The organism is Sphingomonas sp. AP28 (assembly GCF_056680455.1).
The window spans coordinates 4127501-4168459 of sequence record NZ_CM155283.1 but is presented as its reverse complement, the minus strand read 5'-3'; the positions used below and the strand labels follow the sequence as shown (position 1 = coordinate 4168459).

Annotated in this window: 36 protein-coding genes, 1 tRNA gene, 2 rRNA genes and 1 pseudogene (1 of these 40 running past the window's edge); 18 read left to right on the top strand and 22 right to left on the bottom strand. The window is 58.9% G+C overall.

Features of this window, described 5'->3' with window-relative positions:
• Positions 1–239: 239 nt before the first annotated feature.
• Positions 240–902, bottom strand: a complete 663-nt coding sequence (locus tag AC1MH0_RS19350; RefSeq protein WP_480965792.1) for a TetR/AcrR family transcriptional regulator — start codon at positions 900–902, stop codon at positions 240–242.
• A gap of 114 nt (positions 903–1016) precedes the next feature.
• Between AC1MH0_RS19350 and AC1MH0_RS19345 the strand changes: the two are divergent.
• From AC1MH0_RS19345 to AC1MH0_RS19315, 7 genes and pseudogenes are all read left to right on the top strand, one after another.
• Positions 1017–3424: pseudogene (locus tag AC1MH0_RS19345) on the top strand (TonB-dependent receptor).
• Between the two features lie 62 nt (positions 3425–3486).
• Positions 3487–4689, top strand: coding sequence for a spinster family MFS transporter (locus tag AC1MH0_RS19340; protein ID WP_480964110.1), 1203 nt, complete (start codon positions 3487–3489; stop codon positions 4687–4689).
• Positions 4686–5501, top strand: a complete 816-nt coding sequence (locus tag AC1MH0_RS19335) for an alpha/beta fold hydrolase (protein WP_480964109.1) — start codon at positions 4686–4688, stop codon at positions 5499–5501. The genes AC1MH0_RS19340 and AC1MH0_RS19335 overlap by 4 nt, the downstream gene beginning before the upstream one ends.
• A 22-nt stretch (positions 5502–5523) precedes the next feature.
• Positions 5524–6309: a 3-hydroxybutyrate dehydrogenase gene (locus AC1MH0_RS19330; protein WP_480965791.1), complete on the top strand. Its 786-nt coding sequence runs from the start codon at positions 5524–5526 to the stop codon at positions 6307–6309.
• Positions 6310–6384: 75 nt separating this feature from the next.
• Entirely contained in the window at positions 6385–7095 is a 711-nt protein-coding gene (locus AC1MH0_RS19325; RefSeq protein ID WP_480964108.1) for a CoA transferase subunit A, read from the top strand.
• Positions 7096–7743 carry a 3-oxoacid CoA-transferase subunit B gene (locus AC1MH0_RS19320; RefSeq protein WP_480964107.1) on the top strand — a complete coding sequence of 216 codons (648 nt, stop codon included), beginning with the start codon at positions 7096–7098 and terminating at the stop codon, positions 7741–7743. It abuts the gene before it with no gap.
• A 597-nt stretch (positions 7744–8340) separates the two neighbouring features.
• A complete protein-coding gene (locus AC1MH0_RS19315; protein ID WP_480964106.1) occupies positions 8341–8640 on the top strand; it encodes a hypothetical protein in 300 nt (99 codons plus the stop codon).
• A 189-nt stretch (positions 8641–8829) separates the two neighbouring features.
• Here AC1MH0_RS19315 and AC1MH0_RS19310 read toward each other — a convergent pair whose 3' ends face one another.
• The 3 genes from AC1MH0_RS19310 to AC1MH0_RS19300 form a co-directional block, all read right to left on the bottom strand.
• Positions 8830–10542 carry a restriction endonuclease gene (locus AC1MH0_RS19310; protein ID WP_480964105.1) on the bottom strand — a complete coding sequence of 571 codons (1713 nt, stop codon included), beginning with the start codon at positions 10540–10542 and terminating at the stop codon, positions 8830–8832.
• 650 nt (positions 10543–11192) lie between these two features.
• Positions 11193–12203, bottom strand: a complete 1011-nt coding sequence (locus tag AC1MH0_RS19305; protein ID WP_480964104.1) for a toll/interleukin-1 receptor domain-containing protein — start codon at positions 12201–12203, stop codon at positions 11193–11195.
• A 347-nt stretch (positions 12204–12550) separates the two neighbouring features.
• Positions 12551–12775, bottom strand: a complete 225-nt coding sequence (locus AC1MH0_RS19300; protein WP_480964103.1) for a DUF2188 domain-containing protein — start codon at positions 12773–12775, stop codon at positions 12551–12553.
• A 190-nt stretch (positions 12776–12965) separates the two neighbouring features.
• Here AC1MH0_RS19300 and AC1MH0_RS19295 point away from each other — a divergent pair, with 190 nt between their 5' ends.
• The 7 genes from AC1MH0_RS19295 to AC1MH0_RS19265 all read left to right on the top strand — a co-directional run bounded on the left by AC1MH0_RS19295 (position 12966) and on the right by AC1MH0_RS19265 (position 16985).
• A complete protein-coding gene (locus AC1MH0_RS19295; RefSeq protein ID WP_480964102.1) occupies positions 12966–13526 on the top strand; it encodes a sigma-70 RNA polymerase sigma factor region 4 domain-containing protein in 561 nt (186 codons plus the stop codon).
• 62 nt (positions 13527–13588) lie between these two features.
• Entirely contained in the window at positions 13589–13954 is a 366-nt protein-coding gene (locus AC1MH0_RS19290) for a hypothetical protein (RefSeq protein ID WP_480964101.1), read from the top strand.
• Positions 13951–14712 (top strand): ImmA/IrrE family metallo-endopeptidase, encoded by a 762-nt coding sequence (locus AC1MH0_RS19285; RefSeq protein ID WP_480964100.1) that lies wholly within the window; start codon positions 13951–13953, stop codon positions 14710–14712. Before AC1MH0_RS19290 ends, AC1MH0_RS19285 begins: the two co-directional genes overlap by 4 nt.
• Positions 14713–15148: 436 nt before the next feature.
• Positions 15149–15559, top strand: a complete 411-nt coding sequence (locus AC1MH0_RS19280; protein WP_480964099.1) for a hypothetical protein — start codon at positions 15149–15151, stop codon at positions 15557–15559.
• Positions 15560–15659: 100 nt separating this feature from the next.
• Positions 15660–15863, top strand: a complete 204-nt coding sequence (locus AC1MH0_RS19275; RefSeq protein ID WP_132833749.1) for a DUF5818 domain-containing protein — start codon at positions 15660–15662, stop codon at positions 15861–15863.
• Positions 15864–15969: 106 nt separating this feature from the next.
• Complete coding sequence (locus tag AC1MH0_RS19270) at positions 15970–16413, top strand: hypothetical protein (protein ID WP_480964098.1); 444 nt, start codon at positions 15970–15972, stop codon at positions 16411–16413.
• A gap of 431 nt (positions 16414–16844) precedes the next feature.
• Positions 16845–16985, top strand: a complete 141-nt coding sequence (locus AC1MH0_RS19265; RefSeq protein WP_480964097.1) for a hypothetical protein — start codon at positions 16845–16847, stop codon at positions 16983–16985.
• A gap of 299 nt (positions 16986–17284) precedes the next feature.
• Here the strand turns inward: AC1MH0_RS19265 and AC1MH0_RS19260 are convergent, their stop codons facing one another.
• Positions 17285–19567: a putative bifunctional diguanylate cyclase/phosphodiesterase gene (locus AC1MH0_RS19260; RefSeq protein ID WP_480964096.1), complete on the bottom strand. Its 2283-nt coding sequence runs from the start codon at positions 19565–19567 to the stop codon at positions 17285–17287.
• A 441-nt stretch (positions 19568–20008) separates the two neighbouring features.
• Here AC1MH0_RS19260 and AC1MH0_RS19255 point away from each other — a divergent pair, with 441 nt between their 5' ends.
• Positions 20009–22081 carry an EAL domain-containing protein gene (locus tag AC1MH0_RS19255; protein WP_480964095.1) on the top strand — a complete coding sequence of 691 codons (2073 nt, stop codon included), beginning with the start codon at positions 20009–20011 and terminating at the stop codon, positions 22079–22081.
• A 199-nt stretch (positions 22082–22280) separates the two neighbouring features.
• Here the strand turns inward: AC1MH0_RS19255 and AC1MH0_RS19250 are convergent, their stop codons facing one another.
• On the bottom strand, positions 22281–22871 hold the full coding sequence (locus tag AC1MH0_RS19250; RefSeq protein ID WP_480964094.1) for a DUF4142 domain-containing protein: 591 nt from the start codon (positions 22869–22871) through the stop codon (positions 22281–22283).
• 153 nt (positions 22872–23024) lie between these two features.
• Between AC1MH0_RS19250 and AC1MH0_RS19245 the strand changes: the two genes are divergently transcribed.
• Positions 23025–23435, top strand: coding sequence for a DUF3597 family protein (locus AC1MH0_RS19245; RefSeq protein ID WP_480964093.1), 411 nt, complete (start codon positions 23025–23027; stop codon positions 23433–23435).
• A 409-nt stretch (positions 23436–23844) separates the two neighbouring features.
• On the opposite strand, the gene AC1MH0_RS19240 is transcribed toward AC1MH0_RS19245, so the two are convergent.
• The 13 genes from AC1MH0_RS19240 to AC1MH0_RS19180 all read right to left on the bottom strand — a co-directional run bounded on the left by AC1MH0_RS19240 (position 23845) and on the right by AC1MH0_RS19180 (position 35917).
• On the bottom strand, positions 23845–24369 hold the full coding sequence (locus AC1MH0_RS19240) for a DUF937 domain-containing protein (protein ID WP_480964092.1): 525 nt from the start codon (positions 24367–24369) through the stop codon (positions 23845–23847).
• A gap of 110 nt (positions 24370–24479) precedes the next feature.
• Positions 24480–25751, bottom strand: coding sequence for a YihY/virulence factor BrkB family protein (locus AC1MH0_RS19235; RefSeq protein ID WP_480964091.1), 1272 nt, complete (start codon positions 25749–25751; stop codon positions 24480–24482).
• A 94-nt stretch (positions 25752–25845) separates the two neighbouring features.
• Positions 25846–27132 (bottom strand): cation:proton antiporter, encoded by a 1287-nt coding sequence (locus AC1MH0_RS19230; RefSeq protein WP_480964090.1) that lies wholly within the window; start codon positions 27130–27132, stop codon positions 25846–25848.
• 200 nt (positions 27133–27332) lie between these two features.
• A complete protein-coding gene (locus tag AC1MH0_RS19225; RefSeq protein WP_480964089.1) occupies positions 27333–27836 on the bottom strand; it encodes a ferritin-like domain-containing protein in 504 nt (167 codons plus the stop codon).
• Between the two features lie 81 nt (positions 27837–27917).
• A complete protein-coding gene (locus tag AC1MH0_RS19220) occupies positions 27918–28382 on the bottom strand; it encodes a hypothetical protein (protein WP_480964088.1) in 465 nt (154 codons plus the stop codon).
• Between the two features lie 1022 nt (positions 28383–29404).
• Positions 29405–29809: a hypothetical protein gene (locus AC1MH0_RS19215; protein WP_480964087.1), complete on the bottom strand. Its 405-nt coding sequence runs from the start codon at positions 29807–29809 to the stop codon at positions 29405–29407.
• 221 nt (positions 29810–30030) lie between these two features.
• On the bottom strand, positions 30031–31050 hold the full coding sequence (locus tag AC1MH0_RS19210; RefSeq protein WP_480964086.1) for a serine hydrolase domain-containing protein: 1020 nt from the start codon (positions 31048–31050) through the stop codon (positions 30031–30033).
• Positions 31051–31365: 315 nt separating this feature from the next.
• A complete protein-coding gene (locus AC1MH0_RS19205; protein WP_480964085.1) occupies positions 31366–32319 on the bottom strand; it encodes an alpha/beta hydrolase in 954 nt (317 codons plus the stop codon).
• A 21-nt stretch (positions 32320–32340) separates the two neighbouring features.
• Positions 32341–32997, bottom strand: a complete 657-nt coding sequence (locus AC1MH0_RS19200; RefSeq protein WP_480964084.1) for an SdpI family protein — start codon at positions 32995–32997, stop codon at positions 32341–32343.
• On the bottom strand, positions 32979–33275 hold the full coding sequence (locus tag AC1MH0_RS19195) for a metalloregulator ArsR/SmtB family transcription factor (protein ID WP_480964083.1): 297 nt from the start codon (positions 33273–33275) through the stop codon (positions 32979–32981). Before AC1MH0_RS19195 ends, AC1MH0_RS19200 begins: the two co-directional genes overlap by 19 nt.
• A 104-nt stretch (positions 33276–33379) precedes the next feature.
• Positions 33380–34551, bottom strand: a protein-coding gene (locus tag AC1MH0_RS19190; protein ID WP_133021543.1) for an IS3 family transposase whose coding sequence is annotated in 2 segments (ribosomal slippage) — positions 33380–34287 and positions 34287–34551 — 1173 coding nt in all. Because the reading frame shifts where the segments join, the coding sequence is not laid out codon by codon here.
• 393 nt (positions 34552–34944) lie between these two features.
• The gene (locus AC1MH0_RS19185; RefSeq protein ID WP_480964082.1) at positions 34945–35223 is read right to left on the bottom strand and encodes a CHC2 zinc finger domain-containing protein; all 279 of its coding nucleotides are present in this window, start codon (positions 35221–35223) and stop codon (positions 34945–34947) included.
• Between the two features lie 61 nt (positions 35224–35284).
• Entirely contained in the window at positions 35285–35917 is a 633-nt protein-coding gene (locus AC1MH0_RS19180) for a helix-turn-helix transcriptional regulator (protein ID WP_480964081.1), read from the bottom strand.
• Positions 35918–36006: 89 nt separating this feature from the next.
• Between AC1MH0_RS19180 and AC1MH0_RS19175 the strand changes: the two genes are divergently transcribed.
• Together AC1MH0_RS19175 and AC1MH0_RS19170 are read left to right on the top strand one after the other, a co-directional pair.
• Positions 36007–36234 carry a hypothetical protein gene (locus AC1MH0_RS19175; RefSeq protein ID WP_480964080.1) on the top strand — a complete coding sequence of 76 codons (228 nt, stop codon included), beginning with the start codon at positions 36007–36009 and terminating at the stop codon, positions 36232–36234.
• Positions 36235–36259: 25 nt separating this feature from the next.
• Positions 36260–37978 (top strand): recombinase family protein, encoded by a 1719-nt coding sequence (locus AC1MH0_RS19170; protein ID WP_480965790.1) that lies wholly within the window; start codon positions 36260–36262, stop codon positions 37976–37978.
• On the opposite strand, the gene AC1MH0_RS19165 is transcribed toward AC1MH0_RS19170, so the two are convergent.
• The 3 genes from AC1MH0_RS19165 to AC1MH0_RS19155 all read right to left on the bottom strand — a co-directional run.
• Positions 37935–38011: transfer RNA gene (locus AC1MH0_RS19165), tRNA-Met, on the bottom strand. The two genes, AC1MH0_RS19170 and AC1MH0_RS19165, sit on opposite strands and share 44 nt — an antisense overlap.
• Before the next feature lie 123 nt (positions 38012–38134).
• Positions 38135–38249 (bottom strand): 5S ribosomal RNA (rrf, locus tag AC1MH0_RS19160).
• Between the two features lie 224 nt (positions 38250–38473).
• Positions 38474–40959, bottom strand: a 23S ribosomal RNA gene (locus AC1MH0_RS19155); it runs 310 nt beyond the window's last position.

Here is a 40959-nt window from a genome sequence, read left to right as displayed (position 1 = left end):
ATGGAAGCGAACCAGCGGCTTGACGTGGGCAATGAGAGGGTTGCCGGGCTAGATAAAGACAACACGCTTGTCAGCATACTTTACAGTACTTCATAAATTATCTTTTAAACATTGCAACACAATATGAAACCGTAAGATCATGATGACATATAATTATCTTACTTACTAGGTACTAATAAAGTTCTTTTACTTTATTCTTATACATCGACCTGATTCATAATTGGTTATCCGAGATGCCACTATTGGCGATCCCGAGTGCTTGGACCTATTCCGGCCTGCAAAAATTCACCGATTACGTCTGCTACGCCGGAAGGGGATACATCATCTGACCAGAGGCAGTATCGTAGACCCAGGAAAACGTTCATGCCCATGATAGCCCAAGCATGCACCTCTGACACGTCAGCACGGACCTCGCCGCGTTTCGCGGCGTCCTGAAGGCGCTTGGTAATGCGCGACGCGGTGGTCGTGTAATGCTGCTGATATCGCTCGTGATCGACAAACTCTGCTTCGTCGATGATGCGGTAAATCTCTTTATGGCTTTGGGCGAATTCTAGAAAGCTTTGTAGGCCTCGTTGTTCGGCAGTTATCGCGTCTGGCGCGGAATGCAGCGCCGGTGCAACGTGATCGCGCACTCGCTCGGACATGTCCTTCACCAGCGCGCGGAACACCGCGTCCTTGGTATCGAAATAGGTATAGAAACTACCAAGCGCGACACCCGCGCGCTGCGTGATCCCCGTGATCGACGCTTCATGAAATCCCTTTTCGCCGAATTCACCGGCAGCAGCTTCCAAGATCGCGCGCATCGTCCGACGGCCGCGCTCGGTCCGCGGTTGCTTATCAGCTCGCGTCTCCGGCAGCGTATCGCCGATGTTGTCTTTTCCAGGCCCCTGTTTTGCCGGCATTCCAAATTCTCCAACGTTCGACTTGAAAGCCGGTTCATGTTTCAATATAGTGTTATATGACGACGCAGTAGCTGGATCAACCAGCATGGCAGGGACGTCACAGGAGGGGTAATGATGAAAACGCATAGCCGCGCGCGTCGCAATCTTCTGGCGGGTGCCGCCACCATATTTCTGGCCACGAGTCCCTCGCTGGCGCAAACCGCGCCAGCCAGCGATGCTGCGCCCCAGGCTTCCACTCCAGCGCCAAACGACGCCTCCCCGGCACCCGCCGTTTCGTCCGACGACACAGCCAATGCATCGCCCGCACCCTCGGGCGATATCGTGGTAACAGCCCGTCGTCGATCCGAGAGCCTGCTCAAGGTGCCCATCGCCGTCACCGCCTTCACTGCCGACAAGCTCGAAAAATCGGGCGCAATCGATCTGACCGACATCCAGAACGTCACGCCCAACACGACGCTAAAGGATGCACGTGGCACCAATTCGACACTGGCGGCCTTCATTCGCGGCGTTGGCCAGCAGGACCCAGTGCCCGGGTTCGAGGCCGGTGTCGGCATCTATCTGGACGACGTGTACCTCAACCGCCCCCAAGCAGCGGTACTTGACGTGTACGACGTCGAGCGGATCGAGGTGCTGCGTGGCCCGCAAGGGACCTTGTACGGCCGCAACACCATCGGCGGTGCCATCAAATACGTGACGAAGAAGCTACCCGACCAGTTCTCCGTCAATCTGAAGGGTAGCTATGGGTCCTATGACCAGGCCGACGGCATCGTCAGCGTTTCTGCCCCTGTGGGTGACCTCCTCCGGGTAGGCGTTACCGGTGCGCGTCTGAGCCGGGGCGGCTTTGGTAAGAACCTGACGACTGGCCTCGATAATTACAGCAAGGATGTCTGGGCGGGCCGCGGGACCGTCGAATTCCATTCGCCCGACGACCGGTTATTCGTACGAGTCACGGGCGACTATACTGATGATCGTTCCAATCCGCGCAACGGCCACCGCCTCATCGCGGGTTTGGTGTCCGGCACCCCTGTACTCGATAACGTGTTCGACACTCAGGCGGGTCTCACCAATCCGCGCGCGCGAGTGAAGGGGGCGGCCTATCGATGTCGGCCACGGCAGAGCTGACCGAGCATGTGACGCTACGCAGCATCAGCGCGTATCGCGGCGACACGTCCTTCACTCCGATCGACTTCGATGCACTGCCTGCCGTCGATGTCGACGTGCCGGCTGTGTACCGCAACAGCCAGACCAGCCAGGAATTTCAGCTGCTCTACAAGAGTGACAAGTTGAACGGGTTGGTCGGCTATTACTATCTCGGTGCAAAAGCGACCACCGCGTTCGATGTGCTGCTCTCGACGACGCTCCCGGGTCTCGATGCCTATACCTCGGGCGATGTTCGAACAGAGACACATTCGATCTACGGCGATTTCACCTATGATTTCACGCCGAAGATCAGCCTGTCGCTCGGCGGCCGCTATACCTGGGACGAGCGGCAATCGCACATCTTCAAGGCGAACTATCTAGGCGGCCCGACGGCTGAGTTCGGAGGCAATCCGACGATCCTCGGCGTGCCACTGACCGATTTCAGAGGTACCGCACAATTCAAGAAATTTACGCCGCGCGTTTCGCTCAGCTACAAGCCTAGCGACGACCACATGCTTTACGCGTCCTATTCGGTCGGTTTCAAGGGCGGCGGCTTCGACCCGCGCGGGTCGGGCGCTTCCGCTCCGATCAGCAACGCCGCAACTGGCCGTACTTATCAGGACATCTATAACTATCTCCAGTTCGAGCCTGAGACGGTGAAGAGCTATGAGATCGGTTGGAAGGGCGCAGTGCTCGACCGGCGACTGACGTTCGCGATCGACGGCTTCTATGCCGATTACAGCAACGTGCAGATTCCGGGTTCGGTCGGTGCGGTCGTCAACGGGGTGCAGACTTTCATCGGCGTCACTACCAATGCCGCCAAGGCGCACATCAAGGGTGCAGAATTCGAAGGGAATGCAGTCCTTGCTCGCGACTTTGCTGGTGCAGGCTCAAACCTGACGCTCTCCGGAACGGCCGGCTACATCGACCCGCAATATATCCGCTATGTCGGGCCGACCGGCGCAGATGTCTCGAACGTGCGTCAGTTCCAGAATACGCCGCACTGGACTACCAGCGGCACACTGGGCGCGGCCCTTCCTATCGGGGATGGTTCACTCGCGGCATCGGGCACCGCGTCGTACCGTAGCCTTACCCACCAGTTCGAGACGGCAAGCCCGTTCCTCGATCAGCCCGCTTATACGCTTTTCGACGCAAACCTTAACTACAGCTTCGGGCGCTACTCAGTTGGCGTTCACGGCAAGAACCTGACCAACAAGATCTACAAGACCGCGGGCTATCAGTATATTTTGACCAACCAAGCTGGTGTGCCGATCCTAAACGCCGCGGGTCGATACCAGGCGACGCTAGGCAAGGAAGGGATTGCGACCGCCTTCTACGGCAATCCGCGACAGGTCTTCGCAACCTTCAGCGCAAAATTCTGACGATGGCCGATCCTTTGGCGCCCGGGGTGCAGCGGAGCCCCGGTGCCTCGATTACGCTAGGCATGCTGCTGTTGGTCTACAGCTTCAATTTCATCGACCGGCAGATCCTCGGCATCCTGGCGCCGGCCATAAAAACAGACTTGGGCCTTTCAGACGTGCAACTGGGCACACTCGGAGGCCTAGCGTTTGCCTTGCTTTATTCAACCATGGCGATCCCGCTGGCATGGATCGCTGATCGGACGAACCGGGTCTGGGTCATAACGCTATCGCTTGCCGTTTGGAGCGGCTTCACCGCTTTGTGCGGTTGGGCCGGTAACTTCAGCCAGCTCTTCGCGGCGAGGATCGGTGTCGGTGTCGGTGAGGCGGGGGGCGTCGCGCCGTCTTATGCCGTCATCGCCGACAGTTTCCAGCCTGAGCGCCGGGCACGCGCCCTCAGTATCTATTCGCTGGGCATCCCACTCGGATCGGCGGCGGGGGTGCTGCTTGGCGGCCAGATCGCAACCTCAGTCGATTGGCGCACAGCTTTCATCGCCGTGGGTATCGCTGGGATTGTACTCGCCCCGTTGTTTCGCCTGGTCGTGCGCGAACCAGCGCGGCCCCCGGTCGAACAGCAAAGTCGGATGCCCGTAAGACGGGTCTTCGGGATCCTTGCGCGCAAGCCCAGCTTCTGGCTGCTGTCATTTGGCGCCTCTGCCAGTTCCATGCTCGGCTACGGACTGGCCTTCTGGCTACCGTCGTTGATGAAGCGCAGCTTCGGACTAAACCTCGTTGAAACCTCGCACTTCATGGGCGCCAGCTTACTACTGGGTGGCACCGCCGGAATCCTGCTCGGAGGCGTTGCCGCAGATCGGCTGGGTGGGCGCGACCGCGCTGCGTATGCGCGCATCCCCGCCATCGCCTTCGTCTGCGCAGTGCCGCTATTCGCGGCAGGCATCCTATCACATTCGGTAGTAGCCGCTTTCCTCTTCTGCCTCGTACCGCAGGCTCTGGCCTATGTCTGGCTCGGCCCGGTAATCACCGCCGTTCAGCATCTCGTTCCGCCGCACATGCGCGCGACCGCCTCGGCAAGCTTTCTCCTTATCAACAATCTGATCGGGCTCGGCGCAGGTAGCTCACTGCTCGGGCTGCTATCAGATCATTTCACGGTACGTTTCGGCGATGAGGCGCTTCGCTATTCGATGCTCGCGGCTCTACCCCTGTATCTGGTCGCCGCGGCGCTGATGGCCGCTGCGGCACGTCCGCTTCGCAGGGACTGGGTTGCATGACCCGGCTTATTGCTAGCGACGGCGCCGTCATTGCCTATTCTGACGAAGGGAACGGCAGACCACTGCTGCTCCTCCACGGGCTAAATGCGCATGGCGGCCTATTCACGCTACAGGCTGAGGCGCTACGTGATCGCTTTAGGGTTATTCGCCCGGATTTCCGCGGGCATGGCGACACGCCCACAACTCGCGAACCTGACATCGCACGTCTGGCAGCAGACATCGCCGAACTAACCGAGCACCTTGATCTGCACGGTGTGATCGGCGTTGGCTGGTCACTCGGCGCGATGGTTCTGTGGGAGTTGCTGCGCGGCGCCCATGCAGACCGCTTTGCCGGGCAGGTCGTCGTCGACATGTCCCCTAAGGTCTTCAACGACGAAACATGGCAGTTCGGCCTGATCAATCCCGCGATGCGTGAACCAGCGATCGGCGAAACCAGGCAAAAACGCGGAGAGCGTATTGCGCGGCTTATCGTGGCCACGGGCAGCGCCGACGAGGCGTTGGTCGCTTGGCTAGGGCCTTATCTTGCCGATGCAGATTTGGGTGCGGTCGCATCACTTGGGCGGTCGCTAACCCAGCAAGACTATCGCAGCCACCTTCGATCCATGAACGTTCCGACTCTCGTCGTTCACGGCCTGAACAGCCGCTTCTATCCTGACGGTGCTGCGCACTTCATCACGGGGAGTGTTGCGCAGGCGCGCGCGACTGGGTTCAAGCACTCCGGGCATGCGCCGCATGTCGAAGAACCTGCCTTGTTCAATCAAGCGGTCGCCGACTTTGCCAGCGAAATCGCGGCACAATCCGCGCACCGATAACACCAAATTTTCTGAGGGAATTATGTTCTTGAGGGGCAAGACCGCCGTTATAACGGGATCGTCATCAGGCATTGGATTGGCCTGTGCCAAGGCCTTGGCTGCAGCGGGCGCCTCGATCGTCATCAATGGTCTTGGTGATGCCGACGCGATCGAGACCGAACGCAGCGCGCTCGCGCAAATCAATGGCGGCACGGTCATTTATGACGCGGCCGACATGACCCGACCTGACGATATCGCGAGGATGATCGCCCGTGCAGTGGAAGAAACCGGATCTTGCGACATTGTGGTCAATAATGCCGGCATCCAACATGTAGCTCCGATCGCGGAATTTCCGATCGAGCGGTTTGATGCGATATTGGCCATCAATCTAGCCTCTGTATGGCACATGATGCGTGCCGCAGTGCCTCATATGCGCGCGAAGCGGTGGGGACGCATTATCTCTACCGCGTCAGCGCATTCCACGGTCGCAAGCCCTAACAAGTCCGCATACGTCATGGCCAAGCATGCCGTTGCCGGGCTAACAAAGACGATCGCGCTCGAAACAGCAACGGACGGCATAACCGTTAATTGCATATCGCCAGGCTATGTCTGGACGCCGCTGGTCGAACACCAAATTCCAGATACGATGACATCTCGGGGAATGACCCGCGATCAAGTCATGAACGACGTGCTTCTTTCAGCACAACCGACAAAACAGTTTGTGACGCCCCAGCAGATAGCCGCTCTTGCTGTATTCCTATGTGGGGACGATGCCCAGTCGATTACTGGCGCAAACCTAGCAATGGATGGCGGCTGGACAGCCGCATAGGCTTATACGGTTATCAAATCTAAATCCCGAACATGAGCTGTCGGACGAAAGTTCTTTCCCTGATAGGAGGCGTGTATGGCAAATAAGATCTATTCTGATGCGGCGTCGGCATTGGACGGCATTCTGTTCGACGGGATGACGATTGCGAGTGGTGGCTTTGGCCTATGCGGCGTGCCCGAGCGCCTGATTGATGCAATTCTCGTCGCGGGTACAACAGCACTTACCTTTGCATCAAACAACGCAGGAATCGATGGCGAGGGTATTGGTAAACTTTTGCGGACCCGTCAGGTCAGGAAGATGATCGCTAGCTACGTTGGCGAAAACAAGGAGTTCGAGCGACAGTACTTATCAGGTGAGCTCGATGTCGAGTTCACACCGCAAGGAACGCTTGCCGAGCGGATGCGCGCGGGCGGTGCGGGAATTCCAGGATTCTACACCAAGACCGGTGTCGGCACGCTCGTAGCCGAAGGAAAAGAAACTATGGTATTTGACGGTGACGAATATTTGCTCGAGCGTGGCATTCGCGCCGATCTTTCCATCATCAAGGCCTGGACGGCGGACACAGCTGGTAACCTAGTGTTCCGGAAGACCGCGCGTAATTTCAATGCGCCAGCAGCAACCTGCGGCAAGGTTTGCGTAGCCGAGGTCGAACAGATTGTGGAAGTAGGGTCGCTCGACCCCGATCGAATCCACCTACCCGGAATTTACGTCAATCGCCTGATACTGGGCGCCCCATACGACAAGCAGATCGAATTCCGGACCGTTCGCCAGAAGGAGGCCGCGTAAATGGCGTGGACACGCGATCAGATGGCGGCCCGGGCTGCGATGGAACTGAAAGACGGCTTCTACGTCAATCTTGGCATTGGTATACCAACCCTCGTAGCGAATCACGTTCCGGCCGGCGTAGAAGTTACCTTGCAGTCCGAAAATGGGATGCTTGGCATCGGACCATTCCCATATGAAGGCGAGGAGGATCCTGATCTCATCAATGCGGGCAAGCAAACTGTTTCGGAGTTACCTGACACTAGCTTCTTTTCGTCTGCAGATAGTTTCGCGATGATTCGTGGAGGTCATATCGACCTTGCAATACTGGGTGGGCTGGAGATTTCGGAGACAGGAGATCTCGCCAACTGGATGGTTCCTGGCAAGATGGTCAAAGGTATGGGCGGTGCGATGGACCTAGTGTCCGGTGTTAAGCGGATCATCGTACTCATGGATCTCGTCGCGAAAGATGGTGCTCCAAAATTCGTTCCAGCCTGCTCGCTTCCCATAACGGGGAAGTGCGTAGTAGACATGATAATTACGGACTGCGCCGTATTTAAACGAAATATCTCCGATGGCCTATTCGCGTTGGTAGAACTAGCACCGGGTATAACAGTTGATTTTATCAATCGGTCAGTTACTGCAAGGTATACTTGTAATAATGAAACATGATATTAGCCTCAACATAATAGTACCTTGAAACTTTCCATGCCCGCGCTTTACTGTTGAGGCGCAAGTGACAGAACACCGGTTTGGAATGTAGGCTTGAGTGGCGGCACTGCTTTGGCTGGGATCAGACTATGGGGGCCGCTGGCAGTGCCGTCTTTTCCAATTAAAAAGGTATAGCGAGTAGTTGGTACGGGGGCGAATTAACGATACTCCCGAATTAGGCAGCTTTCCCAAATATTATTCCCGCTCGAGTTTCAGGAAACGGTAGGTTGTACACAAAGAAAGGTGCCTGCCGTGCTTCCTCAAAACGGCAGGTTCGGGCATTCCTTGCTCTCTATTGAGCGGCTTCATCTATATTGGAAAGCGTCCGCTAGCACTGGGCCGGGGGGACCCAAAGGCGGCCGTTCAGGGCGACAATGGTCCTACCCAGAACCGGACCTTCGTTCAGCAAGCGCACTTGGCGGGGATGCAGCTATCGCGATCTGCCATTGTTCGGCTTGTTCGAGAGGCAGGGTGACGAAGCCTGAATGGGCTCGTACTGTTGAGCGACGCGCCATATAGCGAAGATACGAGGCATTGATGACCACAGGAGCAATCACGGTGATCAAGACCGCCCTCGCCATCTCGACGGCCGTTCTATCGATTTTGGCTGCCGGGCTCTGGTGGCGATCGGCTGTAGTTAAGGTCTCCCCCGAAGGAGCCAACCGGATGCGGGAAAAGCACTTCGCAAAGCACGGCCGCCCGGGTTACGCGACTTGGACGCTGTTCGACGGCTCGGACATGGAGTTCACGTTAAAGCGGCAGAGCGAATGGAGCCGCTGGGCTGCAATCGCGGCATCCGCTGCCGCGTTCTGCCAGTCGCTTTACGTGGCTGCTGATTGGATCCCGACCGAAAAGTAGATGCCTGGTCCAACCCACAAGACGACACTCAAGCCGCATTTTTCGACGCCTAGCTACGGCCGTTCGTTCATCGGCTGAAGCAGGACGCACGTTGCTTCACAGCTGGTTTGTGAAGGACCGCCGTTGAAGTGTTCAAGCATGGTGCTGGTGTGATCGGTCGTCCTTCGCCGCGCCCATCGGCCGGCTACCTCATTGTAACCGCGCGGCGCGTGCGCCGGCAACGTCGATACTGGCCTGATAGCCGTGCTTCTCGAGCAGGTGCAGCAGGTTAGCGCCGTTAAGCAGTGCCAGCGGCTTGTCACTGGCGAAGCGGTAGGCGTCGGGGCCATAATCGGAGGTGGTGACCAAGATGCCGCGCGACGCGCCCTCGTTCATCACCGTGCCGTAGAGGTCGCGGACCGCGGCGACGCCAACCGTGCGGGTGTAGCGCTTGGCCTGGATGACGATCTTGCCGCCGCTGATCGGGTCGGGGTCGAAGGCGATGGCGTCGACGCCGCCGTCGCTGGAGGACTGGGTGACCTTCACCTCGCCGCCGCGGCTCAGAAATTCTTTCTCGAACAGCTCGCGGACGAGGTGCTCGAAGTCATCCCACGATATGGAGGCGAGATTGGTCCCCTGGTTGAGGGTGGAGCCGACCTCGCGGGCTTCGATGAAGCGGCGGTCCTCGCGGTCCATCTCAATGACAGGTGGGACGGGCGCGAGCGCGGAGAGGCTGGCGGCAGAGACGCCCTTGAGCGCCTTGAAGCACGCCTTGGGATCGACGCGGGCGAGGTCGATGCGGCAGAAATCGTCGCGCTTGGCGAGGACCGACAGGATGCATGATCGCCGCTGGAGCCCGGTGGCCGGATCCACAAACTCGACCATGCCGTTGAAAAGAACCGCATCGACATTGCCGTCGACGTCGGCCTCGAACAGCTCGTGGATGGTTCTGAGGCATATCTGGTGACAGGCGCTGTCGAAGTTGGCCTTGCGGTCGCGCTCGGCGATCTTCGTCTCGACCAGCTCGCCGGTGGCCTTCACGAATTTAACCGACTTCTTCTGCGGCAGCCGGTCTGGGGCGGGAAGGTCGTAGGCTAGCAGCAGCAGGCGGTCGTCCGGCCGATATTGAACCTCGTAGGACTTCTCGAACAGGCCACCGTAGTCCGAGTTCTCCAACACCAGCGATGCGTGTTCGATGACAGCATCGGGATCGCGGTCGGCGACCGCGTCGCGCAGCGCGTCGACCTTGGAGTGGGAAGCGCCCTGCGCGGACAGGTGCTCGGCCTTGGCGCCGTGGTGCTCGGCCCAGAAAGCGGCCTCCCGCGCTTCCCAGTTCGTCATCGCGACGGCGTGCAGCGCCTCGCGCTCCGTTTCCGACCGCCGCCACTCCTCGCCGGCGCGGGCGTTGCGCGTCTCGGCCTGCTCCTCGAGATGGCGGCGCTTGCCGAGCAACCGATCAAGCAGGCCGATCTGCAACGCCTCGTAGGCGGGTTCTGGGCGGGGTACTGTGGTAGGCTGCGGTTCCGGGAAGCGGGACGGCATCGGGTATTCGCTGCGGTCCTTCAGCGTCTCCCAGTCAATGGCGTCATCGATGGTCAGCGTGTGAGCGAGGATGCGGCTTATGCGTTCCTGGTCGCGGATGGCATCGGCGGTCATGTCGTCGGCCGCGCCCTTGCCGGTCTGGAAAAGCCTTTTCGTCTCGAACGCGACCAGCTTCTCGTCCCAGTCGGCTAACAGGGCGTCAACTTTGCTCTGGAGAATGAACAGCTCCGGCGCACCAAGCTCGCGGTGCAGGTTCATCGTCTTGTGCCGAATGTCGATATAGTAGCGCAGGATCCGGTCGCCGCGCGCGCTAAACTTGGCGCTGAGATTGCCGATTTCGAGCTTATCTAGGTTCGGCGAATGCAATGTGATGTCGGTCATTTCGGCAGTTCCCCCTCGGCGTCTCCGCGCTGTCCTTGAGAGTCGAGCACGACGCGCGGTCGGCGGCAAGTCGGCTCGCAATTAATGAGCGGAAAGGCCGTTCATTTCGGTCGGCCCCCACGCTACGCTGCCCCTATACCTAAAGGTGGTTACGTCGGATGATCTCGGCTTCACGCAATAAACCCCGTTTTTCAAGTTCCTGCACGAACCTAGGCCAGGGAGGCACGTTGCTCATGTAGTGCGGTGGTCCGCCGGTTGATCTGCCGCCACCAGTTCCAGTTGAAAGACCACCTCCAGCTCCTATCGATAAGCCGCCGCCAGCCCCGGTAGATAACCCACCACCGGCCCCCGTCGACAAGCCGCCTCCTGCCCCTGTTGAGAGACCTCCTTCCGCTCCTGTTGACAGACCGCCGCCAGCACCTGTCGAGAGTCCGCCTCCTGCGCCGGTCGACATTCCACCACCGGCACCAGTAGACATTCCACCACTCGCACCTGTGGAGCGGCCACCACCGGCTCCTGTTGAATGATCGCGGGGCCAGGGCATGATTTCTTCCTCAAGATTTACCGTCAGAGCAATGTGTCGTCGGGTTTTCGCCCACTAATTCCGGGCCGGCGTGATCGACAATTTTGTCGAAACCGACCAGTCTTTTCTAGCGGACCTCTTGCTCCGGTTGGTCCACTGCAATCTCACTGACATTCTGTCCCTCTACTACAGCCCGGTAGCGGTCCCGCAGCTTCACTAACTCCGCCACAATGTCATCGGCCGACGAAAAACTCGTGTTGAGCGCCGCACGGTTTGCTAGGGATGGAGCATACCTCAAGACATCATCTTTAGAGAGCCGATGCCAAATAGGGAGTAGGCGCCCTTCGCCGTTGGCCGCTCGTTCCAACAGACCGTCAAGTTCATAGTTCGTCCAGGGCTTGGCGAAGAAGTCGGGCGAGAAAACCGCAATCCCAAAGTAGGAACCGGCCAATCCCGCATCGATAGCTTGCCTAATGCTGCCGCCCCACTCAATAGCGTCCGTGTCGTACCAGACTTTAAGACCCGCAGCCTTCATCTTGGCGACAAGGTCGTCAACAAAGCCAGCCTTGTCCTCCCAGGCATGGGAGACGAAGACGTCGTGAACCTCACTCGACCCCTTCGCAGGAGTTGGTCGGAAGGCAGGCGTGGCAGATGCGGCCGCCTCAAGCTGAGCCGTCACCTGCGCTTCCAATTCAAAGATACGGCTTTGCATCGCGCGCGCTGCCGTAGCAGTTGCTTGGTCGACACGTCGCTGACGCTGCTCGTCAGACTTGCGCCTTACGTCTTCCTCGCGGCGGCGCTTCTCGTTGGCATCCTGTGCCTTCTTGCGCTCGCGCTCCTCCTCTTTCGCGATCTTATCTTGAAGATCAGTAACACTCCGGATTTTCGAGGCAGCTTGGTGAGCATACCGGCTCTGGTTGACCTGCGCTGTTTGTGCGTTTCCAGACTCGCGATCGGCGGTACTGACATAGCTCTTAGCCGTGCTGCTAGAACTAGCGCGACGGGACGAATCCATGGCTGCATTTGCCTTCTTTGATGCTTCGGCTGCCTTCTTGACTTCCGCAGCCTCCTTCGTACGCAAGTCGGCGATCTCTTTATTGAGACGCGATAAGCTAGATCGATCCGTTGACAGTGACATGGCAGGCCCCTTTCAAGGCGATCTAGGTACAAAAAGCGTAAGAACAACCAATCGGCTCTAATAACCTCTTAGGGGCACAGGGTGTTTGCATCACGTGCACACCCATGTTGCCTGCTCCTACTTCGACCAGTGTCCGATCACCCACTCCCACGCATGGCGATCATAGTCCCAGCGCCAGTGCGCCTTGACCCACTTCGTCTTTCCCAAAGGACGAATTGTGCGCATGTTTTGCATGCGGTCGATCGGTTTGGGAGGACGGGGCGGTCGGATAGGTTTAATGCTGCTGCGCATGTTTGTTGCCCTGTAAAAAAGCAGGCCACGCCGTCACCGAACGTGGCCTGGTCTGATCACCCCTTCGGCGGGAAGGGGTCGCTGCCGTAGCTGTCGCGATCCCTGATCTGGCCATTGCGGCCGTGGATCAGAAGTTCGCTGTGCTGGCTCTGCGCGATGCCTCGCGCTGCGTCGATCGCGTTACGCTGGGTGTCATGGACCGACGTCGCACGACCGTTGCCGGCACCGCGAACAGCCCAACCGCCTGCGTGCGGGACGACATGCTGGTTCTTTCCGGACATAATTCTACCTCCTTCCTCGCGCTTTAAGGGTAAGACGGCTTGCGAACCCGCTCCCGATCGTCTTCATTGACTATCAAGGGGGTAGGCTGAAACGGCGGGTGCTCTCGGACATGCCGACACGGTTTTTTTCGTATCGTGTCCGAGCCGCGCTGAAAATCAGCCTACTCCTTCAGGAAGCCGGCGGAGTTGAGTGAGCGAACCGACCCTTGATCTTGCGGAAGCGCGGCAGGCGATCGATTGCCTGACATCGACCGACCTCCTCAGACTGAGGAAGGCGGGACGACAATATGCATTTGCGGCCGGGTGTGAGGTCGACGATCTGCTCAACGAAGCGGTGTGTCAGACGATCGAGGGCGTTCGGAATTGTCCGCGCGGGATGGAGATGGTGCCATTCCTGATCGGTGTCATGCGCAGCCGTGCGTCGGGCAGGCAACAGAAGGTCGAACCCGAACTGGTGTCGGCTGATGCCACTGATGCCGAAGGCCGGTTCCTGCATGAGCTGGTGGAAACGAAACCCAATGTCGAGGAACTGGCGCTTTCACGGGAAGATGCGTCGGCTCGACGAAATGCGCTGGAAACCTTGTTTGCCGATGATGATGAAGCAACCCTGTTCCTGTGGGCGTATCTGGATGACCTGCCGAAGGACGAGATCATGACCATGAACGGTGTCGACATGACGGCGTATGCCACTATCCGACGCCGTGTCCGTCGCACGATAGATGCGGCGTTTCCCAATGGATGGTCATCGTGAGCAGGGCGGGGCGTCCTAACCCTCCGATCGACCGTCTGGCGGATGAACTGGTCGCAGACATCATGGCTATGTCGGACGCGGAATTACTGGCGGAGGTCGAGGCCGAAGGGCTGAATGCCGAGGATGAAGCCGATCGCATCCGCGCTATAATCTCGACCGCAACCGCCCGATCTGGAAGGTCGCGCCTCCAGGCTGCGCGAGCGGAGATCGATCGCGCAACCTTAACGGGCCGGGGGCAAGTCCACCAGCTTCCTCTCAGAGATCGGGCTGCTGTCCTCGCCCGGTTCGCCAACGACGATACCAAGCTGCAAAGCCGGCTGACGATGGCTGCCCGTAACGGCGACGGTATCACCGAGAAAGAGATGGACGATATTCTCGCCGATTTGCGAGAGCTTGGTGCCATCGACGAAGACGGCAATCCGATTTGAAGGGGCTCGGCCAAGCCGAAAAGCTCTTGCAGTCCTTCGGCGTCACCAGTCCGGATGAGATCGATGTCGAGGCGATCGCCTGGACGATGGGCGCCAAGGTGCGCAACGGCATTCTGGAGAGCTGCGAAGCTAGGATCATCGGCTTCCGCGATCAGGCGATCATCACCGTGAAAGGCGATGGCGATCCTCGTCGCCGTCGCTTCTCGATCGCGCATGAGCTGGGTCACTGGCAGCATCATCGCGGGCGGTCGTCGGTCTGCCGGGCAAGTGAGATTGGGAGTTTCAGCCAAAGCGGTGCCGGCATTGAGCGGCAAGCCGATAATTATGCCGCCGACCTGTTAATGCCGGCCTATCTGTTTCGACCACTTGCCGCCGCTCACCGGCGCCCGTCGTTCGAAGCAATCGACGCTCTGGCTGCTGCCTTTTCCACCAGCCGGTTGGCGACGGCGCTACGGTTCATCGACCATAGCCCTTGGCCCAGTATGATCGTTTGCCACGGTCAGAACGGACGCCGATGGTTTCGACGCAATGGTGGCATTCCGGATCACTGGTTTCCCCGTGGTGACCTCGATCCCGAGTCAGACGCGATGGACGTGCTGTACGGAAAGACAGATCGGTCGCGGCCGACCATCATCGGGGCGGACGCATGGTTCGATCGCCGGGGCGCTGATCGGTTCAACCTGACTGAGGAGTGCGTCAAAGGCTTCGGGAATGATGTGCTCGCCCTTTTGACGCTGACGGATCAGATGCTCGAATAGGATTGCACGGCAAGGGTGATTGCGGACCGCGGGAGGTGATGGTCAGCAATCGTCAGCCTATGTACCCGCTTGCGTGAGCGTCCAAACCGTCGCGATCGGCAGGAACAACCGCAAGTCATTGGAGGGCAACGGCTGGAACCCGTAGCTGGTCTAGAGGGCAATGCGCTTCGCTACTATCTCGGGGTTGCCGCAGTCGAGTTGAAAGTCGCTCAATTCAACCGATCTGCTGCGGTGTCACAACCGGACGGTTCTGTTCCTGCGCGTTGACGCACGGGTTTTTGCCGGCTTCGAAGTGTCGGAAGGCCACGTCACAAGTCCAGTTGCGGTACGAGGGACGACGCGTTCAAGCCCCTGCCCTCCCGGCTGAACGAACGTCCGCTTCTTTGCGGTCGCTGCCCTAAAGCGGCCATTCCGCTTTCCACCAGTTTTACCGTAAATGCGGACGGTCCGCATGCACTGTGATGGCGCCGTTCACCCTTTGAAGCTGTGCGTTTCTGCCGCTTTGGGATCTGCTGCCAGAACGCGGTGCGGTTCTCCATTAGAGAAGCTTCTTCCGCCTGCAGATAGCGGGCATGTTTGGCCGAATGACCTCAGCCAACCGGCCGTAAATGCCCCTGCCGCCCCCGCGACGTTTATGATAAAAGGCGGCATGCTCAAGACAAGAATGAAGCGGGTCGCCGATCACGGCGATCACGCGGTGCGGCGGCTTGCCGAGATCGAAGCCTCGATCGCGAGCCTTTCCAACGAGGATCTTCTCGACTTGGCTGATATCTTCAAAGTCGAGCCCCGCCCACCAATCGGGGATATGGCGTTCGTTGAAATGGCGCGGCGTAATATCAGCTTTTGAAGGCCGCTCGGGAACGGATTAGCAGTATCATGGGGCCCAGCTAGGCACTCGGTTATAAGCAGGATCGCCAGCAACTTTACACGATCACGATGGAGCGACGATGGTAGCGATTGGCACCCGGATCAATGAGATAGGCACCTTGGTCCGCGATGGCGGAGCCTTCTATCTTCGCCGCGATGTCGGTGGCCGCTACGAGCTGGAATTGCATCGAACCCCCGTAGATCTGGTAGAGAAGCGCGTCCGGCTCATCGGCACATTGGTTGGCCCGGATCTGGTGAACGCTGACGGCGTTGCGCCAGCTTAGTTGGCTGGACATTTGTCCCGTTCAGTCGTCAGCCACTGGCCGCGATTCTGATTCAGCCTGACTCATCAGCGTTGCGCACAAACCACAAGCGGGCATCATCCATGCCATGGAACAGCGGATCATTCATGCCTGCGGTCATGAGCAGGCTCATCATCTCACCGGCTTTGAAAGCCAGCAGGAACGTAAGGCCAAGTGGCTGAAGACGACTACCTGTCGTGACTGCTTCGTTGCGGAGAAGCTGGCTGAGGAGGTCGCTGCGGCAGCGTTAAGCAGCGCCGCTATCTCACACCTTGTTCTCCCACTGCTGACTGGCACCGATCGGCAGATCAGTTGGGCGTCGACAATCAGGAACAAGCGGCTCGCAGTACTAACCAACTCCCACAGCGACGCGGATTATCAAGCATGCCTCCAGCTAACTGACGCCAAATGGTGGATCGATCAGCGGGATCTTACACACGTTGAACTAATAGCAGCCGCGATCCAGGCGTCGAACATGCAAAGCGCGCCGGCGGTTATACCATCGAGTACGAATCCCTTGATTGCCCTCTAAAGGCTAAGCCCGAGGCTGACACAGCGATCCGCGCGACTGAGCCAGACGCATCCTGATGTGTCGATGCAAGGTGTAGACCTTCTGAATGAGGTGTTCAATTACTCTGTAACCGACCTTGTTTGAACGGGAATTGTGTCCCAAACAACCTACTTACTCAGGGTTATACCTCAGTGAGACGCATCGTGTCACGTGCACGCAGTCTGGTGACACCGGGGAACAGCTAGGGCATTATCTGTGGAGCATGCTGGACCCCGAGACCTTGAGAGCTGCTGCCAAGCTGGCACGCCTCCGCGCCGACAGTGCCCAACGCGACCCCAGGATCGAAGGAGACCAGAGGGACGGGATGGAACGCCTGGGCGCTTATCGAGCGTTGCACCAGCTGTCTGTGGACCTGGAGATCACAGCTAGGCACGCGGAGAACGGAGAACCCGATGACGGCGACCCCGAGTGACGCCAAGCACATGCAGGACCACGAGCTGGTCGACGCCTACGAGGTGACCGATGGTGACCCCAAGGACCTAGAGGTTAGCCGTATGGTCGAGGAGATAGAAAAGCGCGGATTTGATGTATGATTAGTGAACTGACCTTCGGAGCTGCTGTTGTGATTCCGACCGGTGTGGTTTCCTCCATGCCGTGCCGGTGACAACGCTCCGCGGACCTTCCGCAGTAGGGCGTTTTATTCACGACTTTTGTAGAGACCGCCTTTGCCGTCTCGATTGCCATTCGCCAGCAGGCGGATCAGCATTGTGCGTACGTCACGTTGGTCGTGGTTCAATATAGGGCGCTGCCGCATCAATCCGTCCCATGCGATGTGAGCCGCAAACTGCCCCTATATTGTGGTTCCGGGTGATTATTAGCGCAGGTGCTTCAACTAGCGCGATTCTAGTCTCCGTAGAACGTCGCCTACGGTGTCGGGTCGGGCAAAGTGATACCCTTGGATCGCACGACACCCGATCTCCATCAGGATGTCGGTCTGCTCCTGCGTCTCCACGCCTTCCGCGATAACGTTGAGGTTGAGCGCCTCACCCAGCTTCACGATAAGCTCCACAATCGCGCGCGTTTGTCGGTTGGTGCCGACGCCGTCGATAAACGACTTGTCGATCTTGATCGTGTCTATTGGGTACCGGTTAATGTAGCTCAGGGACGAGTATCCTGTTCCAAAATCGTCGAGTGCGATCCGCACCCCCAAATGGCGTACCGCCGCAATTGTTTCTGCGATGACGGGCGATGGATGTAGGAAGATTCCCTCGGTGATCTCTAGCTCAAGCGATTGTGGCGACAGACCAAATTCCTGCAAAACGTTCGAGAGGTGATCCACGAAATCGGTATCGACGAACTCGGATGCAGAGATGTTGATGCTTACCCGAAGATCTGGCCTACCGAAGCGACACTGCCAGCCTGCAAGCTCCTCGCAGGCTCTGCGCATGACCCATCGATCAATCTGCCGGATGATGCCGATCTCTTCTGCAACGTCTATAAAGTTAGCCGGACTGACCGCGCCGCGTGTCGGATGATTCCAGCGTAACAAGGCTTCAAAACTTACAATTTGGCTTTTCGCCGGGTCGACGATCGCCTGGTACGCGATGTGGAACTCTCCTCGCTCGACAGCGCAGCGCAGGTCCGTTTGAAGCGTTAGTCTTGCGACAGCCTGATCGTGCATCGAGACGTCGTAAATTGCATAGTCGCCATATCCTGCCCGCTTTGCTTCATACATGGCGATATCGGCGTTGCGCATCAGATCGTCGGGGGCAGCACCTGGCTCGCGGGCATGGACGATGCCGATGCTGCAAGATGGGAACACCGACTGTCGTCCAAGCTGCACGGGTGCGCGTAGCGCCTCGATAACCGCCTCGGCGATAAGAACCGGCGTTGCGATATCGTAAACTTCCTCGATCAGGATCGCAAATTCGTCACCGCCAATGCGGGCGAGCGTATCTTGGGGGCGAACGCAGCGTCTTAGCCGCTGGGCGACGTCTTTAAGCAGTGCATCGCCTTCGAGATGGCCCAGACTATCATTGACGATCTTGAACCGGTCGAGGTCGAGGAACAGCACCGCGCAGCGACCTTCGCCTTGCGTTTGATCGCGCTCAAGTGCCTTTGTAAGCCGTTCCATGAAGAATGCGCGATTACGCAGGCGTGTGAGATTATCATGGAAAGCTGCGTATTGAAGCTCGGCCTCGATCCGCCGGCGTTCAACGATCTCCGTGGCGAGTGCCTCATTCTCAATTTCCGCGACCCGAACCCGCGCAGCCAATTCCTGAGTGTTCTTGCGCTCGGTAATATCGCGCTGCACCGACACCCAATGCGTATACCAGCCCCGCTCGTTGGCGACCGGCACAATGCTGAGTTCCACCCAAAACTCGGTGCCGTCCTTTCGGTAGTTGATCATCTCGATCTCGATCGGCTCCCACGCGGAAAGCGCGCGGCGCAACTTCTCGCGCGATGCCGGATTGGTCTTCTCACCCTGAAGCACGCGCGGCGTCAGACCGATCACCTCTTCGGCCGAGTACCCCGTCGCCTGCGTGAAAGCCGCGTTGCAGTAGATGATACGTGGGCCAGGCAAGTCGATCGGTTCTGCTTCCGTGATGACGATCGAATCACGGGCATGGACGGCAACTGACTCGAGCAACCGTAGGCGCTCCAGATTTGCGCGGTTCTCTACACCCTCCACCTGTTGCACGTGCTTTTGGAGCATTGTTAGTTCGAGGACCGTCGCCAGATGAGCAGCATGGGAGCGCAGGACGTAGGTCTGCGCAGCGCTCAGCCGCGGCCGCTCGTGGATGTCGAGAACTATCAGGAAAGCGGACACCCCACCTGAAATAGGCGTAACGCTGGCAAACCTTACATCTCCGGCAAACTCGCCGGTAAAGCTGACTATGGCCTTTGAACCGCCAAGCTGGACAGCGCATTGGCATGCTGATCCAAGATCACCAAGGCATGGCAATACGTTGCGTAACGGCCCATCATGGCTTTGCGCCATGATAACCAACGCGCCATCCGCTACGGCACATATGAGCGACGCCACGCAGCCTGTTGCCGATTTCGCCTGAGCTACGATCGCCTCCAACGATCTCTGACGTGCTGCTTCCCATAACACATCGCTTGGATGATCGATCGCGTCTTGGCCCCATAACGAGGGTCGCTCTATCAACATCAGATGTCTTTCAGAGGTTGCGCAGATCTCCATCGGCGGAGAAAACGGGGGACTCAGTCATCAGGTAGATATCTGATATTCCATAGGATATGCTTAATTTTTCGATCGGTGCGGCAGGTTAGTCGTTAACGATGCGGCAAATGCGATTGCGAAATTACTCCATACTGACGTAGCCAGGATTGCCTTACCGAACGGCTGGTCCATTTGGGGGATTAAGACCGTACCCTTCATTGGACGAGTGGCCACCGGTGTTCATACGCCTGGACCGAAGAACGGGCTTCGCCATACTTGTCACCTCGGGCGTTGAATGGGCCTTGCCGGCTGACAGGTATGCTTGCAAAAACGTACCCATAAACACGCGAATTTAAGAACTGTCCGTCCATTGGCTGCCCACATTGCGAAGACATAGGCAGCAGACAGATTATGGCTCAAGTTTCGAGAATGCCGATCGACACCGGCCTCCTTTTCGACGCGCTGCCTACCGGCGTGGCGCTGCTCGACAGCGGTGGCCAGATCATCGACGCAAACGCCGTGTTTTGGAGCTCTATCGGCGCCGATCCCGGAACGCCAACCCTGTTCCAGGACCTGTTTGGTGCGGAACCTGATACATTTTTCGACAATGGCAGCACAATCCTCCTTGGCAAGCGGTCCTACTCGCTGGTCGTGCGCTCGATCGCCGACGTCGGATCGATCTGCCATCTGCACGAGGTGACCCTATGGGTCGATGGCCAGACCCGGGCGATGCTGTCGTCGGAACGCGATACGCTGACCGGACTCGCCAACCGCGCCAGCATCCTTCCGGAACTGGACCGCGCCTTGGAAGGTCGTGACGAGACCGCACTCATCATGGTTGACCTGGACCATTTCAAACAGGTCAACGATACGCTTGGGCATCCAGTTGGTGACATGCTGCTACGCAAGGTCGCCGACCGGCTCACGTCCGCGCTACGCAAGACCGACCGTGTTGCCCGGCTCGGCGGTGACGAGTTCGCGGTGCTCCAGACCGGCGCGCAACAGCCGCATGGGGCCGAGATGCTGGCGAAGCGTCTCGTCGAACTGGTCGGCCGCCCCTATGTCATTGACGGGCACATGATCGATATCGGTGCCAGCGTCGGCATCGCGCTCAGCGCTGGCGCCGATGATGCAACGGGGCTGATGAAGCAGGCAGATATCGCCCTTTACCGTGCCAAGCACGGTGGCCGCGGGCGATATTGCTTCTTCGAACAGTCGATGGATGCAGAAATGCAGGATCGCCGCGCACTGGAGATCGACCTGCGTCGCGCACTCGCATTCCGCCAGTTCGAGCTCCACTATCAACCGCAGCTGGACCTGAAGACACAGGCCGTCACCGGGATGGAAGCCCTTATCCGCTGGCGTCACCCGGAACATGGCCTGGTATCGCCGGCAACGTTCATCCCGCTCGCGGAGGAAACGGGGCTCATCATCCCGATAGGCGAATGGGTCATCCGTCAGGCCTGCGAACATGCTGCGGCCTGGCCCTCCCCCATTCCAGTTGCAGTTAATGTGTCGGCCAAGCAACTCGCCAGCGGCAAGCTCATCAACACCGTTGCCAGTGCACTTGCCAATACCGGGCTAAATCCCGACAGGCTCGAAATGGAGATTACCGAAAGCGTCTTGATGTCCGATGTCGAGAGCTGCGTCGCAACGCTCCATAAGTTGCGCGATTTGGGCATTCGAATTTCAATGGATGATTTCGGAACAGGCTACTCGTCGCTCAGCTATCTCCAGAGTTTTCCGTTTCATACCATCAAGATCGACCAAAGCTTCATCCGGTCCGTCGATATTAAGAAGAGCGACGGGATCATCCGGGCGATCACTGCAATCGGTAAGCATCTTGGGATGACTACGATCGCGGAAGGCGTCGAGACCGCAGCGCAACTCGATCAGGCGACTGATAGCGGTTGCGGGTCGGCACAAGGCTATCTATTCAGTCGCCCGGTTCCGGCGGACGAGGTCGACAAGCTTCTCGAACGGCTCGCCTTGAAACCGGTCGGGCGGGATGATGTTTCTTCTCCTGTCGTATCCGTACCAGCGCCCGTCGAGACTGACCTGTACCGGCTGGTTTATTATAGCCGCAATACCGTCATGGGGCTGGAAGAAGAGGTACGCACCACCGTGGACCAGATCCTGGCGACGTCACAGCGTAACAATGCGGCAGCCGGCGTCACGGGCGCGCTCATGTTCACCGACGGCTTGTTTGCACAGGTACTGGAAGGGCAGCAAGCAGCGATCGAGACGGTGTTCGAACGGATCCAGCTCGATGATCGGCATGGCGAGGTACGGCTCCTCTCTTTTGGTCCAACCGATGTGCGAGTGTTCCCGACCTGGGCGATGGCCTTTGTCGGCCGCGAAGTCGCCGGCATCGCGGCTTTTGGACATTATGCAGCTAAGAGTGGCTTTGATTTCGGCGCTGCAAATGGCGATGAGATCGCCGCGCAGTTGCAGACCCTGTTACGCGACGAGGAACGAATGTCGGTCCAGGCCGCCGCCTGATCGCATACAAGCATGGTTGCATGCTCGCCGTGCTGAGGCTGCTTATTTGGAAACCTTCTTGCCTGGGCTCACGCATCGGTCACGCGAGACCCGGCACGAAGCATTTTGCGCGGTCTCTGTCCTGACGTCAGGACAGGCAAAGCCAAGAGGTACACTTGTGCACCTCTCAGCTTCATACCTCATCGTCTAAGACCCGACCTCATGACTTGAGCGCTTTTGCCATGTTGAGATGCGCTGCAACCGTCGGTGCCAAGCCCGCCGCGAACGTCTTCAGCTGGGGCACGTCGCCGGTTGCAGCATATCCCCTGAGCGTATCGAGCGTCTGCTGATGCCCGGCGACCTGGGCAGCCGCGTATGCGGTGTCGAAATCAGTACCCTGCTTGGTCTTTAGATCGGCAAGCTTCTGCTGCTGCTCAGCACTCAGCGCCGGGTTGGGAGTCAAAACTGGCGACAGCGTTGCAGTCAGTGCCTTCAGCTTCGCAGTCGAACTCTCATGTGCGGTGATCATCTGGCCAGCGAACTTCTTCACCGCAGCAGACGCGCCGTTGGTTACAGCCAGCTTCGAGGTCTCGATCTCGAACGCGTCACTCGCAGCCGCCATGTTGACGAAGGCCTGCCCACCTGAGGCCGGTGCTGCCATGGCATCGTTGGAACCAGCTGCGTTCACGTCCATAGCGGTCGTGTTGGCATAGGTGCTGTTATCGACGGCAGTCGTATCGTCGGCCTTCTTGCCGCATGCGGCCAATGACAGGGTTGCTGCCGATACCAGTGCCAGGGTCTTGAAGTTCATCATACTCTCCATCTGCTCGCATATTGCCGCTGCCTGCTCAACGCGTGCCTTCTGAGGACCGTTCCGCACGAGTAACGAGCTTCGGACCGATCATGAAGCGAGTTCGTTCTAGCCGTCTGCCGGCACAGCTGCCGGCCTTATCGGGACACGGCTATGAGCATCTTCAGCACGATCATGAACAAGGTTTTTCACCACAAAGCCGCACCAGCCGCTGCACCGGCTCAGGCTCCTGCCGCTGCGCCCCAAGCTGCGCCGCAAGCCGCGCCGACCGCTACCGCCCAGCCCGCCCCAGCAGCGCCCCAGCAGTCCGTTGATGTCGGTGCGGTCCTCAGCGAGATGGCATCGATGAAAGATGGCGGGGGCAACTACCAGAGCTCGATCGTCGATCTTTTGAAGCTGCTGGACCTGGATTCCAGTCTGACCGCTCGCAAGGAACTTGCTGCCGAGCTGAATGTCTATGCAGCAGCCGACGGCTCGGCCGAGCAGAACATCGCCCTTCATAAGGCAGTGATGCAGAAGCTTGCCGATAACGGCGGTATCGTTCCCGACAGCCTGCGCAACTAACGCGCCCGATCCGGAGGGGACCGCACCCTATGCGGTCCCCTCCGGCCTTAGGCTGCTGGCTTAACCGTCCTCAATTTAGCGAGCTGGGCTAGCGTTCGAGGGCGTCGCAGCTAGGGACCCGTGCGCTGCCTGAGCTGGCAGCGTCTGACTACCACGCGGTGGTCCGTTCGGCTCCTTCTGAAAGCCTCGCGCGGCAAGCCAGCATATCGTGACGACGAGTGCCACGATCATAACGAAAATGACAATTGCCACAGGACCGGCTCGCTTGTTTCCTCGTCTTCGCATCACATGCGCTCCCCAGTCATGCCATCGCTGTTATTGCCGTGCCGTAGCCACTCGGCGACGGGATGTTGCTTGACCTCAAGTCCACCGGTTTGATCGAACAAGACGGTCTTATGTCCGGACGGCTCTATCGCCGCTCGCCGAAGACCGAACCAAGAATGCCCCCCAGTCCGCCGCCAAGACCGCCCCCGGGCGCAGCGCCTGCGACTCCAGCACCACCCAGGCTGCCAAGTACAGATCCAAGGATCCCGCCAAGGCCACCTTGCTGCCCGCCCGAGCGCCCTGTCAAATGGCCCGCCACCAGCATGACCAGGATCGGCAGCATCTGCTTGAGAAGCTCAGGCGCCAGGCCGCTGCTCTGCGCCGCGTTGTCGGCGACCTCACGACTGCCATCCTTCGACCCGAAGATACCGCCGAGGATCTGATTACCGTGGTCGATTTGCGTCGGCTCGTTACCCAACACGTTCGAAGCAAGGTCTGCGCCGCCAAGCGTGTTCACATGGGCGTCTAACTGCGTCGTGTTATTCCCCATGCCGCCCAGAACCGACGGCAGCAGCGCCTCTGCGCCGCGCTGGGCTTGGTCACGCGGTATGCCTAGCTGGGCGGCGAGTGCATCGATGCCACCATCTGGGAGGAGGTCATTGAGATTCATGGCAGCTTCCTTGTTGTGACGGGTACCAACAGATGCTTGGACCTATCGGTCCGGACACCTTCGATCGAGCTAGGACCTTGGATCGGCAGGCATGCGCTGTCTGCACAATATTAGTCAGGAAGTTGGGGCGTATCTGAGCCAACGGGTCGGCCGGATAGCCAACTAAGCCCTCCCCCGATAACAAGCAGCCCTGCCCCCATAAGCGCCTTGTCACGGCGTCGCAGGAGAACAAGCCCGCCAGTAACGATGACGGAAGGTACCATGCCGACTTTACCCAGGCCGGTTACGCGTGCTGCACGCACGACCATGCGGCCGGCAGCGTACTCACGTAAAGGTGAAGGCGTAGACGGTGTGGCTCGTGATACCTCCTTGTCACCATTTGAGGGCTGCGGCCCTGGTCCTGGCTGCGGCGCTATCTCCGGTCCGGAAGCTACCGTGTCGGCTGCGTACGCTCCGCGATCGCCGAGCGATTTAGTAGGCCCCCTGGTCGTGTCTTGCGTGGTCTGTCGCTCCAGCTCGCAATTGAACTCGGCGCCGAGCAGTAGAATGTAGGCGGACAAGTAGAGCCAGGTCAGCAATACGATCGCGGCTCCCAACGACCCATAGGTCGCGTCGTAGCTGCCAAAGTTTGCCACGTAGAACCCAAAGCCAAGGGTAACGACCAGCCACAGTACTGTCGTCAGTACAGAGCCCGGCGTCAGCCAGGTCCACTTCGCCTCATCGCGATTGGGCGCGTAGCGGTAGAGCGTCGCCGCTGCTGCGGCTCCCATACCGGCCATGACCACGTAGGAAACGATCTTCCCTGCCATGAGAATGATGGCAGGGGCGGAAGGGAACAGTGTGTCCAGACTGCCCATTGCGGCTATCGCGATGATAGCGACGATGGCGATAAGCACCGCCCCGGCGGTGATGGCTAACGCGATGAGGTTCAGCCGAACAAAGCTCCGCGTTTCCTCTTCGTCATACGCGATATTCAGCGAGGTAATAAGCGCGGTTGCGCCTTTCATCGCGCCGTACAACGCGATGCCGAGCGCAAGCAGAAGGCCGAACCCCTTCTTACCGTCCGATGTCGTCACAACGTTGGCCAGCTGTTCGCCGATCAGCTTGGCAGCATCTGTCGGCATGACGGACGTCAGCGACTGGACGTTCTTCATCACCGTAGCAGGTGTAGCAACGAGCCCATAGCTCAGCACGACGGCGCCCAGCATAGGCACCATGGCGAGCACGCCGCAGAAAGCCACGCCGGAGGCTACAAGGCTGATGTTATCCTGCCCTGCCTCCTTCCATGCTCGCAGCGCAATGTCCTTCCAGCCTTTTGCAGGGATAGCCCAGGGACTGCCAGCGTCGTGCCCTCTCGCGTTCCCCTTGTTCGTCTCGGTCATGCCTCGTCCCTTTACGCGCTTCTTCCATCTGGCATGCGATCGCCGTTCTCACGCTACACACCAATTTTGATACGGTCCTTGATACGGAGTTGCCTCAAGCTCCCACGGAGGGGGGCGCATCCTTGTCTGGATCTCGCCCGTGTTGCTGATCGAGCAACCGCATGATTGGCGTCACAGTGAGCCCGTGCAGAACGATCGAGAACAGCACGACCAGTCCGAGCAGGCCCCACAGACGTTCGGCCGCATCGACGTGGATGTGGTTGAGGCCATAGGCCAGGTAATAGATCGACCCGACACCGCGGATGCCGAAGAAGGCCAGCGTCAGCTTTTCCGAGCGGTCAGCCCGGTGGCCGGCCAAGCCAATCAGGCCAGTAATTGGGCGGATGACCAGCAGGATCACGAGCGCGATCAGCGCATCCGTCAACGATACCGAATTCAGGAGCCCGCTGACCAGCGCACCGCCAAACAGAAGTAACAAGACCATCATTGCCAGCCGTTCGATCTGCTCGGTGACATCGTGCATGTCGTGATGAAAGTCGTGCGTTCGGTGCGTCCCTCGAAACGTCAGTGCCGTGACGAACACGGCCAGGAAACCGTAGCAGTGGATGATTTCCGTAACACCGTAGGAGATGCAGGTCGCAGCCAGCGCGATCAAACCGTCACCGGTTTGTACGAGCTTGGTCTGGGCTGGTACATGGAAGGTCAGCCAGCCAAAGGCGCGGCCGATCAGCCACCCGGCGCCGACGCCGGCACCGATTTCCCATAAGACCCGGTACGTCAGCCACTCACCCAGCCACGGCTTACTGCCCCCGGCTGCGATTGCAGCTGCCAGCATGATGGCAAGATGGACGAACGGAAATGCGAAGCCATCGTTGAGGCCAGCTTCGGACGTCAACCCGAAGCGTACCTCGTCTTCGTCCTCGCTCTTGGGCGGCCCGACCTGAATGTCGGCTGCCAGGACAGGATCCGTGGGGGCCAGGCTGGCCGCAAGCAGCAGAGCGATCGCCCATGGCAGTCCCATTCCCCATGCCGTCACCGCCGTGATAGCCAGAATGCCCAGTGGCATCGTGATCGCCAACAGCCGCCAGGTAACCGCCCAGTCCCGCCACCTGAACACCCGGTCAATCTTCAGACCAGCCCCCATCAGCGCGATGATCACGACGAACTCGGTGAAGCGTTCAGTGATCTCGGGATAAAGAAGCGGAAGCGGCCTGAGTGTGACCTGCGGCAGCGAGAACAGAGCAGCGCCAAGCGCGATACAGACGATCGGCAACGACAGCGGTAGCTTACGAAGCGCCAGCGGTAACCAGACAACCAGCGCGGTAAGCAGGCCAAAGCCGGTGAGAATGAGGATGTAGGGATCGGGCAATGCAGATGTCATGACGGTCTATCCAGAAGGGAACGAGACTTCGTCACAGGAAGGCGCGCATAGTGGTTCGAAGAGGCTTACGAGCATGAGAGATCAACGCATTTCGCGATGCGAGCGGAACTCGCGGATAAGGTGAGATCTCAATCAGCTGACGGCGTAAGACGCGATCGGAATTCATTGCCCGCCGACGATGTGCCAGCGGGCAATCACGATCACTCGTCTTCGGCGTCAATATTTACAGTCGTCTCGGCAAGCTTCGTCATATATTCGTCGCCACCATAGATGTCCTTGGTGGCTGCGGTCAGCGCCTTGTTATCGTCCTTGAGGCCAAGCGCCTTGGCATAGGCAGCGGCCGTACCGAAACCAGCGATGCCGTAATGCGTCATCCGCTGATATTGCGCGATGATCATGACATCGAGCAGCGGACCCTTCTCAGGACCCTCTTCGAGCACATGCTTGGTTGCTTCGGCGACGAGGCCCTCCATGCCCTTGCAATGCTCCTTCGAGACCTTCTCGTCGTTCGATGCGATCAGGTCCTTGAGCAGGTCGGTATGCTTCTCGATATCCGCCTGCGACTTGGTTAGCATCTCCTTCAGAGACGCATCGCTCGCCTTCGTCGTGATCTTCTTCAGGACCTTTTTCATCTGATCGTTTGCGGACCACAGGTCCTTCAGCTCATCGGTGTAGATTTCCTGGAGATCTTCGGGTGCAGACATGAGAACGTCCTTATGGTTCACCGAGCGGGATGCGCGGCGTTTGGTTGAAAACTTAATCAAGCAGTGCGCAATTGGCCAACCTCAGCCAGCCCCGGGCTGCTTCTGTTCGTCCTCGTAGTCAGCATCGGTACCGACCTTCCCACTAGCCTCGGCTTCGGCGATGCCCGACGTCTCGACGACGTTGATCTTGCTACCTTCGGCTGCGATCTCATGGGGTAAGCGGTCCGCATCCGTGTCCGCAGCGATAGTCGTGCCGTCACCGCCGCCTGAGCCTGCGACGCCGTTACCGGCATTTCCACCGTCTTCGCCCGCCTGCCCACCGCCGTGATAGGCAATGTTAGTCTGGCCACCATGCGCCATAAAGCCTGTGTTCGTCTCAGTCTTGCCGGCATGGGGGTTGGGATAGGCCGCACCGCCACTTTCGCCGCCCTCGCTGCGACCATGGACCTCGGCGCCACCGTTGTCGCGCGGCGAGTCCGATACGCCGTCCGGGGCGCCCTTACTCGCGGGATTGCCGGGTACGGGGGTCTGAACCTTGTCACTCATCGGTATGTCCTTTTGAATGTGGGGAATACCCAATCCAACCGTTCTATCGGACCGGACCAGATGGGAGCGGAAGTCACGGACTCGGCACGGCTGAATGACACTGTCTAGCCTTTTGCCTCCATCATACCGCCCAATTGCCTCAGCCTGAACTTCCACTGTTTGTCGAAGCATAGCGATCCGGGGAACAATATCGTTCCTACGCAAGCGTGATTCCGGGGGGATATATATTTTGCATTGATGCCTGTTAACCTTAGGCAGAGCAGTGCCACCCTGCTTGAACGCAACAACGCACTGTATCGTAAGGACTTGTCGCTTTAAACCGATGATCGTAGTTTTAGGGTTCTCGCGTCGGGCATCAAATGCGTTAAATTTATTAGCCTTAGTTCTAACAGTACCATTAGCTTTTCGTCGGCAGAGCTTCAGCAGATTGGAAGGTGGCGCCATCAAGACTCGTTGTGCATTTACCGACATTCGTCTTACCGCCATCTACGAACGGCCAACGTAAAGTAAGGGCGTCACCTCCCACACTAAACGTAACCGTATTGCTTGGAATGTCGACCGGCTTTGCATCGATGCGCAGCCTCAGATACTTGTTACACGTCTTGAGAGCGGCATTTTGCGCATCAGATCGGTGTTGACCATTAACATCTGAGCACGCGCACAACAGAAAGAGTGGGAGCAGCGAAGCTGTTTTCATCTGTGCTCCTGGCAGTGCAGTGCGGAAGGTCTAGCCTGATACAAAAAGCAGTGACTTGATGTAAATTATACTCGTGACGGCACGGTTATACAGCCATATCGAGCCAGGGTGGAAAATAGCAGTGAACCAATCGAAATTTTGAGAGCCAAGCTTGAAGAAAGCCTGGCGCTTGCCGATCGGCTTTCCCTGACCATCGTAGGCGTTTGGATATCGAGTGCGATCGATGCTCTATCTACCGCTGACGAGGCGGCTCCGCAGCTTGGCTCAGGGAACGGACCTCAAGCGTAACGGTCTATATTGATTTTTATGGCAGCTTACTCAGCCATCAGGGCCGAAGACCACCGACTGCTGCCGAAGGAAGAATAGGCTTCACTAACCCGACGCTATGCAACACGGCGGATTGTGCCAGCATGATCGCCAGCCACCAGGTTGCGTCCGTCAAGCTGATCGACCACGGATGACCGCGTAAAGTGAGCGCAATCGAAAGAGCGGGCAACACGAAGCCGATCCAGATGATGAAAGCGCTGCCCAATGCGACCGTCCACGGGCTCGCGTCTACCGGAGCTAAAATCAGAGCTCCTGCCAGGATGGCCGCTAACCAGAACAGCGCCAGCGTAGCAGCGGCAAGCATTACGCCTCGCATGCGAGTACGGAAACCTGCAAAAAGGACAATCAACCCGGCGGAGGTCGCAGCTCCGATCGGGACGATGTTGCTGATAATATACTCCATTATATTCTAACCTCGATCGTATGATGTTACCTAATATTCATAACTCTGACTCATCAAGCATGGTGCTTAAGGGTGCAAATGAAGACGCTAGAATGAGTATTTTAGTTGGCTTGCGCAACATTGGCGCCCTCCAGCACTGGCAGACCGCTGAGCATCTCCAAGCATATGCTCACCGGGCTGGCGGGACGCATTTGGGTGCATGGAAAGGTCTCCAGCAACCATCATGGCTGCAGCCAAGTGAGAGCGTCGAACTCACGCTGGAAATGGACGCGCGCGGCACGCTCGTAAACCCGCTGCCCCCCGGCACCATTCGTCAGTACGACCAATCCGTCACCGTTGTTCAGATCGAGTAAGAGCAGGTTGGCTACTCCGTCGTTGGCTCCCCAATGCCATGCATATTGTGTCGGACCCGAATGTTCGATTCCCCAGCCCAAGCCCCACGAGAGATTGCCTTCGACCTTGATCGTGGGCGTATTCATAGCCGGATAGCGACGGGCAAAGCGAACGAAACGGGCATAATCGCCGGCCGTCGTCCACAGCCCTGCGGCCATGTTTGGAGTCATGAAAATCGGTAGGGCTGGCTTGCCGATCGCCTTGGCCGCAGCGAGCCGATCATCCTTTGTCCAGCTTTCCACCGACCGCGCTGGTCCTGCATCCCGGCGTAATCGGTATGCGGCCGGCCCTTTGTCATCCATCACGTTTCCGCCTGCGTCATGCGGCCACGCGACAGCAGGTGATTGCTGCGCCACCCATCCATAGCTGCTTTGCATCATGCCTGCAGGTTTAATGATACGCGTCCGGACAACCTCAGCAGCGGTCCGTCCCGTGACGGCTTCTGCAAGACGGCCAAGCAGCACGTATCCTTCTCCAGAATAGCGAAAATCTGATCCGGGTTTAAATCTGCTGACAAGATCGGTGCCCGGATCAGTCCGCCAGTTCGGCAGCCCGCTCGAATGCGATAGCAGGTGGCGAGGGGTTATCGTCCGGGCGGCCGGGTCCACTGTGAAATCGATGTGTTTGGCTACCGGCTCATCTAGATTTATGAGCCCTTCTTTGACGAGATCGTGGATCGCGGCAGCTAAGACCGGCTTTGACAACGACGCGGCTTCGAACAGTGTGCTTGTCGTCGCCCTTTCGCGTTCGGCTAGAGCATAGCCTTCAGCGTAAGCAGTTTCGCCAGTCTCGTTGATAACGGCCCAACTTGCACCTGGCACAGATGCAAGTGACAGCCATGGCTTCAACCGCAATGCGGGAGGCGGTGTTCCCCCCTTGGCCATCGCTGGCAGAGCAAGCGCAGTAGCGCTACCGGCGGCACCAACAAGAAAGGTTCGCCGAGAAGACATCATTGACAGGCTCTCATCGTAGCAATCCCACGCTCGGGGTGTGTTGTAGGTGCAATACAGCGTTGTTGGTCATTCGCAAGAACGCTTTCCGGCATCGAACAAGCTGTAGGAAACTAGCTGCACGAAGTGAGATCGGCGTACGCCAAGCACAAACGAATGGCGGACGATCGGTTGTGGCAATTAGGCGATCGGCAGATCGAGAGCGACCGGAAGTCATTTACGACCTACGAACGCGCTGATCGCAGGTGTAACGGCGGGTGCCAGCGGCAAGTCGGTTGCGGTGTAGGTTGCGAGGTTGGCGGCGCGGTCTGACGAGGCGACGTGCTTCAGCACGTGGTTGACGTCGGCAAGCTCGATAAGTCTTGCGTCGGGCTTTGCGGTTGCCAGACGTTGGGCATCGGTCGTCTGGACCTGAAGATCGCGCGCGCCCTGAAGGATGAGCACTGGCAACCTAACCGACTGGATAAGCTTCGCGGGATCAAGCGCGAAGGCGCTGATCAGAAAGCCCTGGACGATCGGCAGGAACAGCGGTCGTAGCGGGGCTGGCAAAGTGGCAGGATCGATCCGCCCGCCAGCGGCCAGCGTATCGATTGCCCTATCGGCATCGGGCAGCAATGGGGCGTTGGCGGGGTTTGCCCGAAGTTGCGCCTTGAGAATGTCGCCCATCGGCCTGCCAGGCGTCGCTACTAGGATCAGCCCGCATATCCCAGCGCTCCGCTGCGCTGCCTGTAAGGCAACGAGTCCGCCTTCGCTATGCCCCAGCACCCACACGCAACGCGTGCCTGTTTGCCGGATTATCACGGGAATCCAGGCGTGCGCATCTGCCGCATAATCGTTGATCGTCACGGCGTTGGCGTCGGCGATCGCAGCGGCGCTGCCGAACATGCCACGCTTGTCGATGCGAACCGACGCGATGCCGTCTTTAGCCAATGCCTCTGCCAACAGGCTGTAGGTCGCTGCAGTAACGCCGAGCCGATTGTTGCCGTCGCGGTCCGTAGGCCCTGATCCCGGTACGATCAGGATTACCGGTTCGCCCCGCTTGCCCGGATCGGTAAGTGTACCCCTCAGCGCTCCCGACGGCCCCGGCGCGGTGACCTCACTACTTGTAGAAGCGGGGGATTGCACGGCGACGCTTACGAGCATCATTGCGGCTAGAGTGGTAATCATTATGCCCCCTATTCGGCAGTGTTACCTGGAACTGGCGCGATGCCAGTGAAAATAGGAATAGAGAACGGGTGGCAACACTGCCGTCGCGATCGCCGCCCAGAACAGGAAGAGGTGGGCAGTTGGTGCGAGAGGCAGCACTGCACCGAGGGCGATCATCACTCCTGCTGCAATCATTGTCCTGGAACCCACACGATGAGTCGCCACCCAATTGTCCTCATCAATCAGCGACCACGGCGTGCGAATACCGATGAAGAAACCGGGTCTGGATTTTGGCAGCGCGTTACCGATCGCGATTAACAGCAGGCCGACACCGACGAGCGGAACACTTGCAGGCAGCGATACGCCGAATGCCGGCGCTGCGACGAAGAACTCCATCAGCGTCATAAGTGCCAGCAGGCTCGCCCAGGTCGTGCGTAGAAGAGAAGCGCTACGATCAAGGCCGTTCTGTAATGGTTCCAGCTTAGGGATCGCAAACAACATTGCCGACACAAAGACGCAGACCAACACCGGCATTGCGAGCGCGACCGAGGCATCGGCCATGCCGTCAGGCTCGCCGGTAGCACTCCAATGCACCGGAAGAATGGCTCCCGCTGGTAAAATAACATAAGCTCGAACGGCGACGTAGGTTAGCACAGCAACAGTTGCGCTCGATGCGATCATCAGCTCTCGGTTGCGCATGGTCGCCCCTCCCGATGTTCTCCGACACCAAGCCGTCCCATGAACCCCATCACTACTTCCTCCACCGCGGACAGGTTCAGTGAATAGATGATGCTGCCCTGTCGGCTCTCTGCTTGAATTAAACCGGCATTCTTGAGCTTGCTGAAATGCGCTGACATTGTCGGCTTCGATACCGCAAAAGCGTCAGCCAGTTCGCCAGCGCTCATCCCGCCATGCCGTAGCATCTCCAGCACCTTGCGGCGGGTGGGATGGGCCAGCGCATCAAATACTTCGTTCATCAAAACCTACCTGTTAGTCGTTTAGCTAACAGGCAATGCGGTGGTGCGCAAGCGATAGGCGAAGTGAGATTGAGCAGCCCCCACCGGGTGGTCCGGGTAGATAGTTAGTGCATCGTCGCCTCCGCCGCCATTGCCGGGCGTAGGTGGAGCGAAGCGGAGCCGGAGGCCGGCAATGGCGGGGTCGCTGCTGCTGGCGCCGGAGGTCGATAGCCCAGGCTGCTGTGTGGTCGGACGGTGTTATAGTGACGCCGCCACGCCTCGATCAGCACCCTTGCCTCGGCGAGGCTGTAGAAGATCTCGCCGTTGAGTAGCTCGTCGCGAAGCGAACCGTTGAAGCTCTCGTTATAGCCGTTTTCCCATGGCGAGCCCGGCGCGATGTACAGCGTCTTCACGCCGACTTGGCCGAGCCATTTCTGGACCGCGGTAGCGATGAACTCGCTGCCATTGTCCGACCTGATATGCGCTGGCGGACCTCGCGCGATGAACAGCTCGGCAAGCGCCGCCAGCACGTCTTCGTGTTTCAACTGACGTGCGACGGTCAGCGCCAGGCACTCCCTGCTGGCCTCGTCGATGATCGTGAGGATCCGGAACTTGCGCCCGTCGTGCGTTCGCGCTTCGACAAAGTCGTACGCCCAGACATGCCCCGGATACTCCGGCCGCAGCCGGATGCACGAGCCGTCGTTTAACCACAGCCGGCCACGCTTGGGTTGCTTCTGTGGTACCTTCAGCCCCTCACGCCGCCAGATGCGTTCGACACGCTTATGATTCACCGACCACCCCGCGGCATGCAGCAGTGCGGTCACCCGGCGGTAACCGTAGCGTCCATACTGCCCGGCCAGCGCAACGATGTCCTCAGTCAGCGCCTGTTCGTCATCTGCCCCACACGGCACCTTGCGCTGCGTCGACCGATGCTGCCCGAGCACGCGACACACCCGTCGCTCGGATACGTCCAGCACCTCTTTCACTTGGTCAATGCAGCGTCGGCGCCGCGCGGGGCTTAGAAGTTTCCCCGTGCCGCCTCCTGCAGGATCAGCTTGTCCAGTGTCAGGTCGGAGATCGCACGCCGCAGCCGCAGGTTCTCCTTCTCCAGATCCTTCATCCGACGAGCCTGATCCGTCTTCAGCCCACCATATTCCTTGCGCCAGCGGTAATAGGTTTGCTCGCTGACCGCGATCCGCCGACACGCCTCGGCGGTCGTCCCGCCCTGGCCCAGGACGATTTCAACTTCACGCAGCTTCCCGATGATCTCTTCCGGCTTGTGCTTTTTCGCAGGCATTCGTCGTCCCTTCCTTGATCCAGACTCTCATAGTCGATGGACCGCTCAGAAGGGGGCAGCTCAAAACCACCGTGCCAGGCGCGCCGCTCACGCCGCCGATGCTACCGTATCCGCAAGACAGAACAGGCGCCCCAGGGGTAAGTGATCACTGCGACGTCCCGTATGTGAACTGCGTCCGAACGCCGCGAACCGTCATGAAGTCCGGCAACCTCTCACGCTGATCGGATCACTTTTGGCCAGGAACCGGCCCTTCGGCTCCCTGCCCCGCTTTCTAAACGAACGTCCGTTTACGAGGATCGCCGCCCGAAAGCAGACGGGCCGCTTTGCCACGAGAGAGCCGCCCTTCTGCGTTGACAGGATGGCCCATCTCAGTGCCCCCTGGAAGCCGCGGCGCTATCTGCGCCAATCAAGGTTCCGCTGCAGCGCGGCGATGGCCTCGTCACGATCGACCCCGTCACGCAGCATGATCCATTGCACGGCGTCGCCGCCACAATGGCAGGCAAAGCAGTACCAGGTCCGGCAATTGACGAAGAGACTATGCGTGAGATCGGCGTGAAACGGACAGGAACCACGCTGCCGATCGCCGTCCGCGTCGAATGGCCGCAGGGGCGTCGTGGCGGCGACGAGGTCAGTAAGCAACCTTTTACCGGGGGGTGTGAACGCCTTGTCCATGATGTAGCCCTTCTGCAAATACCCCTTTGCCCCATCCTGGCAGGCTATCGCAACTTTGCCACTATGCCCCTGTGGCGGCCAACCATAATTGCTCAAGCCAGGGGTTGGTGACGACAAGGGTTGGCCCGCCGCTCCCGTCATCGGCATTGTCGAACCGAAAGACGCTGGACGTTGCCAACTGGCCGCGCTCCAGCCGGGAGAGGAGTGCGGCGGAGATGCCGGCCGCGGCGGCGGCCTCAATCAGTGTCATGCCCCTACCCTGCCGAGCGTCCCTGATCGCCTCGCCGAACGCGATGATCCGATTACCCCCTGCACCTTCGAGGAAGGTTCGGTGGCGAGCGGGTGCCGAAGCGGCCGGCAGTTCGGCCAGCCGTTCGCCTCCGGGCATGTCGTTAACGAAGGTGCGCGGATCGGCGCCCGAGGCGATTGGATGCGCGACATGGTCCCAGCCAAGGTCGAGGATGTCGAGCAGCGCGTCGAGCGTGACCGGACCGGGCCAAGCGGCGCCGCGCTCGATCTCCGACAGCGTCTGCCGCGTAATCCCGGCGCGCCTGGCGATCTGCGCCTGCGTGCCGAACGGCTCGCTGTCGAGCCGGCCCTGGCGACGACGCTTGAGAAATTCGCCAAGGTCGCCACGCAGCTGACCGGATCCTCTGGGCAATAGTAGGCGGCTGGGCTGGCTTCGTACGGTCATAACGGCCGATATACTGCCATTGAAAAATATATGGCAGCGCAATGTCGGGTTTTTGCAGGTCAGATTTTTGCATTTCCTAACATCCCGGCATGATCGATCCCGCCGCCACACCACCGCATCGGACCGATGCCGTACTCGCATCGCGAACTGACCCGCGTGAGCGGCTGGCATCGCTCGACGATGCCCTTCTGATCCTGCTGGCAAAGCGGCTCGCGCACGCACTGCTGAACGAGACCGTGGAAACGATTGATCGGGAACTGCCAGAAAACTCTTCCCGCCCGCTTGATTCCGCCAGCGCTGATTCGCACTCTTCTTGAACCTGACACGTTGAAAGGCCCACCCATGACGCACGCTGCCGTTGCCTATGGCCGCAAGAGCTTCGACGACCCGGACGACCGTACCGCCTCGGTCGCCGACCAACGCCTATTCGCCGAACGCTATGCAGAGCGCCACGGGCTGGAACTGATTGCCTTCCACGGCGATGACGGCATCACAGGCGCAACGATGGAACGGCATGGCCTGCGTGACATGCTGGCGCTGGTCGCCAGCGGCGGTGTCGACGTTCTTATCATCGAGGATGTCGACCGGCTGAGCCGCGACGCCGAGCATCTCATGTACATGGTGAAACTGTTCCGGCTGCACCGGGTGGCGGTGCACACGGTGGTAGCTGGCAGGATCGACGACCTGGTGATGGCGTTCAAGGGCATCATCGGCGAGCAGCAGCGCATGCGCATCGCCTATACGACGAGGCGTGGGCTGAAAGGCAAGGCGATGCGCGGCGGGGCTACCGGCGGCCGGGTTGTCGGCTACCGGCGCGAAATCATCGGTGACGAGGCCCAAGGTGGCGCGCGCGACCGGCTGGCGATCGACGACGAGCAGGCTGGCCTCGTCCGTCGCATATTCCAGCTTTATGCCGTCGGCCACAGCCTCAAGCAAGTCTGCGCCATCCTTAACGCTGAGGGCGTGCCATCCCCTCGCGCCCGCGAGCGCGGCCGGTACAATGCCGGCATCTGGAACCCGACGACCCTGTCGGGTGACCCGGCGCTTGGCGAGGGCATTCTCAACAACGAGCTCTATATCGGCCGGCGAGTCTTCAACCGGCGCACCTGGGTGGAGGTACCCAACGAGCAGCGCGGCTTCAGCCGGCAACCGCGCCTAAATCCGGAAGCCGAATGGATCGTCCGCGACGAGCCGGGCTTGCGCATTATCGACCAGCCGCTGTGGGATGCAGTCAAGGCACGGCAAACGGCAGCGCGAGCGGCGCGCGATGCGCGGTTCGCGCTGACCGGACGCAAGCTCGCTGGCGGACGCGAAGCCAGTCATCTGTTGTCAGGCCTGGTGCGATGCGGCTGTTGCGACCAGCCATTCCTGGCGAGCGGCGGCGGCCGCTGGCGGTGCAAGGGTCATCGCGCCGGCGCATGCGACAACGGTTCGATCACGACGCGCGAGCTGGAGACACGCGCCTTGGCCGGCATCCGCGAGCGGCTGCTCACACCAGACCTTATCCGCCGCTTCGCCGCCAGCCTGCAGCAGGAACTCGAGGAAGCGGCCCGCACAGCCAATGTCGACCGGCACCGGCTCGAGGCGGACTTGCGCAACGTTCGCGCCCGGATCGCCACGCTGGTGACGCGGATCGAGGAGGATGCTGACGCGCCCCGCGCGCTGAGTGCGAGGGTCAAGCAGTTGGAACAGGAAGAGACGGTACTCGAGCGGGCGGTCCTCATGGCGCCCGACCGGAAGGTCGTGCGCCTCCCGGCCAATTACGAAGCGATCTATCGGCGGGCGGTCGTCGATCTCGACGGTCATCTGGGTTCGGGCGATGCCATGGCGGCGCGCGCGGCGATCCGCCCGCTCATCGAGAAGATCGTGGTGCAACCGGGCAGCGCACGCGGCGGCAAGCGCCGCGCGATGCAGCTGCACGGCGATCTGTACCGGATGCTCGAGATTGCCGCCGTTAAGAAAGGCGGAGAAACGCAAACGGCCCGCCGGGTGAGTGACGGGTCAGTTGTGACTGGAATGGTTGCGGGGACAGGATTTGAACCTGTGACCTTCAGGTTATGAGCCTGACGAGCTACCGGGCTGCTCCACCCCGCGCCAAGATCCCATCAAGCTGTGCTTTGATGGGGCCCGAGTGTCCGCATGTGCGGAACTGAGTGTATGAGACGTTTGTGAATGGGTTTGTGATATGGTGTGAATGCATGTTGCACGAGCTTCAATGCCTGGCGACGACCTACTCTTCCATCGCTTGAGCGATAGTACCATTGGCGCAGTCGGGTTTCACGGCCGAGTTCGGAATGGGATCGGGTGGGACACCGACGCTATAGCCACCAGGCAATGGAGCCGGTGCGACATGCGTTTGCGTTCATATCTGGGTCCCTCGGGTTTCGCCTTGCGGCGAAGCCTGAGGGTTTTAAAATCGATACCGTGCAAGGTTAGTGGTATATTTGTGACCAATCCCTCGACGGCGAGGGGATTGGCAATCTGGCGTCGTCTTAATCATCCGCACTATCGAATGGCTAGCTGGTTGCCCAGTGTTGTCATTGATGGTGTGAGACTCTCAAGCGCGAATAGAGCAATTAGTATCGGTTAGCTCCATGCGTTACCGCACTTCTACATCCGATCTATCAACGTCGTGGTCTCCGACGGCTCTATGAAATCTTATCTCGAGGGAGGCTTCCCGCTTAGATGCTTTCAGCGGTTATCCCGTCCATACATAGCTACCCAGCTGCGCTCCTGGCGGAACGACTGGTACACCAGAGGTATGTTCAACCCGGTCCTCTCGTACTAGGGTCAACTCCTCTCAAATTTCGACGCCCACGGCAGATAGGGACCAAACTGTCTCGCGACGTTCTGAACCCAGCTCACGTACCACTTTAATTGGCGAACAGCCAAACCCTTGGGACCTGCTCCAGCCCCAGGATGTGATGAGCCGACATCGAGGTGCCAAACAACCCCGTCGATATGAGCTCTTGGGGGTTATCAGCCTGTTATCCCCGGCGTACCTTTTATCCGTTGAGCGATGGCCCTTCCACGAGGGACCACCGGATCACTATGACCGACTTTCGTCTCTGCTCGACTTGTCAGTCTCGCAGTCAGGCGGGCTTATGCCATTGCACTCTAACAGACGGTTTCCGACCGTCCTGAGCCCACCATTGCGCGCCTCCGTTACTCTTTAGGAGGCGACCGCCCCAGTCAAACTACCCGCCACAGAGGGTCCCTGTTCCGGCTTACGGAACGAGGTTAGACATCAGAAACAAACAGGGTGGTATTTCACCTATGGCTCCACATCAGCTGGCGCCGATGCTTCAAAGCCTCCCACCTATGCTACACAGTTTCTTCCTAATGCCACTCTGAAGCTGCAGTAAAGGTGCACGGGGTCTTTCCGTCTAACCGCGGGTACTCCGCATCTTCACGGAGAATTCAATTTCGCTGAGCATGTCCTGGAGACAGTGGGGAAGTCGTTACGCCATTCGTGCAGGTCGGAACTTACCCGACAAGGAATTTCGCTACCTTAGGACCGTTATAGTTACGGCCGCCGTTTACCTGGGCTTCATTTCAGAGCTTGCACCCCTCCACTTAACCTTCAGGCACCGGGCAGGCGTCAGGCCCTATACGTCGTCTTGAAGCCGACTTAGCAGAGCCCTGTGTTTTTGCTAAACAGTCGCTACCCCCTGGCCTGTGCCCCCTCAAAGTGCTTGCGCATAGTGAGGGCCTCCTTCTTCCGAAGGTACGGAGGCAATTTGCCGAGTTCCTTCAGGACACTTCTCTCAAGCGCCTTGGTATACTCTACCTGACCACCTGTGTCGGTTTCGGGTACGGTCTATACGGTGGGGCTATTTCCTGGAACCATTTCGAAGCCATCCCAATCCGATAAGGGATGACAACACACATGATCCGTCACACACCACCAGGCCCACGAATATTAACGTGGTTCCCATCGACTACCCCCTTCGGGCTCGTCTTAGGGGCCGGCTCACCCTGCGCGGATTAGCCTTGCGCAGGAACCCTTGGTCTTTCGGCGAGAGGGCATCTCACCCTCTTTATCGCTACTCATGTCTGCATTCGCACTTCCGATACCTCCACGACCCATTACCAGATCGCTTCACAGGCTTACGGAACGCTCCGCTACCGCGTACCACATCAGTGGCACACCCTAAGCTTCGGCACGTATCTTGAGCCCCGTTACATCTTCGCCGCAGGACCTCTTGCTTAGACCAGTGAGCTGTTACGCTTTCTTTAAAGGATGGCTGCTTCTAAGCCAACCTCCTGGTTGTTTTGGAAGTCCCACATGCTTTCCCACTTAGATACGATTTGGGGGCCTTAGCTGTAGGTCAGGGCTGTTTCCCTTTTGACGACGGACCTTAGCACCCGCCGTCTGTCTCCCGCATATCACTCTTAGGTATTCGGAGTTTGGTTAGGTTTGGTAGATCTCGCGACCCCCTAGCCCATCCAGTGCTCTACCCCCTAAGGTGTTCGTGCGAGGCACTACCTCAATAGTTTTCGCGGAGAACCAGCTATTTCCCGGCTTGATTGGCCTTTCACCCCTAAACACAACTCATCCGGTAACTTTTCAACGTTAATCGGTTCGGACCTCCAGTGCATGTTACTGCACCTTCATCCTGGTCATGCCTAGATCGCCGGGTTTCGGGTCTAATACATCAAACTCTGGCGCCCTATTCAGACTCGCTTTCGCTGCGCCTACACCTATCGGCTTAAGCTTGCTTGATACATTAAGTCACAGACCCATTATGCAAGAGGTACGCTGTCAGGCCATAAAAGCCCTCCAACTGCTTGTAGGCAATCCGTTTCAGGTACTGTTTCACTCCCCTCATCGGGGTGCTTTTCACCTTTCCCTCACGGTACTAGTTCGCTATCGGTCACATACGAGTATTTAGGCTTGGAGGGTGGTCCCCCCATGTTCAGACAGAATTTCACGTGTTCCGCCCTACTCGAGTCCTGAATTCTCACTTTCGTATACGGGGCTGTCACCCGCTATGGCGCTACTTTCCAGAAGCTTCTACTAGTTGAAATTCAGGCACTGG

Coding starts and splice junctions, on each gene's coding strand:
- AC1MH0_RS19170 (WP_480965790.1), top strand. CDS start 36,260: ATGACGCACGCTGCCGTTGCCTATGGCCGCAAGAGCTTCGACGACCCG.
- AC1MH0_RS19280 (WP_480964099.1), top strand. CDS start 15,149: ATGCGGACGGTCCGCATGCACTGTGATGGCGCCGTTCACCCTTTGAAG.
- AC1MH0_RS19310 (WP_480964105.1), bottom strand. CDS start 10,542: ATGACCGACATCACATTGCATTCGCCGAACCTAGATAAGCTCGAAATC.
- AC1MH0_RS19200 (WP_480964084.1), bottom strand. CDS start 32,997: ATGCGCAACCGAGAGCTGATGATCGCATCGAGCGCAACTGTTGCTGTG.
- AC1MH0_RS19230 (WP_480964090.1), bottom strand. CDS start 27,132: ATGACATCTGCATTGCCCGATCCCTACATCCTCATTCTCACCGGCTTT.
- AC1MH0_RS19215 (WP_480964087.1), bottom strand. CDS start 29,809: ATGGAGTATATTATCAGCAACATCGTCCCGATCGGAGCTGCGACCTCC.
- AC1MH0_RS19240 (WP_480964092.1), bottom strand. CDS start 24,369: ATGAATCTCAATGACCTCCTCCCAGATGGTGGCATCGATGCACTCGCC.
- AC1MH0_RS19175 (WP_480964080.1), top strand. CDS start 36,007: ATGATCGATCCCGCCGCCACACCACCGCATCGGACCGATGCCGTACTC.
- AC1MH0_RS19225 (WP_480964089.1), bottom strand. CDS start 27,836: ATGTCTGCACCCGAAGATCTCCAGGAAATCTACACCGATGAGCTGAAG.
- AC1MH0_RS19180 (WP_480964081.1), bottom strand. CDS start 35,917: ATGACCGTACGAAGCCAGCCCAGCCGCCTACTATTGCCCAGAGGATCC.
- AC1MH0_RS19260 (WP_480964096.1), bottom strand. CDS start 19,567: ATGTTGATAGAGCGACCCTCGTTATGGGGCCAAGACGCGATCGATCAT.
- AC1MH0_RS19250 (WP_480964094.1), bottom strand. CDS start 22,871: ATGAACTTCAAGACCCTGGCACTGGTATCGGCAGCAACCCTGTCATTG.
- AC1MH0_RS19195 (WP_480964083.1), bottom strand. CDS start 33,275: ATGAACGAAGTATTTGATGCGCTGGCCCATCCCACCCGCCGCAAGGTG.
- AC1MH0_RS19320 (WP_480964107.1), top strand. CDS start 7,096: ATGGCGTGGACACGCGATCAGATGGCGGCCCGGGCTGCGATGGAACTG.
- AC1MH0_RS19235 (WP_480964091.1), bottom strand. CDS start 25,751: ATGACCGAGACGAACAAGGGGAACGCGAGAGGGCACGACGCTGGCAGT.
- AC1MH0_RS19300 (WP_480964103.1), bottom strand. CDS start 12,775: ATGTCCGGAAAGAACCAGCATGTCGTCCCGCACGCAGGCGGTTGGGCT.
- AC1MH0_RS19205 (WP_480964085.1), bottom strand. CDS start 32,319: ATGATTACCACTCTAGCCGCAATGATGCTCGTAAGCGTCGCCGTGCAA.
- AC1MH0_RS19245 (WP_480964093.1), top strand. CDS start 23,025: ATGAGCATCTTCAGCACGATCATGAACAAGGTTTTTCACCACAAAGCC.
- AC1MH0_RS19290 (WP_480964101.1), top strand. CDS start 13,589: ATGGCTATGTCGGACGCGGAATTACTGGCGGAGGTCGAGGCCGAAGGG.
- AC1MH0_RS19305 (WP_480964104.1), bottom strand. CDS start 12,203: ATGTCACTGTCAACGGATCGATCTAGCTTATCGCGTCTCAATAAAGAG.
- AC1MH0_RS19350 (WP_480965792.1), bottom strand. CDS start 902: ATGCCGGCAAAACAGGGGCCTGGAAAAGACAACATCGGCGATACGCTG.
- AC1MH0_RS19255 (WP_480964095.1), top strand. CDS start 20,009: ATGCCGATCGACACCGGCCTCCTTTTCGACGCGCTGCCTACCGGCGTG.
- AC1MH0_RS19275 (WP_132833749.1), top strand. CDS start 15,660: ATGGTAGCGATTGGCACCCGGATCAATGAGATAGGCACCTTGGTCCGC.
- AC1MH0_RS19220 (WP_480964088.1), bottom strand. CDS start 28,382: ATGAGTGACAAGGTTCAGACCCCCGTACCCGGCAATCCCGCGAGTAAG.
- AC1MH0_RS19330 (WP_480965791.1), top strand. CDS start 5,524: ATGTTCTTGAGGGGCAAGACCGCCGTTATAACGGGATCGTCATCAGGC.
- AC1MH0_RS19185 (WP_480964082.1), bottom strand. CDS start 35,223: ATGGACAAGGCGTTCACACCCCCCGGTAAAAGGTTGCTTACTGACCTC.
- AC1MH0_RS19270 (WP_480964098.1), top strand. CDS start 15,970: ATGGAACAGCGGATCATTCATGCCTGCGGTCATGAGCAGGCTCATCAT.
- AC1MH0_RS19265 (WP_480964097.1), top strand. CDS start 16,845: ATGACGGCGACCCCGAGTGACGCCAAGCACATGCAGGACCACGAGCTG.
- AC1MH0_RS19340 (WP_480964110.1), top strand. CDS start 3,487: ATGCTGCTGTTGGTCTACAGCTTCAATTTCATCGACCGGCAGATCCTC.
- AC1MH0_RS19325 (WP_480964108.1), top strand. CDS start 6,385: ATGGCAAATAAGATCTATTCTGATGCGGCGTCGGCATTGGACGGCATT.
- AC1MH0_RS19335 (WP_480964109.1), top strand. CDS start 4,686: ATGACCCGGCTTATTGCTAGCGACGGCGCCGTCATTGCCTATTCTGAC.